The sequence below is a fragment of the Chitinophaga pinensis DSM 2588 genome (assembly GCF_000024005.1).
GTDB classification, from domain to species: Bacteria; Bacteroidota; Bacteroidia; order Chitinophagales; family Chitinophagaceae; genus Chitinophaga; species Chitinophaga pinensis.
Genome location: NC_013132.1, coordinates 1,730,001 through 1,787,671, shown reverse-complemented (window position 1 = coordinate 1,787,671; position 57,671 = coordinate 1,730,001). Strand labels below are relative to the sequence as shown.

The following is a 57,671-nucleotide window of genomic DNA, read 5'->3' as shown; positions in this document are numbered from 1 at the left end:
AATGAACCAGATAAATATCTACTGATTTTCGGAGCCTGCCAGTCCGGCGTCCTCTATTTGCTTTTTTATCGTAGGGTTACCTCCATATTTATTGATAGGCACCTTTAAATTCTTCGCATCCAGGCTCAATGTACTATAGCCCTCATTGAATGCATTACCGAAAGCGTTTCCATAAATAAGTCCCATCCACATGTAGAATGGCTCATAGCGTCCATACCCCCTGTATTGCCAGAACTGGTCCATTTGCCGGGAAAAACGGGTTAATCCTGCACTGAAATCCCCTTCTGTCACCTTGGAAATCGGTATTTTACGTTTTTGTACATCCAGCTGCTCTTTTCTGTACAGGGTAATGCTGAAATGTGAGCCTGTATCTTTCTTAATAGCATTCAGCGCTTCCTGCATAGTCTTATAACCATCATCCACGCCATCGGCACAATACATCAGCAGGGAATCACGGTCTTTAAAATATTTGAAAGTGGTGCAGAAATACAGGTTATCTTCTGAAAGCAGGATCATATAAAACCTGCCATTAGCGTTGATCCGCTTTACCTCAATATGCTCCATGGCGTCTGCCTTTCCTTTACCTCCGGCGCCTGCCAGCTTTACCTCTCTGGATGGCGTACCTGCATTTTCCACGGCCAGGTCGTCATCATCGATTTTGATATGACAGACAGGTACCGCTCCTGTGGTCAGGGTATACCAATCTCCTTTCTGAGCAAACGCGGAAACGGCCATCATACATGTTATTACTACAAGATAACAGGACCGGAGTGATAAGGATCGCATATGTATATGATTGAAAAGGTTTATTCGCTTTTTTCCATCAGGCTGAATAGGATCTTCCTCTCTCCTTCATCAAGACTGGTACTGTTGGTCGTATCAGTCGGCACAAAATGTCTTTTAAATGCTTTAATAGCAGCCACGGTATCCCGGGTGTCATACCCTACGATACGCAATGCCTGTTTGCTGCTGAAATCTCCAGGTATAATGATCTTTGAAGTATCGCCATACCATAATCCGAAACCTTTCTCAGCCAGCTGCTGCCAGGGAAACCAGGCACTTGGGTCTACCTTACGGCCAGGCGCTATATCTCCATGTCCGATAAAGTTGGCTGCGGGGATATTAAAACGATGCTTGAGGGAATCGAGTAATACCAGCAGACTATTGATCTGTTGGGGCTGAAAAGGCGTCAGTCCGTTGTTATCCAGTTCGATACCAATGGAGCAGGAGTTCATATCCGTCACATTGCCCCATTTGGCAATACCGGCGTGCCAGGCTCTCAGGTAATCATTCAGCATATGATTGATCGTCCCGTCTTTACAGATCACATAGTGCGCGCTCACCTGGGTACGGGGCAGTGTGAAGGTGTTAAAGGTCGTATCGCAGGAGCCCTGGGCAGTGTGATGAATAATCACATAGTTGGGCTTACGCAGGTTAAAATTGGTCGTTCCGATCCAGTTTACTGCCGTCGGGGCGCCAGTTGCAGGTACGGCAGCCGGCTCTGTCCGCAAGGTAGCGGCATACTGTTTTGCCTGCTGGCGGTACAATTTATTAGTAGTTGCATAGGGTTTCGGCGCACAACCATATACAGCTGCGGCTATTACCCATAACAGTAAACGGGAATATGCTTTCATCGAATACTTCTTTGGTAGTTTAATTTAATGATTATCCGTTAATTAATAACAAAGCCCGGCTCGTTTTAAGGAAGCCGGGCTTTGTTGTGTGGTTCGGGAGGACGTACATCCCCTTCACATATATCTTATTTCAGTTCCTGTGTCAGGGAGTAAGGCACTGACTTATCAGAGATACCTCTTGTTTTGTTAGGAACTGCATCCATATCTACGTTGATCACAGCGCCTTTCATCAGTTCATTGTGATCCAGCCAGTTATTGGTATAAGGTTTACCATTAACGGTAACCGCTTTGATATAACGGTTAGCATCGCTGTTTTTAGGAGCAGCGATCACCACTTTCTTACCTGATTCCAGGGTAACGGTGGTCTTTTTAAATAAAGGCGCACCAACTACATACTGCTGTGTACCAGGACATACCGGGTAGAAACCGAGGGAAGAGAATACATACCATGCAGAGGTCTGACCATTATCTTCATCACCACAGTAACCATCAGGAGTAGCTGAATACAGACGGTTCATCACCTCTCTGATCCAGTACTGTGCTTTCCATGGCTGACCTGCATAGTTATACAGGTAGATCATGTGCTGGATCGGTTGGTTACCATGTGCGTACTGACCCATGTTCATGATCTGCATTTCGCGGATCTCGTGGATAGTACCACCGTAGTAGCTGTCATCATATACCGGAGGCATATTGAATACGGAATCCAGCATAGAAACGAAAGTCTCTTTACCACCCATCAGGTTGATCAGCCCCTGTACGTCGTGGAATACAGACCAGGTATAGTGCCAGCTGTTACCTTCGGTGAAGGCATCACCCCATTTAAATGGGTTGAATGGTGTCTGGAACTTGCCATCCTTGTTTTTACCACGCATCAGTTTTGTTTCAGGATCGAATACGTTACGGTAGTAACGAGCCTGTTTTGCGAATCTGTCTACTTCAGCAGCAGGACGGTTCAGCGCCTTTGCCAGTTTGTAGATCGTGAAGTCGTCGTATGAATACTCCAGTGTACGGGCAGTATTCTCGTTTACATTCACATCGTAAGGTACATAACCCAGTTCGTTGTAATATTTAACACCAGCACGGCCAACAGAAGTCAGCGGACCAGCATTATCAGCATTTTTCAGCAGGGCTTCGTAAGCGGTGTTGATATCGAAACCTCTTACGCCTTTTAAGTAAGCGTCAGCGATCAGGGAAGCAGAGTTGGAACCGATCATACAGTCACGGTGGCCAGGGCTTGCCCACTCAGGCAACCAGCCGCTTTCTTTGTAAGCATTTACCATACCTTCCATGATATGTGCGTTCATAGACGGGTACATCATGTTGAAGAACGGGAAGGTAGCACGGAAGGTATCCCAGAAACCGTTGTCGGTGAACATGTAACCTGGCAGTACCTGGCCATTGTATGGGCTATAGTGTACTACAGCACCTTTCGCATCGTATTCATAAAATTTACGTGGGAACAGCATAGTACGGTACAGGCAGGAGTAGAAAGTGCGGGTCTGCTCGGAAGTTCCGCCTTCTACCTTGATACGGCCCAGTTCAGTATTCCAGGCAGATTTTGCCTTTTCTTTGATCTGATCGAAGCTGCTGTTACCGATCTCTTTCTGGAGGTTCAGTTCAGCCTGTTCAGGACTGATGAAAGAAGAAGCGACTTTTACGTTTACCTTTTCGCCTTTTGCAGTAGCAAAACCGATTACGGCGCCTACGTGTTTGTCCTGTGCTTCTGCTTCACCCTGTTTCAGCTCACCATTTTTGAATGTAGCTACATAGGTGAATGGCTTATCGAAAGTCAGTACGAAGTAGTTCTTAAAGTTAGCAGGTACGCCACCACTGTTTTTGGTAGTATAACCTATGATTTTGTGCTCAGATTGTAAAACTTTGATATAAGAGCCTTTATCCAGTGCATCGATCACCAGGAAAGCGCTGTCAGTCTTTGGGTAGGTCAGACGGATAGCCGCTGCTCTTTCTGTAGGAGTAATCTCAGTAGTCACATTGTGATCTGCCAGATATACGCTATAGTAGTAAGGTTTAGACACTTCCGCTTTATGAGAGAACCAGCTGGCCCTGTCATCTTCCTTGAATTTCACCTTTCCGGTTACCGGCATGATGGCAAACTGACCGTAGTCATTGATCCATGGACTTGGCTGGTGAGTTTGTTTGAAACCACGCAGTTTATCAGAAGCATAGGTATAAGCCCAGCCGTCTCCCATTCTGCCTGTCTGCGGCATCCAGAAGTTCATACCCCATGGAGTAGCAATAGCAGGATAGGTATTTCCAGTAGAGAGGGATCCTTTAGAATCGGTACCCATCAGCGGGTTGACCCACTCTACCGGATCAGTTACGCTGTTGACTGTCTGCGCCTTTACCCAGCAGGATGCCAGCATAAGGGCGGATAAGATAACTCTTTTCATGTTGAGACTGAATGGAATTTTAGCTTTTATAAGTCTGTAAAAATAGCGTTTCACGGGAAAAGTACTAGTTTATTTTATAAATGGCGATACCATGACCTACAGCGAGGCTAAAATGTTTTAGCTTCGTATAGCTTTAGAACCATCTTTATTTTAAACCTAATATGTTTTTTGTCATGAGAATAAACCTGCCCCATCTTTGGTAGTCAAATGATGAATTTAACGGTCCGGCGGACAAAATAAGACCATGTGATCATTTAATATACCAGAAGCACAGATCTGCCGTTTTAGTATCGTTCGATGCAAATCACCATTCTATATCAGCATTCATTTTAGGGTCCCATTTGACAAAGTTTCTTTTAAAGAACATTTGAACATATGAATAAACATTTTACGTTAGCCATGAAAATGGCGATAGTTGGTGTGCTTGGCAGTGCTATGCTCAGCGCCTGCCGTAAAAACGACGCAAAAGTCGACAATTCAACACCAACTGCTTCTTCTGTTGTCAGTAACGAAGATTCCCTGAAATACCTGATGTACCGCATTATGCAGGTGACCTATGTAGACGGGGGACGTAACAAAACAACCAACCTGCCAACTTACTTCTGGTACAACCAGGTACCACAACTGGATCCTTCTGCCAGCATCTATGCGACAGCCGACGATCTGCTCGCTACCATGAAGAGTTATAGTGTTTCCAATGGTCAGATACTGGACCGCTACAGCTTCCTGGACAGGACCGGCTCATTGTCCAGTTCCCTGCAGGACGGCTTATCTGAAACCTTTAATAAGGTCAGCGCCACCGGTACTTACGGGATGGAAGTCAGTTATGCTTCTGATAACAATGGCAAGACCTATCTCTACATTGTTTATGCAGATAAGAACTCTCCTGCCGGCCAGAAAGGTCTGAACCGGGGAGACGAGATCGTAGCCATCAATGGCGATAGCAATATCTCCTATGATGGTAACACCAATGTACAGAAAGTCACCAATGCAATCTATAACTCCACCTCCGTAACGCTACAGGTAAAGAAAGCTGTGAGTGGTACTGTTGCTAATTATACTTTACAGTCAGGTACCTACAATATCAATCCTGTACTGTTTGATACGATATATACGGTGAATAACCAGAAGACAGGCTACTTCTCTTTCTATACCTTTACCAACACGATAAATAGTAAAGGTGCAGCAACGCTGACCAAGAGCACCCTCGATGCCTTGTTTTCAAAGTTCAAAGCTGCCGGTATCACCAACCTGATCGTAGACCTCCGTTACAATGGCGGTGGTTCCGTAGCTACGGCAGAGTATCTGGACAGCGCTATTGCACCGTCATCTGCAGCGGGCAAACCAATGTACTATTACAAGTACAATGACAAGCTGACTGCTGATCTGGAGGGTACCGGACTGGAAAGCAGCGTTCCGTTCCCGGCCAATACCGGCGGACTATCACTCAGGAATGTTTTCTTTATCACCTCTTCTCATACGGCTTCTGCCAGCGAACTGACGCTGAACAACCTCTTGCCCTATATGAGTGTGAAACTGGTGGGAGATACCACTTATGGTAAACCGGTGGGATTCATTACGTTCAATATCTCAAAGTATGACAGCACACATACCAAGCAATATCTTGCGGATCTGTATGCTATCAACTTTGCGACAGAAAATGCCAACCATGCAGGTGGCTACTATACGGGGATCGCACCTGATGAACCGGCAAATGACTATATCAATGTGCCCTGGGGATATCGTACTGATGACGACAACCTGGACAAGATCTTCAACTATATCAGTACGGGCAGCTTTGCCAGAACCAGCGCCAATGCCAGGGTACTGACACAAAGCGCTGCCAATCAACGTGCTGCTATTCAGTATTCTATTACTTCCCCGAAATTCAATGGGATGGTGGACTACCGCATCGGCAACCGCATTCACTAATCTTTATCAGCGATGCTGGTCGTAATAATTTGCGACCAGCTCGTATCCTAACATGACTCTTTCCGCTGACGTAAGTGGCGTGGTCAACGGCAATCCTGCCGCTTCGTCCAGTTGCGTCAGCGTTCTTATTCCTACCACAGCGGCTCTTACAGCCGGTTCTCCCAGAATATAACACATTGCGGTTTGTGCCGGCGTACGCTTATCAGCCGAAATCTGCTGTACGGCATTCGCCATCTTATGCACATCTTCTGCACTATAGTTCAGATAAGACTCCGCAGGTTTTCCTGCCAGCAGCCCTTTGGCGACACTACCTCTCGCCAGTACACCGATGTTATGTTTATCCAGTAATGGCAGCATATCTTCTTCCGGCCGTCTGTCCAGCAGACTGTATTGCATCATCACACTGCTCATATTGGAGCGCTGTATCCATTCCCGGATCACATTGGGTCTGATCGAAGAGATTCCATAATAACGGATCTTCCCGTCATGTTGCAAGCGCTCAAAGGTGTCCACAATATCATCAATAGGATCTTCCAGGGTACCGCCATGCAGCTGGTAGAGGTCTATATACTCAACGTTCAGTCTGCGCAGACTGTCTTCCACGGCCTTCCTGATATATTCAGGACTCGGATTCCAGTCCCATCCACTTCCATCCGCACGCCATTGATTCCCCACTTTGGTGGCAATGATTGCATCATTTCTTCTGTCTTTTAATGCCTTACCGAGTTGCTTTTCATTCTCTCCCTGCTTATAAAGGTCTGCTGTATCAAAGAAGTTAATACCTTTATCAAGCGCCTGTGCGATCAGGTTTTCATTTTCAGCAGCGTTATCACCCAGGGACATACACCCAAATGCGATCTCACTGATATCGAGATTGGAATTGCCAAGTATATTGTAGTTCATACACCTAATTTAAGCAATTCTGCTTATCCTTTCCGGGGAGATTTACGGACAGTACCCAGTACTTCCGTACCGGGTACTGTCATGATAAATCCGTTCACAGGGCGATACAGGAACTTTATTTGCGTATAGCGTTTATTGTTAGCCATGCCTTTTATGCGAACGTAATCATCCAGCATTACCTTATTCTTCAGGGTCAGCACAACATACCGTCTGCCTTCGTCCCGGAATAAGGGATGCGTTGGCGGATAAATATCCCGCCATGCTTTTATGTGTATGGCAGTTATATCATAATAACAAATGATCCCCTGTCCTTCAAAATAAGGCGCCACCCGAAGCACCCTGCGCTCTCCTATTGCCGGATCGAGCTGCCTGATCGGATATAATGTAGCGACCTGGGAAGCGGCTGTTTCAATCAATGTAACATCATTTACCTTTACAGGAATAACAATCACGTAAGCCTCCATCAGTTCGATGCCAGGGCTTTCGGGATTTAATATATGCTGTAAGTGCGTTTTACTGTCTTCTTTGATCAGCTTGCGCAGGTGCTTTTTTAGCAGGTTTTTTCCTTCTTTGTGATAAGGAAGGAAAGCGAAGCCACCCTCGTCCTTAGGCAGAATTACTTCGTCGTAGTACTTCTTGTAAGCGGTACCCGCCTCCCTGCCGGGAAATAGAATGTAAGCAGCGGCTATCTCCTTTTTGTACCCATGTCCACCGTTCTCTTTTGGTTTGTTATAAAACACCCGTCTGTAGTTATTCAGCTGCCGGATATCCGATTCCAGTGGGATGTCTATATTATCGTATTCCTTAGACGCTATCAATCTGTATTTAGGATCAAATATGTATGTCTGATATAAATCTGGATGTTGACCTTTCTTTCCCACCTTCATGATAATATGCAAGCATATTTCTTCTTCCTGACCACCAGCGATCGTATCCGTAAAATCGCCTGTATAATGCGGTTCCTGGTACAATTCTACTACTATTTCATCGGGACAATGGAAGGTCATTTTCGACTGTACATCTTTTTGCGGTACGATCCCGACTGCTTTCTTTTTAATCGCAGCCATTTTATGTATCTCCGGAGAAACGCCTGTAACCTGTCTTATAAGGTCTGCCATTCCGAAGAAGGTCCAGACTTTATACATATACCCGACGTCTTTCAGCTCCATTTCATAAAGGCCATCCAGTAACTGATATCCTTTCCGCAGGGTTTCCCAGTCTTTTTTAAGACCTGCATACCCCGGATGCGCTTGCATTATCTGCGAATGTAGCGGCTCTCCATCAAAGGATTTGATGTCTTTCAGAAAGCTTCGCTTCAGTAAACTACTCAGGGCTTCCGCCGAAAATTCCAGCTGTATACGATACTCCCGTGCGATTCTCTTAAAACTGCTGTCCCGGGTCAATTTTTGGTAGACATCCCGGTAAGTTGACAGGATATCTTTAATGATATGTTTTACAAAACGGTTCTCATAGTTATCCTCCATCAGGCTTTGCCCTATCGTATCAAAGAAGTGTCCTGGTTTGCCTTCAAACATTTCCAGCTTATCGGAAAGTTTGTTTCTTGGATTTACCACTGCTGTTACCTTTACCCTTTTCATTTCAATCTCCGGGTTCGTGTGAGGATCGTCAACTACTGCCTTCACGTTCCTCACAATACTTCTAAAAAGATTTCTGAAGTTAGTCCACCACAGTATGGCACTATCATCCGTTCCACACGACTCAAAAGGATGAGAGGTTTTTTTCAGATGATCGATAAATAAACGGGGATGGATCACTTCGACACTTCGCTGCATGGCAGGCAGATCCCGTTTAAAGTCTAGATTTACAGCATAAACCTGAAACTCAAAAGCAACACGATGTGGAATCGTCTTGTACTGATAATGAAGGACCAGTTCAAAGTCGCCCGGTTCATTCCTGAAGTCGAGTACAGCGGGAGATACAAAAGTGTTATCGTTCGTTTTTTGCATTTGAAAGAGACCATCGAGGCTATCAAGCTTTGTATAAACAGAAGGATGTAATACGTCCCGATGGAAGCTCAGTGTAAACTTATACCTGATAGTATCGAAGATAACCGGGTAATTTGCCTGTAGCATACTTATCTCCTCAAAGCAATGGCTTTTAGGGTTCCATATACAGAAAATACATTTACCCGCAGAACATACATACGCTGTTACTAAATTTGATTCCAAATGTCTTTGTCTGGCAATCTGGAACATCTCTTCAAACGCTGCTACATCTCTACCGTCTGCCAGTGCCACCACCAGACTAAAATGTTCATGTTTAACAGACAGTATATGCATTTGTTACCAATAAGAAGTATAACCAACATTTTCAAGAACAGACTGCATTCGCAGTACCTTCTGGCGGCTGGCAGGGAAATATGCCATTTCCGGTAGCAGACGATCGAGCAGTAAGCGGCAGGTATCATTGTCTCCGGTTATTCTTACCAGTATCTTCATAGCGATCACTTCGTCCAGAAAGGCGTATATCCAATCTACCGGTAAATCTGCTTTCTTTTGTTCGCAATGAAGGAAGCAGTATACCAGCGTCTGATGCAGTACACGATCACTTAATGCAAACTTTGTATCCTCCAGTATAATATATAGTTTTTCAAGATGCCGGGAGATACGCATACCAATATCAGGATGATTTTGATAAGCAATGAACCTGTCAAGTGGAGGAGCCATGAGCCAAGCTGCAATTTCATATGTTGGTGGATATTCCCATTGTTCAGTTTCCCCAATCAGTTTTTCCTGTAGCGGTTTCATTTTCACCTCAATGACCATGGCCCTGTCGAGTACCCTGGTGCTGATAGTGCGGGTGATCTCATTCATATTAACAGTACCTATCACAAATAAATTAACTGGCATACTGATCCCTTTTTCCAGGAATTGCTGTCGCAGATCGTTGTTTTCCAACAAACCCAACTGCTGCCAGAAAGTTGGGTCTCCATGGCTGTAACGAGTTACTTCGTCAGCATTAAGGAATGGATCATATATTGTTCTTCCATCGTGTACCCTGGCAGTTTCCAATACACTCAGAAAGTCTGAAAAATAGTGTTCGGGCTGCGCCAGGTTCATTTCATCCAGACACAAAATGAAAGGCACTTCCGGATATTTCCAGGCCTTTATCATAAAGCACAGCAGCTTCGTACAATGGTATCGTAATATGCCTCTGTGCGTGACCGCATAGCCGAGGAGATCATCTGGTTCGTGCCAGTTAGGCCTGACACTGATCATTTCAAAATTACCCGGACTATCGCCTGTACGGAGAGCGGGGTCAGAGCAAGTCATATAAGCCAACTTGCGTGCTGTCCATGACTTTCCGGTCCCACTGTTACCGCCCAGCAACACAAAAGGCTTTGTTCTTAAAGCCATTAGCAGCTTACGGTAGGGATGTTCAAATGCGATAGCAGATGCTTTGCCTGTAGTGCGATTTTGAGGCTGTTTTAAGCCCTCTTTCCTTTTGGCGGGAGTAATTAGTTTCATGTGTATGTTCGTTTGGTTAACAGGCATGTTGATGGTCTCTACGTGCATATTATATCCCTCCAGTGCTTCCCAGGCAGGACCGTCAGTAAACAGCTGCTGCAAATCACTCACCCTTTCGAGCCGGTTGGCATTGTCACCCTCTTCGCTCCACAAACTGGCAACGGCGACCTGCCTGAGTGGCTTTTGCCATTTCCAGCCTTTCGGGATGTTAACTATCTGTTTTACTACATATTGACGGAATTCGTCGCCTTCCGTGCCGGCATATGTACCATCATCATAATCAAACTCCTTTAGCATCGTAAGCTTATTACGGACTGCCGTACAGGTAACTGCAGTCGCAATGGTAAACAAGGCTTCCTTTTCTTCACGGTTAACAAAAAAGGCGATCTCACCTGGTGCGGTGTCACTCAGTTCTGTCTCGTTCCAGAAAATGAATGTCTTGTCGGGGGATAACAGGTTATGATAGTCCGGATTGCCTCTCCTGACATCATATATTTTGGCAGGTTTCATACTGCAAGTTATTCAAACAAAGGAAACAAACAATTAAAAATCAAATACTTATCAATTTGATATTATTTTTATCAATCTGATCTCAACACATCCACCAATGCTATTTGACCGCTTATTTCCTTTCATCCTGATTAGCTCATAAATACGCCCATATCTAAAGGATGACACGGCCAGACGACGATACTATCAGGACTGTTCCAATTGCCAGATGGAAAACAGAAAAGAAGTATGTAAACCAATCACAGGATTAAAAGAATAGCTGTAATCCTTCATTAGGATTAAAAGCTGTACCTGTAAGTTTCAAACAAGGGTATCTAACAATAGTGTAAACCCTATATCAGTATTATTCTATCAGGTAGACGTCTGGTATCTATGGGTCATGTACCTTATATAGCTAATATTCAATCGAATACAAACAACATGTCTTACATCGCTATCGCCTGCCGAAAAACTTTATAGTTTCCCCTAGCACAGCTAAAGCTTTACAGTTACCGTATTTTTTACGGGATGCGCTTTGCCGCAGCAGGGTACTGCACTCAATCCTACGGTAGCTATACTACCACTGGCACAGGGAATTGGCAATAGCTGTTCAAACAGATACCCTCCGATTCATATAAACTGGACTATTCTCAAAAAAAATCGGCAATTTGCAGCTGTAACCTTTTATGACACCCTCGTAACTTATCAGCCGATGGAACAGGTACAGATCGGAAAGTGTGTTTATATTATCAATACGGGAAAGAACCTTTTTAAAATAGGCAAGACGCAGGATCTTCAGAAAAGACTGGCGGCCTATCATACCCATCTGCCTGTAATGTTCCGGGTGATCAGGCAGTATGCTGCTGCGAACATGACTGAACTGGAAGAATGTCTGCATATCGTATTCCAGCATAAAAGAGTGAAAGGGGAATGGTTTGAACTGACCAAAGAAGATCTTGTTATCTGCGACAATATTGCCCGTAATTACGCACTTACCGAGTTACATAAACAGGCCAGAAAGTATAACGTGATCCGTTATAGCGACAATCCGCTGTTACAGGTCATGGAAGCCAACGAAAAATACCTGCAGGATTATTCCCGGGTAGCCCAGGATATTGAGCTGGGCCTCAGTACGGATGAAATATTTGAACTCAACGAAGGCCAGGTCAGTAAAACAGTGATTGAAACCGTACGCCGCCTGCTGAAATACCGTACCCCTAATTCTGAATTCCTGAGTAAATGGCTGAAGATTGTGAATGACCTGGGCGCAGGAATGAGTGAAAATGCCATTCTGGAGAGATACAAAGGCCAGATCAGCCGTAGTACCATACACATGATCAAAAGAATACTCCGGAACCAGCTTTATTAACCGGAAAGTATTGCATTACACCATATACCCACACTATTGTAGTGCTTCCTTACATCACTCCCGAAGCCAGGAATCGCCGTTGCGTGTTTTAAGTTTTTTCGTCTTCCCGGACCAGCAGTCTCAACACATAAGACACTTTCGGCGAATCTTCATATCTAATTGATTATCAAATAAAAATTATTTGGTATAGGAATTGTTAAAATAAAACTAGTTGTTAAACTCTGGAGTTAGATAGGGGTCTAAATATCAAATAACAGGGGGAAGACAAAGCTCTCTTTAATCGCGTAGTAATACAGTTTGATTTGCGGCCAACCAGTCAGGCTGTGGCACCACACTAAATGCATCAATAATGAAAAACAGGATATTTTTACTGGGCGCGCTCATTGCCCTGGCCACCTTGAGCTCAGTAAACAGCGCATCAGCCCAGAGAGGACGTTTCGGAGGAGGTGGACATGTATCCGTTGGACGAGGGGTGAGCAGACAGGTCGTTACGGGACCACGTGTATCCACCAGGATCGGCGTAGGTATCGGTTATGGCGGATACCGGAGCTGGGGTGGCGGCTATTACCATGGCCCTTCCCGTTACTACGGTGGTCACTATTACCGTCCGGGCTATTACTATCGTCCTTACCGCTATTACGGTCCGCCTATCGGCTTCCGTGTCGGCATATTACCTTACGGTTTTCTGACTTTTAATACGGGCTGGGGACCTTACTACTATTCCGACGGTTTCTTCTATCGTCCTTATGCAAATGCACAAACACAGACTGAACAGTATGAAGTGGTAGACCCACCTATGGGTGTCGTGATACCATCTCTGCCAAGTGGAGCAAAAACAGTTGTCATCGATGGCAATACCTACTACGAAAAAAATGGTACATTCTACCAGGAAGTACAACAGGATAAACAGATAAAATATGTTGTCGTAGGTAAGAACGGAGAACTAAATACCGGTAACAACCAGGATGGTCAGAATGAAAATACAGCACCTCCTGAAGATGAAATATATGCGACATTACCTGATGGTAGCCGCGGTGTAGAAATCAACGGTCAACAACTGTATGTTTCTCCGGACGGTATGTATTATCAGGAAGTAACCAACGCCGATAATTCACGGGGTTATAAAATTGTCGGTAAAATGTCTGCTGACAATTAATCCTTCTTCTAACTAAATGAGCAAGTGGAACATAGTGGCGCGATGTCACAATGTTCCACTTGTCTTTTTAAGACGATATGTAAAAGCACGTATATATTAAGTTCATGTTAACCGACTTATAATTCACTTCACCTCTTCTTTTATAGAATTTATTTTATTATTTTTAACAGACCTTTAAGACATGTGCATCCATTTTAAGGAATGCATCTCAGATAACCATAACAACCATATTTGTATTTTATGAATCCTATAACCCAGCGTAAAGACGCGACCCGTAAGGGTATACCACTAATTCAATTCACTTTTCACATAGAATATTCAACAAAAAAATATTATCACATATAATTTAGAAATAAATTAAGCTACGAACAGTGAACAGTGATATAACTAATGCTCATGTGATAGATCGGGCCGTTTAGCCTATATAATTCTGCGCTATGAAAAAGCTGATATCCTAATCGAGAAACAGGATTGTTGTGCCTTGTAAATGACGTCTGACGGGGCATAACGAGGAATTACAGCCAGATATACCTTAGAAATTTGAAATTAATACACGCGGTATAACATCTCACGATGATTTAAGAATCATGGTCAGGATGAGTCATGCCTGTTACCTATTAAACATCTACTATGGATACACCTACAATTATCGGCATCACCCCGATGGAGCACCCTGATGTGCCATTAGCCCTTGCCCTGGCGCAGACCGACGCGTTACCCGTATTACATCTCGGACGCGATAAAGAAGCCGCTGAAAAGGCATTAAACGTTTTATCTCAACACCAACATACATTCGGTGTGTGCTATTCCGTTAGTGAGATGGCAGACATTCAGCTACCTGCACAGGTAACATTAATCATCGCGCCTTTTGCCATAAGCGCCAGTGTGCCGAAAGACATTACTACTTACTATCAGGTGTATTCCCTGTCAGAAGCATTAGCCGCTGCCCAGGAACAGGCAGAGGGTATTATTATAAAAGGAAACGAAGGCGCAGGAAAAGTCGCTGATGAATCCAGTTTTATCCTCTTTCAACAGATCGTTAAAGCTCTCCCGGATACAAAGATCTGGGTACAAGGGGGCGCCGGTATCCATACCACAGCAGCACTTATCGCCACCGGCGCAGCAGGTGTTGTACTGGATAGTCAGTTGCTGCTTTTCCCTGAATGTAAAGCGCCCGCCGCTATCAAAAACGTCTGTGAGAAACTGAATGGAAACGAAGCCCGCGTGATCGATCAGTTCCGTGTACTGATACGCCCTAATTCTCCTGCCCTGCCGGAGCACGCTACCCAAAAAGACATTACACCATATCTTGATATCATTGACCTGGACAAAGGCCTGCTGCCGCTTGGACAGGATGTAGCCATTTCTATTGACCTGGTGAAACGCTACAAAAAACTCGGCCGGATGATCCGGGGATTGCAGGAAGCGATCCGTGGACATATCGTACAGGCCAAAGCAGGTAATATATTATCTCCGGATAATGCGCTGGCAAAAGAGCTGAACATCACTTACCCTATTGCCCAGGGTCCGATGACACGCGTGAGCGACGTTCCTGCATTTGCCGCAGCTGTTGCAGATGCAGGGGCACTGCCTTTTGTAGCACTGTCCCTGTTAAAAGGAGACACTGCAAAAACACTCCTTCAGCAAACCAGAGCGCTGGCAGATAAAAAAACCTGGGGCGTAGGCATACTTGGATTTGCACCGCCCGAATTACGTGATGAACAGATCGCCTATATCAAAGAAGTAAAACCACCGATGGTACTGATCGCAGGTGGTCGTCCTTCACAGGCGAAAGAAATGGAAGACATCGGTATCACCTCCTTCCTGCACGTGCCTTCCGCTTCTTTACTGGATATGTTTATCAAGGAAGGGGCGAGAAAATTTGTCTTCGAAGGCAGAGAATGCGGCGGACACGTAGGTCCCTTGTCCAGTCTCGTCTTATGGGAAAAACAGATCGAACGCCTGCTACAGGAAGAACAGGCCAGCGCGTTTAGCGTCTTCTTTGCCGGTGGTATTCATGATGCGCTTTCTGCCGCTTTCATTGCGGTAATGTCAGCCTCACTGGCCACCAAAGGAGCTAAAATCGGTGTGTTAATGGGCACAGCCTATATCTATACACAGGAAGCAGTAAGCACAGGCGCTATCCTCCAACAATTCCAGGATCAGGCCATACTGCACAACAGTACGGTGTTGCTGGAAACAGCTCCTGGTCACGAAACCCGTTGCCTGCAATCCCCATTTACCACTTTTTTTCAACAACAGAAGACACGTCTGCAGGAAGAACAACTGGATAAAAAGGAGATCTGGGCGAAACTGGAAGACCTGAATGTCGGCAGACTGCGTATTGCCGCCAAGGGAGTAGAGCGGAAAGACAACGGGCTGGTACAGATCAATGCCACACAACAGTTACAGGATGGTATGTATATGATTGGCCAGGTGGCTGCTATGAGACAGGCCATCGTGTCAATGACAGATCTGCACAAAGATGTAGCAGAAGAAAACTTCAATTATATACAGGCATCCGTTTTACCGGCACCACTACCTGCATCAGAAAAAGCGCTGGATGTGGCCATTATCGGCATGGCCTGTATTTATCCCGGTGCGCGCAATGTGGAAGAATTCTGGGCCAATATACTGGCCGGCAAAGACTGTGTGACCGAAGTACCGGATGAACGCTGGAACAAAGATCTATACTACGACGGCAATTCCAATGATGGCGACAAGTCACCTTCCAAATGGGGCGGTTTCATTCCCCGTATTGACTTTGATCCGGTGGCTTTTGGTATTCCGCCACAATCACTGGCCGCAATTGATCCGACACAACTATTAGCCTTGCTGGTGGCCAAACAGGCATTAGAAAATGCCGGTTATGGCAACAGTGATTACAATACAGAGGACGTCTCTGTGATCATCGGTGCAGAAGGCGGTAATGATCTTGCCAATAATTATGGCTTCCGCTCCCTTTACAGGCAATTCCTGGGGGAAATGCCGGAAGAACTGGACAATGTCTTACCTAAACTCACGGAAGATTCCTTCCCCGGTGTACTGGCCAATGTCATTTCCGGACGTATCACCAACAGGCTCAATCTGGGGGGCCGTAACTATACTGTAGATGCTGCCTGCGCTTCTTCGCTTGCAGCGGTTGACCTGGCCTGTCAGGAACTGATATTGGGTAAATCAGATATGGTACTGGCCGGCGCAGCTGACCTGCACAACGGCATCAATGACTATCTCATGTTTGCCAGCACCCATGCCCTGTCACGCAAAGGAAGGTGTATGACCTTTGACTCCGCCGCTGATGGTATTGCACTGGGAGAAGGCGTAGCCATGCTGGTGTTAAAAAGGTATGCTGACGCTAAACAAGACGGAGATCACGTTTATGCCGTGATTAAGGGCGTTGGCGGCTCCAGTGATGGCAAGAGCTTAGGGTTGACCGCTCCGCGTAAAGCAGGGCAAATAAAGGCCTTAGAAAGGGCATATGAGCAAAGTGGGGTATCTCCCGCTACACTTGGACTGGTAGAAGCACATGGTACAGGAACCGTCGTCGGAGACAAAACGGAACTCAGCGCTTTGTCAGACATGCTGATACAGTCAGGGGCTATCGCCGGACAAACCTATCTTGGTTCTGTAAAGACACAGATAGGTCATACCAAATGTGCGGCCGGTATCGCTGGTCTTATCAAGGCAACGCTATCGGTATACCATGGTGTGAAGCCTCCTACCCTGCATATGCGTACTCCCAATGCATTTTATAATGAAAATACCAGCCCCTTCCTCTTCAATACCAGTACTGGTTTGTGGCTGGAAGAAGAGCGGTTCGCAGGCATCAGTGCATTCGGATTCGGAGGTACTAATTTTCATGCCGTGATCAGCAATGACCGCACGGCCAGCCCTACAGCCACTACACTGGCTAACTGGCCTGCTGAACTATTTGTATTCCGGGGAGAGAATGACGCAGCCGTAAAACGGCTCATGCAGGCTGTCCATGCGATACTCTCCAATAATGACCAGATCACATTAAAAGATATCGCTTACAGTCTTTATCACTACAACGACGCACCCGTACGCCTGACAGTAGTTGCAGGCACACGGGAAGATCTGTTACTGAAAACCGAACTGGCGTTATCCGGCGCTTCTTCAAAAGAGATTTATGTAAGCGCTGAAACGACAGGCAAAGTGGCTTTCTTATTTCCCGGACAGGGCAGTCAGCGTGTCAATATGGCGAGAGAACTGTTTGTTGCTTTCCCGCAGATGCGTAAACTGTTAAAGCGCTATCCGCAGTATGAAAAATTACTGTTCCCGGCGGCCGCTTTTAGTGAAGAGAAAATCAATCAACAGAAAGAAAAAATAAAAGACACCCGTATCACGCAACCCTTACTGGGCATTGTCGACCTGGCAATCGCGGAGTTCCTGCAGGAACTGGGCATTCAGCCCGATATGGTAGCAGGACATAGCTATGGGGAGTTACCCGCACTTTGTTTCGCAGGCGCATTCCCGGCTAATGAACTGGTACCATTAAGTGAAAGAAGAGCGCAGGCGATCCTGGATGCGGTAGAAGAAGACAAGGGCATCATGGTGGCGCTCAACAGCAGTAAAGAAGCCCTGGCACCATTTATAGCAGCTGGTACCGGCGTCTATGCGGTGAACCATAATTCTCCGCAGCAATGGGTACTGGCAGGTGCTACACCGGCGATGGAAAACCTGATGAATGAACTTAAAGCACAGAAGATATCCTTTAAACAAATGGAAGTCGCCTGCGCATTTCATAGTCCGCTGATTGCAAAATCAGCAGCTTTGTATACTGCAGCTATCAACGATATCACCTTTAACAAGACGGCTATACCTGTATGGTCTAACACTACCGCCGCCCTATATCCAGATACGCCTGCTGCTATTAAAGCACGCATGGCAGTGCATCTTGTTAGTCCGGTACTCTTTTCGGAGCAGGTACAACAGATGTATGCAGACGGCGCCAGGATCTTTGTAGAAGTAGGTCCGGGCAAAGTACTGACAGGATTAACCCGTTCCATCGTGGGTAAAGACAATGTGTTACTACACACAGAAGATACTGAACCAGATGCGATCACACATCTGCTGCATACCATTGCAAAATACATGGCTACCGGCAGGAGCGTACAACTGGATAAACTCTTCGCTGACAGAAATACACGCATCCTCAACCTCGATGCCCCTGAGCAATATAAAAAGAGTGCTACGATCTGGCATGTAAATGGTCAGCTGGCTGTTCCTGCTGTCGGTAAACTGCCTGCACATGGCGCGATGCCGGTATTACAGCCGATCCAGCTACATACAGCGGTGGCTGCACAAGTAGTAACAACGCCTTCCGGCAATGCGGAACTGATGGTGCAGGAATACCTGAATAGCGTAAAATACATCGTACAGGCACAAAGGGATGTCATCCTCGGTTATCTTGGGCAAAATCCGGCGAATATTAACCGCCTGGACATTCCTGCTACACCTGCGGCATTACCAGTCACACCAGCCAGAAAGGAACCTGTTCCCACACAGATTACCGTATCCCTCAACACACAACCGGTGAACGGTAAACAGGATGTAAAAAGGATCCTCATTGAAGTGGTGAGTGCCAAGACGGGTTATCCACATGAAATGCTGGGAATGGAAATGGATATGGAAGCCGATCTGAGCATCGACTCTATTAAACGGATGGAGATCATCGGTGAACTGAGAACGCAGATGGGAGGCTTTAATAAAAGCGGCAAAGGCGATGAAGGCGCCGTAGAACAACTCGCCGGTATAAAAACGCTGAACGGACTGCTTGAATGGATCGCCGACAATGTCAGTGATGCGCAGGCGGAAACCGGCGGTATCTCTTTACAACATGCTATTGAAAAACCAACTAATATTCCACCTGCCGGCGCTTCCTGGACAGAAAATGATATCAGGAGCACCATACTGCTGACCGTCAGTGAAAAGACCGGTTACCCGACTGACATGCTGGGTATGGACCTTGATCTGGAAGCGGATCTCAGTATTGATTCCATCAAACGTATGGAAATACTGGGTGAACTGAAAGTGAAGATCGGCGGACTGGGACAGTCCGCAGGCAATACAGAAGCGCTGGCAGGCATTAAAACTTTAAACGGGCTGGTTAGCTGGATCACAAGCAATCTGTCTGCCCAGGTGACCGCATCCCTTGCTGTTGAAGCGACGGTTGTACCAAACGTCAGCACAGCACCTGCATCTCTGTCGAGAATTACTTTTTCACTAAGCCCTTATGCATTCAATGAAAAAGATGCCGTGAGTATCAGCGGTAAAAAGTTTGCCGTTACAGATGATGGTTCTCACTTACCCCTGGCCATCAAAAAACTGCTGGAACAACAGGGCGCCCAGGTAGATATTGTGACCGAAAAGGATGTACTTGAATACTACCAGGGACTGATCATACTTGATATGGTCGCCGCCCCTGACAGGCCGGACATACTGTCCACTTTTGCTACTATCAAAAAACTACATCCTGAAAACGTACAATGGGTGTATGCCATCTCTGGCCTGAACAGCGGCGATATACAACAGTTGCGCGAAGTACAGGGTTATCCTGGTTTCCTGAAAAGCCTGGATAAAGAATGGGACCATGCGAAATGCAGAAGCATCAGTCTGACAGGGCAACTATTCCCTGAAAAGATCCCTGCCATTATACTGGGAGAGTTACTCCATCCGGATACACCTGCTGAAGTTATTTACCACGATGGCGTACGGCACATTTTTGACCTGGTGCCTAAACAATTACCAGTCAGCGATACGGCCAGTATTGCTTTGGGAAAGGAGGCAGTTGTACTGGTGCTGGGCGGCGCTCAGGGTATTACGGCTGAACTGACGGTGCGTTTCTCCAAAGACTATCCCTGTCACTACGTGTTGGTAGGCCGATCTCCTGATCCCCGTACAGAAGACCTGCCGAACTATTCTTCACTGAAAACAAAAGAAGATATCAAACAACAACTGATCAGGGAAGGTGAGATTACGAAGCCGGCAGCGATTGAAAAGCGTGCTTCAGATATCCACAAGTTTAACCAGATCTTACAGACGATCCGGGCACTGGAAGACAATGGTGCTACTGTTTCTTATCATTCGCTGGACCTGAGAAATGAAGCCGCACTCCATACCCTCATCAGCACCCTGTATGAAACCCATGGCCGCATAGACGGTGTGGTACATGGAGCAGGATTGCTGGAAGATAAACTCTTCAGACAGAAAACAGCAGACTCCTTTGAAAGAGTGTTCTCTACTAAAGTCACCCCACTGAGAATCCTGGTGGAAAAGTTACAGGCAGACACTCAGTTTGTCGTACTGTTTTCAAGTGTGGCTTCTGTATATGGTAACCGTGGTCAAACCGACTATGCAGCTGCCAACAGTGTACTGGACAGATATGCCTGGGAACTGAAAAACCTGATCAAAGGAAAGGTGACGACTATCAACTGGGGTCCCTGGAAAGGCACCGGCATGGTATCGCCGGCACTGGAGAAGGAATATGAGCGCAGAGGCATTGCTTTAATTCCCTTACAGGCAGGCATGGAAACCTTTGTGAACGAATTGAAATACGGCAATGAGAGTCAGGTACTGATCATGGCGGAATAGGCTATTACCACAACTAAAGTCATGACAATGAAAAAACAGGTTGACGCTGCTATTATAGGGATGTCCGGCATCTTTCCCGGCGCCGGTGACATACATACGTTCTGGCAAAACATTATTCATAAAAGAGACGCTATCCAGCCTGTGCCTGGTCACCGGCTGGACGCCAGTTATTTTGATACCCGCTCCACGGATGTAGATCGATTCTATTGCCGGAAAGGAGGCTTCATCGATGATTATGCCTGGTTTGATCCTATCCAGTTCGGTATTCTGCCACTAGCAGTAGAAGGGACGGAACCGGAACAACTCCTTACCCTTACATTAGCCAGACAGGCATTACAGGATGCCGGCGTAACAGACAGCCATGCGCCGCTGGACAGGACGGGCATTATCATCGGGAAGGGTAATTATACGGGTCCGGGAGCTACCAGGGCCATCGAGATTGTGCGTACAGGAGAACAGATCGTACAGGTGTTACAAAACCTGCTACCCGATCTGGGACAGGAAGCCCTGGACAAAGTCAAAAAGGAGTTCCAGCAGCAGAAAGGACGTTTCGGTCCGGATACGGCTATGGGACTGATCCCCAACCTGGTTGCCTCACTGGTCGCAAACCGTTTGAATCTGGGCGGGGCAGCTTATACCATTGATGCGGCCTGCGCCAGTTCATTGCTTGCCATAGATCACGCTATACAGGAATTAAGCACCGGCAGGTCAGACATGATCATTGCCGGTGGTGTTCACGTATCACAGAATGCTCCTTTCTGGAGCATCTTTACCCAGCTGGGCGCACTATCCCGGCGTCAGCAGATCCGTCCCTTCGATCAACAAGCGGACGGCCTGCTGATTGGAGAAGGATGCGGATTTGTAGTATTGAAAAAGCTGGAAGATGCACTCCGTGACCAGGATAGGATCTATGCTGTCATTAAAGGAACGGGCGTATCCAGTGACGGAGCAGGTACCAGTGTGATGAGTCCTTCTGTAAAAGGACAGGCCAGAGCGATCAGGCAAGCCTGGGAAGCCGCAGGTGTATTACTGGACGAAGTAGGTTATATAGAGGCCCATGGCACCGGTACACCACTGGGCGACAGAACAGAACTGGAAACACTGGCGGGTGTATTTGGTCAGGCAGGTAAATTGCCAAAAGCAGGTATAGGCTCTGTCAAATCAATGATAGGGCACACCATGCCTGCTGCAGGTATTGCAGGACTGATTAAAACAGCACTGGCATTGTATCATGGGAAATTGCCTCCTACCCTGCATTGCGATACCCCGCTGGATATCATGGAACAGACACGTTTTGCACCTGTCACGACGCCGCTGGACTGGCAGGAAACAGGATTACCCAAACGTGCCGGTATCAATGCCTTCGGCTTCGGAGGCATCAATGCACATGTAGTGGTAGAAGGCATCAGTGAACAAATGATGCCTGCCCGCAAATTATTCCATGGCAATGCGCCTGCAACACCGGTATTGTTATTACTGGCCAGAGAAAGTCAACAGGCATTGATACAGGCGCTGGAGCAACAGGATGCAGATCCTGGTCAGGGCGACTACCGTATTGCGCTCTTTGATCCTACACCTGATCGTATCCGCAAGGCTGTTAAGATCGTAGAGCGGAACTCGCCCTGGCGCAATAAACAGGATATCTGGTTTACCAATACGCCACTCATCAGTAAAGGTGGTAAAGTAGCTTTTCTCTTTCCTGGTCTGGATGGACTCGCGGGCGGAGAGACAGACAGTGTAGCGGAATACTTTCAGTTGCCGCTGACAGCGACAACTACTGTCGGTAATGAAGGCGTCTGGGAATCAGCCGTACAATTGCTGGAGAAGAGTCATGTACTGGACACCGCCCTTAAACAACTGGGGGTATATCCGGATATGAATGCGGGACATAGTCTCGGGGAATGGCTGGCAGGCCGTTCTTCAGGACTGGCAGCAGAAAGTTCGGTGAGGATGTTATTACAGGAACTCAATCCGGCAGCATTCGAACAGAAGAACACCCGTTTTCTTGTCGTGGGATGCGGCTATGAACGCCTGGCTCCTATGCTGGAAAACATAGCAGATATTCATCTTTCCATGGATAATTGTCCGCAGCAGGTGATCCTCTGCGGTACCAATGAAGCCGTAGATCAGCTGATACCGGTACTCAGATCCGCACAACTGTTCCACCAGGTACTTCCTTTCCAGTCCGGCTTCCACTCGCCCTTTGTGGCAGGGAAGCTGGACATGTTACTTAAAGGCATCAGTCAGGTTGAATTCCGGGAAACGACCATTCCTTTGTGGTCAGCCACTACCCTCAGTACCTATCCGAATGATTTTGAAGCGATCCGGCAACTCAGCATAGATCATCTGATAAAACCGGTGCGTTTCCGGCAGTTGATCACGCAATTGTATGATGAGGGCGTCCGGGTATTCATACAGGCAGGATCAGGCGGTCTGACCGGCTTTGTGGATGATACGCTGAAAGGACAGTCATACAGCGCATTGTCTGCCAATATACCTACACGTACCGGATTAGCACAGCTGCAAAGGGTGCTGGCCGCCCTGTTCGTAGAAGGAAAAGCAGTAGACCTGTCTTTCCTGGGCATCAGCAATGTACAAACAAAAGCAGGCCCGAAAGGCACACCTGTTAAACTACAACTGGGTTCACCGATCGTAAAGAATATCGCGGCACTGGCGTCTCTGCGTCCCACGCATGCCAGAACAGCTGTACCTATAGCAACTACACCGGTCATGCAGTCATTCCTGGACAACTGTGAAGAGATCACCGCCATACAGGAGGAGATCATCGCCTTGTTTAACACAAGTGCGACCGTTCCAGATAAGCGGACGCCTGTGTCCAGGCAACTGGACATTTCCCTGGAGAATACACCTTATCTCATTGACCATGCTTTGCTCAGGCAGAAACCCGGCTGGCATTGCCCTGATGATATGGACCCTGTTATTCCCATGACGATGATCTTTGAACTATTTGCCGATATCGCTGCTGAACATGCAGCGGGTAATAAGGTAAAAAGCATCTCACAGATACAGGTATTCCAGTGGATGAATGTAGCCTCGCCTTTCAGAGAAATCGTAAAAGGAGAATGGCAGGACCCGCATACTATTTCCATGAGCATTGACAAATATGCCCAGGCACTGGTTACTGTGACAGACAGACAGGAGATTGCTCCTGCCCTGCATTTACACGCCGGCACACCACTCTCCATTAGCAGAACACCAGCTGAAATCTATGAGCAACATATGTTCCACGGACCTGCTTATCAGGGTATCCGGAAGATCATCACTGTTGGAGATAAAGGTATCACCGGTATTATTGAAAGCAGTTCAGGTAAAGGTTCCCTGCTGGATAACGCAGGACAGCTATTCGGGCTCTGGCTGCAACTGACATTGGAAAAAGACAGGATCGCATTCCCTGTGAAGATACAGGAGGTGCTCTTTTATGAAGATATGGAAGACCAGCAGGGCGTGTTTGAATGCACCTGTCAGCTGACCGAAATGACCGCAGATACGGCCACGGCAGACTTCATTCTCCGCAGAGATAACCGCACCTGGGCGATCATCAGGGGCTGGCAGAATGCCAGACTGGAAATAGATGAACCACTCTGGAAGGTATCCATGTCGCCGTTGCATAATAGTTTGTCGGAAGAAATCGCACCCGGCATCTTCCTCTTCCGTAACTCCTACCAGCGTGTCGTATCCTGGGACTTCATCATGAAGCGTTATTTCAACCAGGCAGAAAAGGCCGATTTAAGGGCCATGCTGCCCAATAAACGAAAGGAACGCATTATATCAAGGGTGGCAGCAAAAGACGCCGTAAGGGCCTTATTAAAGCAGGAAAAACAGGAAGCATACTACCCCATAGAATTCGAGATCAGGAATGATGCACTGGGAAAACCATTCCCCGAAGGGAGCATGACCAAAGACCTTCATATTTCACTCGCCCATAAAGACAAGGAAGCCGTTGGTATTGCCCGATCCGGCAGGCCGGCAGGTATTGACATAGAACTGATTGCTGAAAAGACGCATGGCTTTATTGAGCTATCCTTCCATCCGGAGGAACTGGCTTTACTACCTGCTACTGATAAAACGGAATGGATTATCCGTTGCTGGGTAGCAAAAGAGGCCTATGGTAAATATCTGGGGAAAGGGTTACAGGGCAATCCAAAGAAATACAAAATAGACAGCATCAGTGGAGAAACCTTAACAATCGGCGATATCACTGTTCAAACAATTAAACACAATAACTATATCATAGGATGGACGCTATAACTACTCAGCAGCCTTTAAGCAATGAACAGATCTTCAACCTGCTTAAAACCTTCATTACTGAAGTGATCGGAGAAGAATTTGTGGAAGACCTGGATATTTCACGTGAGAGTTCTTTTACGAGAGATCTTGAGATGGACAGCATCGAGATCGTCTCCTTCTCTGAAAAAGTAAAGTCACACTTCGGTGAGCATATTGACTTCACCGGCTGGCTCTCTGGTATGGACCTGGACCAGCTGATCAATCTCAAACTGGACGACATCATTAAATACATTGAATCATGCCAGTCATCAAAGTAAAAAACAACAGCGTTCATATCCAGGAATACAATAAGGGTGCGAAAGAAACGATTGTATTAATCCATGGTATGTTCAGCAATCTCTCTGTGTATTATTTCAATATCGCACCTGTGCTTGCACAGTCTTTTCACGTGGTGTTATATGACATGAAAAGTCATGGTATGAGCGATCGCTGTGAGTATGGCTATGACCTGCTGTCTATGACAGACGACCTTCGTGACCTGATGGATGCATTACATCTGAAATCGGTATACCTGGCTGGTTACAGTTATGGTGGACTGGTAGCCATGAAAATGGCGATGCGATATCCCGCCAGGGTGAAAAAACTGGCGGTGATCGAAGCACCTGACCCCAGTGACAGCGAAACACTGAGCATCATCGATATCTACAGCAAAGAATTCCTGGTAGACTATATCAACAATTATACGGATACCACGCGTATGCGCGTAGGTAAGCGGCAGCTGGATAAAAATCACCGGATGTATGAATTCCTATTTTATCGGACCAGTATTAAGGAAGATATGCATAATGAACGCTTCTTCTTCTCTGCTGAGGCGCTGGACAGTATTCCACAGGAAACACTGCTGATCTATGGCAAATCATCCAATTGTCTGCCGTCGGGCAGGAAGCTATATCACACCATACCCCGTTCCAAACTGATACTTATCGAGGGAGATCATAATCTGCCGATACAACAGCCGGCAGAAACAGCAGGTAAACTGAAAGATTTCTTTGAAGGATGGCAGATCAAAATCAAACAGATCAATAACAGACTATGGCAAGCTTTGCGTTTATAGTTCCCCCGCTGATGGGGCATATTAATCCGACGCTTAGTCTGGGAGCCGCGCTACTACAACGCGGACACCGGGTAGGCTGGATCGGTCTTGATGCGACACTGGCAGGTAAGCTACCGGAAGGAGGTGAACTGTTACACATACAATACGACCAGGATGATGCTGCTAAAAAAGACAATGAGCAATATCTTGATCAGATCACCAAAAAGAATGTTTCCGGTATTGAAAGTATCAAGTTCCTGTATGAGGATGTCCTGATCCCGCTGAACAGGTTTATGTATGATGGCATCGTCAGTATACTACAGCGCTTTCAGCCAGATGTTATTATACATGATCATCAGTTGTTTGCCGGCGCTATTGCAGCCTATCAGCTGGAAATACCCTATGCTACCTCTGTTACTGCACCAGCAGCCATTAAAATGATGGAAGACCTGCCGGGTATACATGAATGGGAGATCAGACAGATCGTAGGTTTACAGCAGGAACTGGGTATTCCCGGAGACACTTCCGTAGCCACCTCTGAAGCCCTGACATTGGTATATACCTCTAAAGCTTTTTTTGGCGATATGGCGCTACCGGACCATTATAAGTTTGTAGGCCCGGTGATACTGAACAGGCAATCCCTTCATCCATTCGACTGGGAGCGGTTCAGGCAGTTGGTTAAACAACCACGGGTACTGGTGTCGATCGGCACTACATTCGACCATAGTTATAAAAAAGATTTTTTCGGAAAGGTCATAGCAGCATTAGGCGGAGAGCCTGTCTCTGTGATCGTCGTGTCAGACGTCAGTCTGTTTGAAGAGTGGCCTGACAATTTTATCGTACAGGAGAAAGTTCCGCAGCTGGAACTCCTGCCTTATCTGGATGCAGTCGTGTGCCATGGCGGCCATAACACCGTATGTGAAACCTTATCTCATGGCCTGCCATTGGTGGTTATCCCTATAGCCTATGATCAATCGCATGTGGCAGGAAGAGTGATACAGGCGGAAAGCGGTGTACGACTGAATTATAAACGGTTTAAGGCGGAACATCTGAAAACGGCTGTACGGGACGTACTGACCAATCCATCCTATAAAACAGCTGCACAACGCATACAGCATTCCTTTGCGCAGGCAGGTGGCGCGGCCACTGCCATTGCTTTACTGGAAGAACTGGCTATCCCTAAACATTTCCATCATTAATCAATGTCAACACATGTCAAAATTTATGTTCGTAGTGCCGCCATTCTTTGGGCACATCAGTCCTACCCTGAGTGTGGGTGGCAGTTTGCTGGCCCGGGGTCATGAAGTGATATGGGTAGGCTTGAAAGAACTCGGAGCAGAACATATCCCTGCCGGCGGACAATTCATTGTACCGCACAAAGAACTCGCGCCTTACCAATCTGCTATACAGGCCATACTCAAGCTACAGGATGAAGGCCCGAAACTGTCAGGTGTGGAAACATTGAAACTGGCGCTGGAAGATACCTATATCCCGTTTGCAAAATATATGCTGGCAGGTGTATCGGGAATAGCAGATGAATTCAGACCTGATGTAATCATCAGTGACTGTATCACCTTTGCCGGAGCACTATGCGCACATATTAAAGATATTCCCTGTGTAACGACGACACCGGTGCCTCCTGATGTAACAGGAGATGCCATGCAGTCGCCGAAGATATTTGAATGGCAGCAAAACCTGATCAGATCATTACAACGTGAGGTAGGCATCTATACGGATGAATATGTGATCCATTCCCGGGAGATGAACATTGTATTCACCTCACAGGAGTTTGCAGGTAGTAAAGATCCGCTGCCTCATATGCGTTTTGTAGGACCGGTAAAGGGCAGGCCCAATAATACGCCTTTTGACTGGGATCAGCTGGCAAGAGTCATGTCACCGAAAGTATTTGTATCACTGGGTACATTGCTGGTAGATATCAGGAAAGAGTTCTTTCAGAAACTGATAGACGCATTTGCGGATGAACCTATTACCATCGTAGCGGCGACTGACCCGGCTATCTTTCCGCAATGGCCGGACAATTTTATCGTACAGGGCTTTGTGCCACAATCGGAATTAATGCCACATATGCATGCGGTGATCTGTCATGGTGGTTTTAATACCGTGAATGATGCTTTTGTGAACGGATTGCCCATGCTGATCACCCCTATCGCCTACGACCATTTCCATACCGCTTCCCTGATTGAAAATGCAGGCTGCGGAATCAAATTACGTTATAAAAGACTACGCGTCCCTGATCTGAAAGCGGCGATGTGGGAGGTACTGGACAATCCAAAGTACCGGAAATCAGCACAATATATCAGGGAGACATTTATCAAAGCCGGCGGCAACGACAAAGCGGTCGCATTACTGGAAACATTTGCAAAGGAGAAACAAAGTACCCTATCTGTTTAATAAATCCAGCGTTATGAAAAGAAAACTATTGCTTCCCGAAAGACTCATGCTAGGAGACGGGACAGCCCCCTTTAACGGTGTTTATGCAATCAGGATAAACGGCGTAATCACAGCTGCCGGATTATCTGTTGCATTAGCCAAAGTGCAGGCGAAACATCCCCTGTTACGGGCAGCCGTCCGCAATGATGCTACCGGCGCTCCATGGTTTGAGCTACCGGCAGTCCATCAGCCAATCCCGCTGATCATTAAAGAACGTACGACTTCCGTCGACTGGCAGCAGGAAGTCAGGGATGCATGGGCAAGTGTTTTCAATCTTGAAGCAGGTCCCCTGATTAACCTGACCTGGTTAAAGGGGGATGCGCAATCAGAACTGATATTAACCTTTCATCACAGCATGTGTGATGGAGGCGGAGGATTGATGCTGGTCAGAGAGCTGCTGGCTGTGGCGGATGATCCTGAAAAAGAGATTGGTATACACCCTTCTTTCACCACCCTGGAAGATATCGTGCCGGCTCATATCCTGCATGGTAAAAAGGAGATATTTAAAGCAAAACTGAAGGCACTGTTTATAAAGGGAGCACTGGCCAGTATATCAGCTTTTGTCAGCACCCGGGGCAGACAGCCCATCAGCAGGCAACAGGATTACCTGTTACACTGGAAACTGGACCGGCAGGTATCAGCTGCCTTGTTCCAATATTGTGCGACGAAGGAGGTAACAGTCAATACGGCACTCTGCGTGGCCTTCCTAAGCGCCTTTAAACAGGTGAAGGGAGCAAAGGCGCTGAATAAGATTATCTGTCCGGTGGATATCCGCAGGTTTATTCCTGAGATCACAAAAGACGTAATCTTTTCTTTTGGATTATCGCTGGAATTATCGCTCAATCATGCGCAGGATGTTTCATTCTGGGAACGGGCCAGGTTGTTGCAGACAGTCGCCTCCCAGAAAATAAAAAAGATGAACCCTTATGCTTTTATGTTGCCTTTTGAATATGCACATAGCGGTATTAAATATATGCGGAAGTTCCTGACGTATGGCAAACCGGTGTATGACCTGATGTTTTCCAATATGGGTAAACTGGATATCCCGGAGCAGTATCAGACCTTTGCTGTAGATACGATTTTTAGTCCGACGGTGATAGGACCATTTTCTAACCCAACCACCATCATTACCTCCACTTACAAAGGGCAGATCGACTTTTCATTTGTATCCAATTACCAGGTACTCGATTATCAGGATGCATTAGCTATCAAGGAAAAAGCGATGGCGCTGTTGACAGAAGAGTTACCTGTACAGGCGCCTGAAGCAGCCCTGTCATCAATTATTTAACCAAAGTATGAATAGAAAACTAATACTGGGTGAGCGGATCATGTACGTTGATAGCACGGCTACCGTGAACTGTATTTTTACAGCGAAGGTACGTGGTCAGCTTACCCTGGAAGGATTAATATATGCCCTGGCAAAGATCCAGCAGAAACACCCGTTGCTGGGTGTTGTGATCAGGGAAGACGAGACGGGCAGGCCCTATTTCGTGTCGGAAACCAAGATCCTCCCTATTCCGGTACAGATAACAGAGCGCCGTTCGGACGAAGACTGGCAGCGCATATCTGCTGAACAGTGGCGGCAATCGTTTGATGTAGCGAAAGGACCGCTGGCCAGACTGATATGGTTGCGCTCCGATGAGGTATCGGAACTGATACTGGTGTGTGCACATTGCATTTGTGATGGCAGCTCTATTCTGACCTTAATGCGGGAGTTACTGCAGGTACTGGATAAACCTGAGACACGCCTGATTGCTTATCCGGCATTTGAAGATATCCGGACATTCATTCCGAATTCGCTGATCAATAATATAGGCTTAAAGATCAGACTCCGTTTATTATCAGGATTGGCATGGCTGGTACTTCGTTTTAAAACACGCGGGAAAATACCGCCGCCGGGGCCTCATTATCTGGTACACCTGAAACTGGACAAAGCAGCGACTTCACAACTGGCGAACCGTTGCAAAACAGAACAAACGACCATGCATGCCGCATTTGCGGTAGCTTTTATGGAAGCGCACCGGCAGATCATGGGAGTGGCCTCCCATGGGAAAGTGATCTCCCCTGTAGATATCCGAAGGTTTATTCCTGAGATCAAACAGGATCAGTTATTTGCCTTTGCGCCGATAGCGGAACTGACGACCAGCGCAGAGAAAGGAGCTGATTTTTGGGCCAGGGCACGCCAGCTGAAAAATGACCTGACGGCTGCTATAGATAAAATGGATATACGAAAACTCCTGTTCACCAGTGACTATTTCCATTCGGCAGGCAAATACATGGTCAAATTATTAAAACAAACGGACGGCACACATGACGTTACGCTGTCCAATATGGGCAGACTGGACATCCCGGAACAGTATGAAAACTTTATACTGGAAACGATCTATAGTCCCAGTGCCGCCTTTCCCTGGCGAAATGCCAACACGCTTGTGATCAGTACTTTCGGTGGACAGGCAGACTTTTCTTTTATCTCACAGGAGGCGTTTCTACCGGCGGAAAAAGCCCGGACTATTCTGCAACAAATGCAGGTTCTACTATCCACAAACCATGAGCATGCACCCGCGCATTAATAGTATCCTGGAGAAGTTCTCCCAACGCCAGGCCATCTTCTATTTCATCACAAACCTGGTGATCAACGCGCTGGTACCCTATTACGGATTTGATGACCTGAATAATGTGTACCTGTTTCAGGGTGAACATCCTATTGCGAGGTTCCTGTTACCGATGGCTTTATTGTTACCATTCTTTATTACCATAGATATATTAAACAAAACCATCACATTACTGGAAAAGAGGCAATTGGTCAGCTTTATACCCTCTAAACAGATAAAGCTGCGTTTCATGCTAAAAACGGCGGGTATTAACGCAATAATTACCCTGGCGCTGACGTTAGCCGCTATGATTGGAGTATATATCTGTTTACCCGAGAACTACAGTTTTAACGGAATATTACTGTCGGTGCTCTCAGGGATACTGGCCGGAGGGATGGCAGTTTTCTTCACCCTACAGCCGGTCCGCAAGGTAAAAAAGCTATACCCGCACTAACAATCAGGATTATTCTATAATTTAGTAATGGTAATAGTCTGGTTGTTACCAGGCCAATTTCCTGTTACTAAAACGACCATGCATGAAACGCATCATTGCCATATTAGCATTCACTTTACCCCTTACTATACAAGCGCAGACAAAACTGGAGGACAAGATCGCTGAAGACTATGCCACTAAGTTTGCAAAACGTTATGAAGTGAGGAATGACTCACTTATCGTTTTTGTGACTGAACAGATGTCAAGAAGCGGGGCTGCCGGACTGGATATTGATAAGACAATGACAGAACTGGTGAAAGATCCTGCTGCGCTGGATGCTTCCCTGAAATTTGTGTATCAGTACAGTAATGCCAACAGGCAACAGTTCATTGCCCATCTTCGTGCGATGAACCTGCAAACCAACAGTGTATTCCCGCTGGCGACTTACACAGTGAATAAGTTCAAGGGTGAAAACAAGGCGCTCCTGGAAGAAAAAGCAACACTCTATACAACAGGTGCTATTCCGGCTAATCTGCCGCCATTACAGTTGCCAACACCAGCACTTGCTGATAATAGCAACAGCAGTTCTCCGGAGGCCGCTACTACTACCAGCGAGTCAGCAACGAGCACGACGACGACTGCCAGTGGTAACGCGGTACCTGCAGAACCAGGAAGTACCCCTGCTACACCAGTAAGTGCTTCAGCAGACAACTTCAACTGGGATGTAAGACCGGTATTCAAAGCACGTGAACCGGAGCAGTTATATGCACTTTACGGAAAGGACAATGTGGTGGCACGTTCAGCGCAGGATTTCCAGGGAAATGATGCAGGTACTGCCTATTTTATATTCCCGGATACAGATAATGAGATGGAAGTGTCATTCGAAGGCACTAAAACCGGTGTTACTTTCACGAAAGAGAACTCAAAATGGAAACCGCCATTTGGTATCAAGGTAGGCGACCCACTGGATAAAGTAGTGAAGGTGAACGGCCGTGACTTCAGAATCAATGGTTTTGAATGGGATAACGGTGGAGAAATAGCAGACTGGGAAGGTGGCGCCTTCGCAGGGAAAGGCGTGAACATTATGTTCAAAGCCAATAACTCCAGCGATCCTAAATTATACGATCAGGTAACCGGCGATAAGAAAGTGAAAAGTGATGCCTCAGCGATGAAGAAACTGGGCGTTGTGGTAGAAAAGATCACTTTTGTAAGCAACTGATCAGACCAGCAGTTTGTTGTCAACAGCGTACTTGATCAGCATTGCAGTATTTTTTACTTCCAGTTTGGCCAGTAATTTTTTCCGGTGACTATTCACAGTATCTGCACTGATAAACAGTTTTTCTGCAATTTCAGCATTTGTATTTCCTTCAGATATCAGACTTAAAACTTCTTTTTCCCTTCTCGTCAGAGGAGGGAAATTTTTTTGTAGCCCAACCCGTTCGCTGCTCATAGCTTGTTTGATTACCGGGGAGAGATAGACTCCACCGGCATAAACGGAATGAACGGCAAAAAGCAGTTCATCTTTATCCGCAGTATTGAGTACGTAACCGCCTGCGCCGCTTTGCAACAGCCGGTCGATATATCTTTCTTCTTTCAGGAAGCTCAATACCAATACCATTACGGTTGGATATTCCATCCTGATATTGGCACATAATGCTGCGCTGTCTATATCAGGCAGACAGGTATCAATAATGATGATGTCGACGCTGTTGTGCATCAGGAATTTGAGACAACCATAGCCACTCCGGGTGTGTCCTGCGATCAGTATATCATTTTCGTCATCAAAAAATGAATGCAGGCCTTCAAGAATGAGGGGATGATTGTTTACGAAATACAGGCGGATCATTGTGTATCCATTTAAAATATGCCAATGCGGACAGTAATGGGTAACATTCGACTTTACAAGAGGCAACCGGCTTTATATGTAATATAAGGAAAATATCAGCATAACAAGATACACCGGTCCCATGCAGGATCCGTATCGGGATCGATAGCCGCAATGAGTGAAAGTCCTATACCAGCTACGCCTTCAAGGATGCCATAGCTGTTCTCGTAGTCATCTTTACCTAAAAAACGGAAGCCCGCGGGGCCTTCCTTATGTGTATTCATCTGTAAGGTATGTTGTAACCAATCTGTTGCGCCATTGAGTAGAAATGACTCATTTGTTTGCAGCCAGGCGCGTCTGTAAATATGTGCAATACCTGCACTACCGTGGCATAGGCAAGCATCATGTACAAAGCTGTTGTGTATATTTCTATTTCGTATTGTGTGATGGAAGATACGCAGCGCACTTTCTGTGTAATAATCATCCTGCAGCCAGTTACCCGCATTCAGCAGCGTTGTGGCGATGCCCAGATCCCCGTAGCACCAGCCTAAACGGCTTTGTTTACCGGTAAGTGCCTGATGGTGCTGGTCCACCAGTACGGGGTATAGGGAAGTGTTTTCTTCTCCGGGCTGGTTCTGGCAGGCTTCGAGCCAGCTGAGTCCTTTCCTGATCATCGTTTCCGTTTGTGCAACAGCGATCCCTTTACGATGGATCATTCCCAGCACAGCGATGATAGCAGGTACACCGTGGGCCAGTCCCAGGTTGAATGAACGTGATCCTGCCGGCTGATCGGACAGTCCGGTCAGCTGATCCTTCCAGGTAATCCCTGCAGGTGTTTCAATAGCGGTGGATTGCAGGTTATCCACAAGTGCAGGCAACCATTTTTCAGCAGCAGTGTAATGGTTCCTTTCAAGAAAATACAGGGCAATACCGAGACCCTGGTGAAGGAAGTCATACTCCCGCTGTTGTAAAGCGGAGAGCATTTCTTTACCGAGCACTTCATCTACTTCTTCAAAGATATCTTCCAGTTCATCTTCGCCTGCAAAGCCTGCTTTTATGAGATGTTGTATGCACCATACCATTCCGGCAATACCGTTACAATGGGAGAATGGCAATGCAGTAGCCGCCAGATCATGCAACGCACGTTCCAGCAGCTGATGTATTTTGTTCAGGTGTTCTTCTTTCTCTGTCAGCTGATAATAGTAAGCATAGAATAAAGCTGCGCCTGTATAGCCCCCTAATAAACCGGGAGTAGCATCCTTTTCTGTAAAACTGTCAAGCGAACTGCTGATATCCTGTAAGATCTTCCCGGCACTTTTCTTATAGTCCATATACGGTCATCACAAATCACAATAAATCATGGTGCGGTTTGCGTTACTACACCGCCGCACCATGACCATACAATTAGAAACGGCAGGAGTCTACGCTGCAAATTGGCGCGCCCTGGCTAATATCGTCTGTACACACTTTAAAGGAAAGCACGGTAGTGGTGGGAGCAAAAGCTGCACCATTCATAGCGTCCTGTTTTTCACGGTTCAGACTGGCTAATTTGATCTTACCGAGATCGAGTTTCTTTTCAACTTTCTTTTTCATAAGAATGCGGTTTTAGATTTTGAATAAACTGCTGTACTTAATTTCTGGCATCCGGAGGAGGAGGACATTTAAACAGGCTGCAACCAGTGTAAGTTGGCGCATTAGCTTGCTGATTGGCAACTTCCTGCTTTGTTGTGCTTAGTCTGGCGATCTTGATCTTGCCAAGGTTCAGCTTCCGGCTTGACGCTTTTTTCATAGTTAACAAGTGGTTTAAATATTAAGAAATGAATACTGTTCTTTAGCAGTCAGGTTTATTGTGGGCAATGAGGGTTCGGGTTTCATTACTCTTAAAGATAAGGATAAAGGCCGCTCGGCCTTATCACTGGAAAGGGGGATTTTCTGTATTTTTTTTCGAGTTGTTCAAATATCACCTTTTAAGGGGGGCTGTCACAGACAGATAAAAAGTAACTTATTGTTTGTATCCGGAACACTATGATAACTAATAAAGGCTTCTACCTGCTCAGGGCTCCGCTGATGCCGGTAGAATTTTTAACCCGCTTTTTACAGCTGCCCTATGAAGCGCTGGCTGAGGAAATAAAACAGGTATTTACGACCCCTTATCTAGCGGAGGCCATCTACATTGCTTCTCCTGAGCTGAGCAGCGAACTGAGGAAATGGCAGGAAGGACAGGTTATGAGTGAAAAAGATCAGGAAAAGCTGGTTTTATCGCTCTTTCGTTACCTGTTAAGAATGAGTACCCGTTGCACCCCTTATGGATTGTTTGCCGGCTGTAGTACCGGCTATACCGGGTCAGCTACCAATGTGTATATCCAACCCGTACAGGCACATAAACAGCATTGTCGCCTGGATATGAATTATGTGGCAGAACTGGCAGAGACAATTGCCCGGATACCGGCTGTACAGGAGCAATTGCGCTATTTCCCGAATAATTCCATTTACCGGACAGGGGATACTTATCGTTATGCGGCCTTTACAGTAAAGAATAAATTCCGTCAATATGATCTGACAGCCATCAATCATTCGGTTTATCTGGAGGGCGTACTGACACTGGCAGCAAAGGGTGCTACCAGGAAGGCGTTATATCAACACATTACAGATGATGATATCACGGAGGAAGAGTTTCGTGTATTTATCGACGAACTGATTGACAGTCAAATATTAATCAGTGAACTGGAACCGACTATTACCGGGGAAGAATTCTTTCATGTACTGATAGATAAATTAAGCAGACTGGAAAATATACGCCCTATATATGAGTTATTATGTGCTATCCGGGAGCAGCTGACTGTCTCACAGTCAGGCATAGAAAAGTATCTGCATACACATGCGCTGGTTAAGCAGCTATTACCGGAAACAAAGAATAAAGACCTGGTACAGACAGATCTTTTCCTGGCTACTACTGACAATACGATCAGCAATGGCGTTATCGATGATATACAGGCACAGATGGAAGTGTTGTGGAAACTGTCCGTCGCCAATAAACAACCTGACCTGTTACATTTCTCCAAAGCCTTCAGTCAGCGTTATGAAGAGCAGGAAGTCCCCCTGGCGCTTGCGCTGGATACAGAGGCCGGTATTGGTTATGGCGCTTATACCAGTCATTATGCGGCTTATGCTCCGTTACTGGAAGAGGTGGTGACCAAAACTACAGGGACAGCGGATACAATCCCCTGGAATAATATGCGGGAGTTCCAGTTAAAACGATATATGGCCTGTTTGCAGGCGCAACAATCGGAAGTAGTATTGACAGACGAGGATATCGATTATCTATCCACAACATCTACTATTCCTATCCCTGATAGTTTCTATATGATGGGGAGTATTGTGAGTGAGAGCGGTGCTACCATGGATAAAGGCGATTATCTCTTTGACTTCACATCTTGTGGCGGCCCGTCGGCAGGAAATCTGCTGGGGCGTTTCTGCCATGGTGATGCGGCATTAAAAGAGCTTGTAAGAGAGTGTCTGGATGAAGAAGCTGGTCAACAACCTGATGTGATTTATGCAGAGATTATCCACTTACCGGAGGCCAGGACGGGCAACATCCTGTTAAGACCACAGCTGCGGGATTATGAAATTGTCTATCTGGGAAATGGAAGCGTACCGGAAGAAAAACAGATCCCTGTAACGGACCTGCTGGTGAGTGTACAAAATGAGCAGATTATCTTGCGCTCAAAGCGGTTTAATAAAAGAGTTATTCCAAGACTAAGTTCGGCCCATAATTTCATGAAGGGCAGTTTACCGATGTACAAATTCCTCTGTGATTTACAGTTCCAGCAGTTACGACATGCTACCGGGTGGCAATGGCAATTGCCGGTAGAAGCGCCGTTTCTGCCCAGGGTACGGTATAAACATATCGTACTGCAGAAATGTACCTGGCTTATCTACAGTAAAGATCATCCTTCATTGCAAAAGAATGCCACTGTACAGATGCACTTCAAGGCATTTTCAGCCATCAAAGAAGCCTTAAAACTTCCCAGGCACATAAGTATAGCCGACGGGGACAATGAGCTGTTTATTGACCTTGAAAATGCATCCTGTGTACATCTGATGGTGACCACCTTGCTAAAAAGGGAACAACTGACATTACAGGAGGTATTACAAACGCCTGAGCAATGCTGGGTACTGGGGGATGCGGGGCGCTTTACCAATGAGATCATCCTTCCTTTTAAAAGCAATACGGTACAAGCGGCCACCGTTACACGGGAACAGACAACGGACCAGCTACAAAGACATTTTCCACCCGGTAGTGAGTGGCTGTATGTGAAGATCTATGCCGGCATCAATACTGCTGAGAAAATACTGACAACTGTTATTAAACCCCTGGTAGAACAACTGGAAGCAAACGACATTATTGAGCAATGGTTTTTCATTCGCTACACCGATCCCGAAGATCATATCAGGGTGCGCTTTCATCATGCGACGCGTAAAGATTTCTGGACAATTGTATTGGCTGAATTACAGGAACGATTAGCGGCTGCAATAGATCCGGGACTTATTCACAGGATACAGACAGATACCTATGCAAGGGAACTGGAACGATATGGCGCCACCACAATGGTTGTCAGTGAACATCTATTCGCTTATGACAGTGAGGCGGTACTGGGTTGTATAGACCTGCTGGAAGGAGAAGAAGGAGAGCATTTCCGCTGGTTGCTGGCAATACGTGGTGTAGATATGCTGATGGATGATTTCGGATATACACTAGCCCGTAAATCAACCTATCTGAAAAGATTACAGCAGTATTTCTTCCGGGAATTCGGGGCGGGTCAGCCTTTACAGACGCAATTAAATGCCGGTTACCGGAAACATATGCGGCAGATCAGTAGTTTCCTAGATCCGCTGCAGGATGCGGAGAATGAGATTGAAGAAGCTATTCAATTGCTGGAAAAGAGATCGTCCCATATACGAGCCGCCATACAGAAAGTGGCTGTTCGCACATGGGACGACTTATTATCCAGTTATATTCACATGTTCCTGAACAGGATGTTATCATCCAATCAACGGAAACATGAGCTGGTGATCTATCATTTTCTGAGTAAATACTACGAATCCAGGTTAGCGATGCTAAAGCAACAGCAACTTAGTTAGCAGCGTCCCAGAAAAGGCGGGTAATCCTGGCGATCACACCTTCTCTGATCGCTTCATTCACCTTAGTATCGCTGACAAAAACAACGATCGCTAAATGTGATCCGTCAGGTAATGTAACAATACCGGCATCATTGGTAGCAGCAGTTAAACCGTCTTTTGTATCAGAAGAACCTGTTTTATGTGCAACTACCGCGTCTGCAGGCAACATGCCTCTCAGTCTCTTAGGACCAGTAGTCGTTTCTTTCATGATCTTCAACAGGAAGTCATTGCTGGCTTTAGACAGGTATTTTCCGGTATGGATACCTTTCAGTAATTGCAATGTAGCCAGTGGTGAGCTCCAGTTGGTATATTGTACTTTCCATGCAGATGCCATTCTTTCTTCATTCGCCTTGATAGCCATGCTATCAACACCCAGGCCATGGATATATTGTTCAACGTAAGCGGTACCACCTACGAGGTTAAATAAAATATCACAACCGTTGTTATCACTCTGCGATACGGTATAAGCCAATACTTCTCTCAGCTTCAGGTCTGTTCCTTCCGGATATTTTTCTCTTATCGGGCTCCACGTAAAAGGCAGTAATTCTTTCTTCGTGATATGAATCACCTGGTCAAGTGACAGTTTACCTTTATCTACCTGATCCAGTACAGCGATGGCCAGGGGTACTTTAAATACGCTCTGCATCGGGAAGTGATCATTTCCGTTGAGCGTCATGGTGTCTCCGTTTTCCAGGGACATCATCGCCACACCCACATGTCCACGGGCGGTAGCAGCAATTTCATTTACTTTTTGTCTGGTATTGTTGTCCTGTGCGGAGCTGTGTATACTTAACAACAGGAACGGCAGTGCTAAGGAGCACGATAGGATACGATTTTTCATTTAGGTCATCAGTTTTTGAAACTGGCATCAGGCTTTCATTCGCTCATCTACCAATTGTTGCAGCAAGATAGCGAAATCTTTATCATTAGGCGGCATGAGAAATGTTTTGTGATCCCCTTTTACGTCATGCACATTGATCCCTTTCAAAGCATATGGCTTCCATCCAAGGTAAAGCGGATCATCCAGATAATAAAGACGGGTATCCACACGGAACAGGTCAATAGCACATGCGTCAGACGTCTGCATATGGTACTTACGGTAAGCCGCTTCGTATTTCTCATTGATCTTATCTTCCGCCCGATCAGATTCAGGCGGTCTTTGCAATCCGATATAGACAGCGATCTCATTGTATTTCCGTACAAAAAATGCCTGCTGATAATCCAGCGTTTCTTTGGGATGCCGGATTAAAGATTGTGTGATAAAAAGGAACTTGGGGAACTGACGTTTAATCTTACGGATGTACTTAGGTACGCCCGTTTCAAAGTGGCCTTTGTTGTAAGCATAAGTATCAAACATGGCCAGCATTTTTACTTTCTTTCCCATCGCCTGTAATTGCCGGCTCATTTCATAAGCTACCACCCCACCGTAAGAGTATCCTGCCAGTGCATAGCCATCAGGAAAATCTCTTTCGAGTAATGCAGCAATATACTCCGCCGCCATATCTTCCAGTGTTTCGAAGGGTTCATCAACACCGTTGAGTCCGCGGGGCTGAAAACCATATACCGGTTGGTCAGGCTCCATATTACGGGCGATATTGTTGAACAGCAGGACATTCATATCCAGGCCGTTCACGATAAATATAGGCGGTTTGGTTCCAGTAGGTTTAACAGGGACGAGCAGATCCCAGGAAATAGATTGATCATCCAGTTCCATCTCGGTGGCTAACTTCTCAACAGTGTTAGCAGTGAAAAGGCTGGCCAGCGGGAGCCTCTTGCCAGTCTCCTTTTCTATGCGGGCCATGATCTGCATAGCAACGATGGAGGTTCCGCCTAATTCGAAGAAATCGTCTTTTATACCAACTTTCTCCACATAGAGATAATCCTCCCAGATCTTTGCAATCAACTTCTCCTGTTCAGTACGGGGCGCTGTGTATACACGGTTAGCTTTCTCTATCTCCTGTCCCATGGCCTCCAACGCATTCCTGTCTACCTTTCCGTTTGGTGATAGCGGGAATCTGGGCAACAGGACGAAGTTGCTTGGGACCATATACTCCGGTAATGACGTTTTCAGCGCCTGTTGCCAGGCAGAGAAATTAGGAAGTGTACCATTCTCCTGAACGACATAAGCGATGAGTCTTTCATCTTTGGGCAATACGACCACATCTTTGATACCAGTCTGTTTACCCAGGGCATGTTCCACCTCTCCCAACTCAATACGGTATCCCCTGATCTTTACCTGGTGATCCATTCTCCCAAGACACTGGATTTCTCCACCGTTCACAATCCTTCCAAGATCGCCCGTCTTGTACATACGGGCGCCAGGTAAAGGCGAAAAAGGATCCGGCATAAAACGTTCTTCATTCAAAGCCGGCCTGTTCAGGTAGCCAACCCCGACGCCCACACCACCGATGAATATTTCTCCCACGGTACCGTCCGGCACTCTCCTAAGCTGGTTGTCCAGGATGTAAGCGAACATGTTCTCTATCGGCCGGCCGACAGTAATAATCTCATCGTCTATATTGATCTTTTTTAGTGTAGCCCACACAGTAGTCTCTGTAGGACCATACATGTTCCAGAGACTATCACATTTTTCCAGCAGTCTTTCCGCCAGTTTTTTAGACAGGGCTTCTCCACCTATTAAGGCTTTTAATGGCAGGCGATCATCCCAGGCAGATTCCAGCATCATTCTCCAGGTAGCCGGTGTAGCCTGCATGACGGTTATACCTTGCTGTCTGACGATCTCCATGAGATGACGGGTATCCCTGGATGTCTGTACATCCGTGAGGACGACTTCGGCGCCAACGAGTAATGGCAGATATAATTCAAGACCGGATATATCAAAAGAAATAGTCGTCAGCGCAAGCACTTTATCATGTTGATCAAGACCTGGTTCTTTCAACATACCAATCAGGAAATTAACCAGTCCCAACTGTGTGATCTGTACACCTTTGGGTTGTCCTGTAGAGCCTGATGTGTACAATACATACACCACGTCCTGCATCGTGATTGCTGCATCAGGTGGTGATACATCGTATTGTGGCGCCTGCCTCAGCAGATCTTCCATTAATATCTCCTTTGCCGCTGTCTGAAACCTGCCACTATATTTCTCAGATGTAATCAGGTAAGCAGCTGCTGCATCCTGTAACATAAATTCAATCCTTGCCTGTGGATACTCAGGGTCCAGCGGCAGATAAGTTGCCCCAGCCTTTACAATAGCCAACATACAGTAGAGCATCTCCGGAGAACGATCTACAGCAAGCCCTACTATAGTACCCTTGCGAATGCCATAGTCCGCCAGCAGTCTGGCAAATTGGTTTGCAGAATTATTTAATTTATGATATGTTATTACATGATCCCTGAAGCGCAAGGCGGACTTATCGGGGTAGAGCAACGCTTTTTCATGGATGAGTTCCTGCAGAGAACGTAGGTCCAGTGGATTTGAAATGCGAGTTTCCGATGTAGGTGTGGGATTCCGTTCATGTGTTACTTGTCTCTCCGACATAGATTCCCAGATATAAATGTAACATGCTGATTATACCATTTAAACAACGGAAAGTTGAATTAGTTTATTATGGCGGATAAATATACTTATGTAAGCAGGTATGATCGGGATGTCCCAATAAAAAAAGGTTACAGGATGCACCCCCTGTAACCTCATATAAATATGCTAAGATCTTCAGCTAGAGAAAGGTTTTGCGTTAATTTTCATTTTGTAGATCACAACAGGGAGTTTTATTTTGCTCACACCTTGTTGAAATGGCGCGAGCAAATGTAATTGTCCAGTTGGCATCCAGAGATAGCCTTCTTCATCAATCCACAATGCGTCACACCAGCTTAAGCGTTTGTCTTGTACAATCACCTGTGATTTCCCTTCCGGAGAAATGCGAGTAATCTGTTGTTTATTCACATCACTGACATAGATATTGCCGGTCGCATCTATTGCAGTTCCTCCGGTTGATAGCGTCTGATAAAATAGTGTTACATGACTTTTCAATTCTTTTTCAGACGGATAGGGACTATTGAGAAATCTGGTTTCCACTCTCCACAAAGGACCGCTGGCTGCTTGAAAATAGAGCCACTTTCCGCCCGGAGAGATTTCGAGCTGATCGGCATGAATGTGTACTTGTTGTCCACTTTCATCTTTCATGATATGTCCAGCTGCCCATATTGCTTTTTCAGCTGTTGTAGAAGGATGATGTTCCAATACCCTCCTACCCTGTCCGCTCATCTTATCCATTACAATCAGGGCGGGATCTCCTGCGTCCGTAAGGTAAATAGTATTGCCTATCATACGCAGATCATCTATGAATGTAGCTTTTGAAGATACTCCTGCTAATGGAATAATACGTACTACACGGTTTGTCCTGGTATCAATGGCAACGAGCTTAGCGGCGCTATCCGGCAAAGGAGCTGCTCCCATTGAGGGTGTACCTGTATCGACTATCCAGAGTAATCCATCAGGTCCGATACGAAGAGAATTAGTTCTGACAAATTTTTGCGAGGTGGCTTTCCCTATTTGCCAGTTATTCCAGGCAGCATCAGGGTATGGTATAATCTTTCCATCAGTCAATACCTCTCCTATGCGGATGCCTTTATCGCCTTCCAGGCGTGGGAAACAAACGAAGATGCGTTTATCGGCAGTGACGGTGACGCCATTCCAGATCATGTCAGCAGTAGCTACCTTTTCCAATTGTGCCTTTGCAGCAGTGATGAATATTACTACAAAAAACAAGGCGAATATTATCCTTTTCATATGCTATTGGCTTACAGTTTCAGTTTGAAAATCTTATATGGATATACTGTGCGATGCTGGTTGTTGTTGAACCATGGCATCCTTGCTATCTGTGAGGCGGAAATATACAGGTACCCATCCGCTGAAATACTGTAACTATCCGGCCAGGAAAGCTTTACTGTATCAGTTGCGAGGGTATGCATCTTTAAGTCGGGTGTAATTTTCACAATACTGCTTCTCTCCAGATCTCCGAGGTAGAGGTTACCATTCTTATCGAATTCCATACCATCTGTGGTGATAAATTTACCGAGATCTTCCACGCTGTTATTCATCTTCTGTGCCGGTATGGAAAAGTCACGAAGTAATACAGTATTAATGCGGTACAGTCTGTTATCCGTGAGTGGCTTATAGTATAACCAGGCTTTATCAGGAGACAATGCGATACCATCAGAGTTGATCTTAGGAATGCTGCCATCCGTTTTAGTTAATTCTCTGCCATCCATCGTGAAATGATAAGTAGTATCAGACAAAACAGAAGGTGAGTTATGTAATACAAAACGAGACTGCCCCGTGTTGGTATTCAGGACAACAATGCCGCCGTTTGAAGAGCTGGTCATATATGCAAATCCGTTAGCATTATCTACCCGGATATCATTGATATAACTGTCACTTGCAGTGACGCTATCCGGGAAATGATAAATGCGTTCTACTTTATTCGTAGCGAGGTTAATCTTTACAACTTTATTGCTGTGTTGGTACACGGGTCCCAGTCCGATACCAGCAGCGTCCACTACCCAGAGATACCCTTTTTCATCAGCTACCACTGCTTGTACACACACAAATTTATGCGCTCCATCGTCACCTTTTTTAAAGCTATTCCAGGCTGCATCCGGATATGGCACAGGCTTTCCTTCCTTTACTTCCACAACTGAATAGCTATGTTTATCCAGCCAATAGGGGTAGTTGGTGAATAATCTGCCATCAGCAGAAACGGCAACACCGGTAAGCTGATAAGTACTATCAGCAAATACCTGTTCCAGTACTACGGGCGTTGCGCTGATTGTTTGCGTTGTATCTTTTGTCGTGGATTGCTGCTTAGGTTGGTTAACACAGGCCGCCAGCAATACCGTGAGGATGCTTATATGGGTGATGATATATGTTTTCATGAGTACTTGTTTTACGGTACAAAAGTGAGGCGAAATGAGGAGTAGCGGGTGGTATGTTTAAAGGTGTCTCAGGTACAAATACAGGTTGTTTATGTTCACTTGCGGGGTCTTTGAAATAATTGTATGTCCCTTTTATCCGGCCCACCCGCCTTGGTGTAAAGAAATCAGGATGTATTATCCCTTCTTCCAGGCATTCGAAATGATGCGGCGTATTTGCTGGTATGCGTATGGCATTACCTACTTTGAATATACAAACGTGATCGTGGATAATGACGCGTACACTGTCTTTCTGCCTTTTGCATTTCAAAATACCGAAGGTGGCATTTTCTCCGCAGGCTATGAAGATTGATTGTAGTGGAAAAGTGAAGGTACGTTTGGAGGGAGGATAGGTATGTTTTGAGCTTGTATGAAGGTGGAGTTGTTTGTCGACAGCTCCACCTTATAGTTATTTCATCTGATGATAAGCTGAGGTTTATTTTCCTATACAGAACTTACTGAATATAAAATCGAGCTGGTCTTCATTGGTGATCTGTCCTGTTATCTCTCCGAGATAATGCAGGCATCTTCTGATATCCAGTGACAACAAATCACCCGGTAACTGGCTATCCAATCCGAACCTGACATCCTGCAATGCTTTTAATACTTCCTGTAAGGCTGCATAGTGCCGGGCATTTGTAACGATCGTATCTTCTGTATTGATATCGCCGCTCATTACTTTTTGTACGAGGCGATCTTTTAATTCCTGTATATGTTCATGCTGTTTAGCGGATATATACAGGATCCCTTCAACGGTGGCAAATTTCTCCTGCATAGCAGCCAGACCGTTAATATCGGTCTTGTTGCCGATCAGCAGATAGTTGATACCTTCATTGACGAATGTATCCACCTGGGCCTGTAGTTCTGAAAGCGATGTTTCATTTACATCAAAAAGGTAAAGTACGACACCTGCTTCCCTGATCTTTTCCATTGTCTTCTGTACACCGATGCTCTCAATCACATCTGCGCTTTCACGGATACCTGCAGTATCGATAAGCCTGAACAGGACACCCTGAATATTTAATACCTCCTCAATGGTATCACGAGTAGTGCCGGCAATATCGCTTACGATGGCCCTATTTTCGTTCAGCAGGGTATTCAGCAAAGTGGATTTACCTGCGTTGGGTTTACCCACGATAGCGGTATTAACACCGTTTTTGATGACGTTTCCCATACGGAAGGAGTCCACCAGATGTTGAACAACTTCGTTGGCTTCATTAATAAGGCGATATAGTTGCGTGCGGTCGGCAAATTCTACGTCTTCCTGACTGAAGTCGAGTTCCAGTTCTATCAGTGCAGAGAAACTGATCAGTTGTTCCCGGAGGGAGTATAATTCTTTGGAAAAGCCGCCCCTCATTTGCTGCATGGCCGTCTGGTGACTGGCAGCAGAGTTACTTGCGATCAGATCTGCTACGGATTCTGCCTGGGTAAGGTCCAGTTTGCCGTTCAGGAAGGCGCGCAGGGTATATTCTCCAGGCTTCGCCATACGTGCGCCGGCATGGATGCAGGCGTCTATAATCTGTTGCTGGATGTAGGGGGAACCGTGACAGGAGATTTCCACGATCTCTTCACCGGTGTAAGAGCGGGGGGCTTTATACAGACTGACTACGACTTCATCGATGGTGCGTCCACGGTCGACGATAGATCCAAAGTGAAGGGTATGACCAGCTTGCTGGTGGAGATCTTTGGCGGGGAACAGGGAGTTACAGATGTCAATAGCTTTTGTACCATTGAGGCGGATCACTGCTATTGCTCCTATGCCTGGCGCTGTAGCCAGGGCTACTATTGTATCGTCGTATCCTGTAAGATTATTCCCTAACATAATTTTTCACAATTCAGGCAGCAATATACCAATAAATAGAAAAACCCGGTCCTGGCTATGCCTGGACCGGGTTTTAAGATAAATATCCTTAGCTCTCTGCTACTCTTGCAGCGTAAAGCGGATAGGCAGGTTGAACTGTACAGATACCTGACGGCCGTTCTGTTTACCAGCTTTCCATTTAGGCATTATTTTTACCACACGGATTGCTTCTTCTTCCAGACCACCACCTTTCGCAGCACCTACAGTTTTCACATCTTTGATGTTACCTTCTGAGTCTACTACGAACTGTACGAACACAGTACCTGAGATCGCATTTTCCTGCGCAACGCGAGGATAGTGGATGTTTTTGCTCAGGAACTTAGCCAGCGCTTCCTCACCACCAGGGAAGGTAGGCGGCTGTTCTACGAAGGTGAAGATCTCTTCTTTTGGAGGAGGAGGAGGAGCTTCTACCACACCAGTACCTTTACTATCTTCCAGTAATCCCGGATCGATACCGTTAGGATCACCTTCTACAGTTTTAGTACTGATTGCCTTATTCTCAATTTCCTTGATTTTAGGCGGTACTTCATCTTCTGGTACTTCTTCATCCTTCTTGATTACGGGAGGAGTGAATTGTACGGATGGTTTCACCGGTGGCGGTGGAGCAGGTGGCGGTGGAGGCGGAGGTGGAGTTTTCGGATCATCCGGAATCTTCACGTCCTCCATTTTGATCTGCTCTATAACAGGTTTCCTATCAGGATTCTCCCGTTCTAATTTGTTGATATAATTACTGATTGCATAACCTGCGATTACAACCAACATCAGTGCAGCACTACCGATAACGGCGTTACGTACCCTTTTGTCGTATTGTCTTCTGAGGTCATAAGCCCCATATTCCTTATTCCTGTTCTCAAACAGGATATCCAGAAAATCGGACTTTAAGACTTTAGCGGAATCCATTGTTTAAATTTTAAGGATGGATACAAAGAAATTGTTTCTAAATTACTTGGAGCCACCGCCGTTAGCTGTTTCCGTCTGCTGGATCCAGGTTTTATCCTGATCGCTGATGTCAACTGTAGCATAACGTTGAATGCGGTTAATGGCCATTTCGTCCAGAATGTCAACGAAGTCCTTGTATGTAGCATCATTATCAGCTTTAATGATAATCACTACATCTTCAGGCTCTCCCTTTGAGTTCCTTAATTGAGCAACCTCATCACGCTTTTTGATAATTACATCTCTGATGCCGCCAGTATTAGCAAACGTAGTTGCTTTGAAAAATTCAGGATTTGCCGAAGCATTCGGATCCTGTGCCAGACCTTCGTAGTAGTATACGCGATCTTTTTTTCCAAGCAGTATAGTGAGTGCAGTACTTTCTTTTACCTTGTTCTGCTCTTTCTCATCCTTAGTATCTTTCGGCATGATCAAGTCCATTGTTTTGGGCTTGCTCATAGTCGTAGTCAACATGAAGAAAGTGATTAGCAGAAAGCCGAGATCCACCATTGGAGTCATGTCTACGCGTGTAGACTGCTTCTTGGATTTCGTACCCTGGTGTTTACCTTTCCCACCACTACTGCTGGTATCCATTTCTGCCATAGTAGCTCTTTTTTTTAGTTTTCAATAGCAACTCAGCACCTCGGTGCTGCCTGCCGTTTACTTGAAATCTGTTTTATTCGTCGGACTTTCCTTCGGCACGAGCTATAGCTGCTGCAGATCCTGCAGGAGCAGCTTCCAGGTTCGTAACCAGGTTCAGCTTCTGAATCTTTTTCTCCTTGAAGGTATCCAGTATGTCCTTAATTACAGGATAAGGGGTACCATTGTCGGCTTTGATACAATACTGCAGCTTAGGGTTTCCACCTTGTGCAGATCTTGCATACTCGATCCATACAGCAACTTCATTATTGGCAGAGTCAGAAGGGATACCTTTTTCAAGACCAGCTTTCTTACGCTCTTCAGGTTTCATGTCGAGGTAAGTCTTCAGGCTTTTAATATCCGTACCGATGCTGGAGCCAATGATAAAGTTATTCTTTTCCTTTTCGTTCAGACCGAGCTTATACTGTTGGTCCAGATCATTGATCAGCTGCTGCCTTTTAGGCTGGCCGTCCATGCTGAAGAATATTTTACCGTCCTTATCAACTGTCAGCATGATTACATCAGAATCTGGCAGCAGTTTAGTATTGATGGAAGACGGAGTTACCACAGTTACCGGCTCGTCCGGTTTAAATTTGGTAGCCAGCATGAAGAAAGTGAGCAGCAAGAAAGCCACATCACACATCGCGGTCATATCAACCAGCGTGCTCTTCCTGGGCATTTTAACTTTAGGCATCTTTACTCCTTTTTTAGTTTACTTTATATAGATTCAAAACTGCGCGATTTCCACACAAATAATCTAAAAATTATTTGTGGTTAGCTGCGAAGCTCTGAGTCAAAGTGAAACCAGACTCGTCGATTGCATAAGTGATGCCATCGATATTGGTAGTAAAGAAGTTATACATGATGATCGCGATAGCGGAAGTACCGATACCCAGAGCGGTATTGATCAACGCCTCGGAGATACCTAACGCCAGTTTAGCAGAATCTGGAGCACCACCTGCGGACATCGCAGAGAAGGATTTGATCATACCCAATACTGTACCGAACAGACCAAGCAGGGTAGCTACTGAAGCGATAGTGGACAGGAACACCAGGTTCTTTTCCATCATTGGCAGTTCAAGAGCGGTTGTTTCTTCGATCTCGTTTTTGATAGTCAGGATCTTCTGCTCAGTATCCAGCTCAGTGTTAGTGATCATTTCTTTGTACTTCTTCAGACCAGCTTTCATTACGTTACCTACAGAACCTTTCTGTTTGTCGCACTCAGCCAGCGCTGCGTCTACGTTTTTGTTAGCCAGGTGGAACTGAACTCTTCTTACCAGATCAGCACCGCTAAACTTACCTTTAGCTTTGTTGATATACAGGAAACGCTCAATTACGAAAGTAACACAGATCAGTAATACAGAAATAAGAATAGGTACAATAGCACCACCCTGATAAACTGTTGCGAACCATTTTCCGATACCTTCTTCAACTGGATGCGCGTTCGGACCTTTTATACCTCCCTGGAAGTTATCAGGACTACCTAATACAAAGATGTAGAAGAGAACACCTATAACGATACAGATAGGCACAGCCAGCAATGCGAATACATTGGATGACTTTTTAGGTTGATGAGAAGTTGCTTTGGCAGAACCTGCAGTCACAGTTGTTTTAGTCTCAGCCATGTTGATTGAATTTTAGTGTTAAAGATTAAACTATTGTTTTTTGTTATTTCTGCAATGTAAATACGTGATTCGCAAAGTTATACGGTTGACCCAAAAAAACAAGTGCAGCTCTCAAAAACTCACAAAATTTAACGCTGCCACCGAAAGCCGCCATCAGACGGCCTTCCATTCACTTGTTTATTGAGCATACACTTTATGTGTCAATTGTAACCTGTATCAAAGATTGGGCTACACCCCTTATGATTAATATCCTTGTAACCTGAAATTTATTGATTTTTTTCAAAGTTGGACGCACAATTTAAGAAATTTTTTAAATGTTCCAACAGAAATTTTCTGCGACATTTTTCTCTTCTTAACCGCCACCATCCGCACTTTGGGTCGTTTTTAACTTTCTCTGCATTACTTATAACGCCAAACAATCACTGCTTGTTACATGTCCGTTTTCCCCTTTCTAACGTGGAACAAAACCTTCATTGTCCGCTGAAAAACGTTTGTAATAGAGCCATTGCAGCATTTCATTCACTCTGTAATATAAGCATAAAAGATACCATATCAACAAATTTATTCATAAACACACCGCTATTATTTTTTACCCCTGGTATCTGCTTATTCCCCCGATCTCCATTCCTGTAACATTTTAAACGTTCATGGAATTCTCCGATAAGTTACTGCTTAATATGTGTATTTTCAACACTACCTGCCAAAATCTCGTTTAAACCGACCTTTTTTAATAAACGCAAATGAAGAAAAACACCATCCGTACCGTCGCCACAACAGCTGGTACGCTTCTGTTGATACTGAGTATCAACACTATGTCGATAGCACAAAAGCGAAAGAAGACCCAACAGGAACCTATTCCCGCTAAAGATTCGACTGCACGTCCGCCTATGCCCGCTAAAAGCGGTCCAAAAACAGCTCCCAAAAAATTCAGCGAAGTCATTACATCCGCTGCTGTAGCAGATTCCGGTCTGTTCAATATCTATAAGCAGGATGACAAAGTATTTTTTGAAATAGCTGACTCCCTCCTTGGAAGAGATATTCTCGTCGTAAACCGTATTTCAAAATCAGCCGCAGGCCTGCGCGCTGCAATGATGGGATACAGCGGAGACGAAATCGGTGAAAACGTGATCCGGTTTGAAAAAGGACCCAATAACCGCATTTTCCTGAAGAACATTTCCTATTCTGAAATCTCCAGAGATTCCAGTCAGCCAATGTTTAACGCTGTAATGAATTCCAACATACAACCCATTGCAGCTGCGTTTGATATCAAGGCTTTCTCTGAAAAAGGAAAAAGTACTATTATCGATCTTACTGAATATATCCAGGGTGATAACGATATCTTCTTCTTTGACTCCCGCGTGAAAGGCATGTTCAAACTGGGCGCCGTTCAGCAGGATAAGTCATATATAGTAGATGTCAAATCTTATCCTATCAATACAGAGATCAAAACAGTAAAGACTTATTCCAAATCTGGTGGCCAGCCTGGTCCAGGTATGCCTGTACAGGGTGGAAACGCCACACTGGAGCTGAACTCATCTATGATTCTGCTGCCAGCGGTACCGATGAAAGCCCGGTACTTTGATCCACGTGTGGGTTACTTTACCACTTCTGTAACTGATTTTGACCTGGATCCACAAGGCGTTAAACGCCTCTCCATGGTTACCCGCTGGAGACTGGAGCCTAAGCCTGAAGATCTCGAGAGATATAAACGCGGGGAACTCGTGGAACCCCTAAAGCCAATCATATTTTATATAGATCCGGCTACGCCTAAAAAATGGGTACCATACTTAATTCAAGGTGTAAATGACTGGCAGGCAGCTTTTGAAAAAGCAGGTTTCAAAAATGCAGTTGTTGCTAAAGTAGCGCCTACGCGTGAAGAAGATTCTACCTGGAGCCTGGAAGACGCTCGCTTCTCAGCGATCGTTTACAAACCTTCCGATATTCCTAACGCGAGTGGTCCTCATATTCACGATCCCCGTTCCGGCGAGATCATGGAAAGCCATATCAACTGGTATCACAACGTGATGCGTTTACTGCGTAACTGGTACTTTATACAGTGTGCGCCCAACGATGCCCGTGCACGTAAAATGCAGTTTGACGACCAACTGATGGGAGAACTGATCAGATTCGTATCCTCTCATGAAGTAGGTCACACACTAGGCCTCCGTCACAACTTCGGTTCCAGCTCAACCTATCCTACTGAGAAGTTAAGGGATAAAGCATGGACTAAAGAAAATGGTTTTGCAGCGTCTATTATGGACTATGCCCGTTTCAACTATGTAGCACAACCAGAAGATGGTATCTCCGGCGCTGATCTTTACCCTCGTATCAACTTCTATGATAAATGGGCTATTGAATGGGGCTATAAACTGATCCCTGATGCAGCTACAGCAGATGCAGAAAAAGCAGTACTTAATAAATGGACAGTTGAAAAACTGAAGGAGAAGAAATATTGGTTTGGTACAGAAATGAACCCTGATGATCCAAGATCACAGAATGAAGATCTTGGTGATAATGCAATGAAATCGGGTATATATGGTATCAAAAACCTGCAGCGTATTATGCCTAACCTCCTGACCTGGACGAAAGAAGAGAATGAAGGTTATGGCAATCTTACTGAACTCTATCGCGAAGTGAATACACAGTTTGGTCGTTATCTCGGACATGTCGCCAAAAACATTGGTGGTATATATGAAACACCGAAAACAGTAGAGCAGGAAGGCGGCGTATATGAAGCAGTGCCAAAAGTTATACAGCTGGAAGCTGTTCAGTTCCTGAACGATCAGGTATTCACCACACCTAAATGGTTACTTGATAAGGACATCTTATCGCGTACAGGCAACAACGCAACCACTATTGTCGGCGCGCGTCAGACCCCTGTATTAGATCGCATACTGAGTGCTAATACACTCGTAAAACTGATCAACAATGAAGCGAATGACGGCGCTGGCAGTTACCAGGCTACTGCATTCCTGAATGATGTTAAAAAAGGCATCTTCAGCGAAGTATACAGCAGAAAGAATATCGACGTATTCCGTCGTAACCTGCAGAAATCATATGTTGATCATGTTATTCAGCTGCTGGCTTCTAAAGACCAGTCTTCCATGGGTGGTATGATTATCATGTTCGGCCCTGCACCCGCAGATCCGACAAAATCAGATGTGAGCAGTATTGCACGTGCACATCTTGTATCTCTGCGTACCGATATCCGTGCCGCAGCTGCAACTATACAGGATCCACTGAGCCGTTATCATCTGAGCGATCTTGCTGAAAGAATCAGCCAGGCTCTCGAACCTAAATGATGCTACATTACTATAAAAGCAGAAAGGCTCCTACATGGGAGCCTTTCTGCTTTTATAGTGCTAATATTTAACGCTATGAAAATAATGCTGTTGCTTGTTATAAAAGTTGCTCAATATATCGCTATATTTATATACTGAACCTCAAGAATGTGAAAGAACGAAGTACTAAGATTACTATCTACGACATTGCCAGAGTGCTGAACCTATCTGCTTCCACGGTATCGAGAGCATTGCAGAACAATAAGCTGATCAACCAGGAAACCAGAGACAAGGTACGCCAGACGGCCACCGAAATGGGTTATGTACCTAACTGGATCGCATCCAGTCTGCGTAAGAACCGCTCCAACATTCTGGGCCTTATTGTACCACGTACTTCCATGTATTTCCAGAGTACAGCCATCAGCGGTATCCAGCACGAAGCACATAAATATGGCTTTAGTATTGTGATTGGCCAGTCTGATGATACTGTTGAAATGGAGAAAGAACTTGTCAATACATTTTTTTCTCTTCGTGTAGATGGATTACTCGCTGTATCTTCTATGTACACAACACACTATGAACATTTTACTCCATTCATAAAGAACAATATTCCACTGGTTTTCTATGACCGCGTTCCCACAGAATTTCCTGGTTATACCATTACCGGAGATGACTTCAAAGGAGGCTTTCTGGCTACAGAACATCTGATCAGACAAGGTTGTAAACGCATTGCATTGTTCTCAGGTATACTTAGCTGTAATCTTTATCAGCAGCGTCTAAGCGGCTATAAAACGGCGCTGGAAAAATATGATATACCTTTTGATGAACAACTTCTCTATGTTCATAACCTGACATCGGAGGCTGCCACTACGGCTTCACAGGAATTATTAGCTGCCACAGAACGACCTGACGGATTGTTTGCTGCGAACGATACATCAGCAGTAGCATTTATCCAGGAAGCCAAAAGACAACGCGTCGATATTCCCAAACAGATCAAGGTAGTAGGATATTCCAATGACCAGTCTTCAAGAATCATTACCCCTGCACTTACTACTATCGAACAATCCGGATATAAGATGGGCCAGAAAGCAGTAGATACTATTGTTAAACTGATCAATTATGGCGACACCATGAAGATCACCAAGCACTTTGTATTTCCTGTTGAATTGATTGAAAGGGAATCCAGCGAGTAAACAGTCACCGCTTAAACCCACTACGTTATGCGAAACTATTTCAACCTGCCTGCCACTGCATGTTGCAGTTTGCTATTGATCGTCTCTTCGTGCAACAGCCATATTTACGTTCCTAATACTGTCAATGAGCCCCTGCTGAAGGAAAAACATGAATTCAAGGGAAGCGTTTCTCCTACCAATTTCCAGGCGGCATTTGCTGTAAGCGATAACATTGCTGTAATGGCAAATGGTCAATATGTTTATGACTATAACATCAATATTGAGGACTCAGATGGAGAAGATCTCTTTGTAGATGATAATACCAGGGGAGGTGTATTAGAGGGCGCTGTGGGCTTTTTTAAGCCACTGGATCCTAAAAAGCGAATGGTCTTTGATGTGTATGGAGGTTATGGCAATGGCTCATTTAAAACGCTTGAAAAGGGCTATGAAAATACCCCTGATGCCATCCGCAATGATTACCTCTTACGCTCTCATTTCAATAAATTTTTCATTCAGCCAGGCATAGGCTTTTCACACCCGATTATTGAAGCAGCTTTTACATCCCGCTTTTCAATCCTGAAGTTCTATAGTCTTTATGCCGGTCCGAAGGCATTTGAAAATGAACCCGACCGGATGATAAATTATATGAGTATCGGTACGAAGACGCTGCCCTTTTACGAACCTGCATTTACATTCCGTGTAGGCTATAAGTACGTGAAGTTTCAGATGCAGCTGATGTTTTCGCTGTTGCTAAATGATGATACTTACGGTGGATATGAGTTCAATGAATATTTTCAGCCAGTTGCTTTTGGTATGGGTGCATCGATCAATATTGCACACTGGTATGATGATTTCAGAAAAAAAAAGAGGTAACAAACTTACAAACAGGTATAAAATAAAAAAGCTCCAAGACTTTCGTCCGGAGCTTTCTCAATAAATATGGCAGCTACCTACTCTCCCGCATGGTTGTGCAGTACCATCGGCCATAAGGGGCTTAACTTCTCTGTTCGGAATGGGAAGAGGTGAACACCCTTGGCAAAACCACCATAAGATCTTTAGTATGATCTCGTCTTTCAGTCAGCACTATTGCAGCGTTATCCTGACAGAAGACCAATAAGGTAACATATTGGGAAATTGTAATAGTATCACAAAAAAATAAAATTAAAGCTTACGGGCAATTAGTACTACTCGGCTTCGATGTTACCACCCTTACACCTGTAGCCTATCAACGTCGTAGTCTCCGACGGCCCTTAAAAGTAAACTCATCTTGAGGTAGGTTTCACGCTTAGATGCTTTCAGCGTTTATCCTTTCCGTACATAGCTACTCAGCACTGCACCTGGCGGCACAACTGATACACCAGCGGTACGTACGACCCGGTCCTCTCGTACTAAGGTCATGTCCCCGCAATTTACTAACGATCACAACAGATAGGGACCGAACTGTCTTGCGACGTTCTGAACCCAGTTCACGTGCCACTTTAATCGGCGAACAGCCGAACCCTTGGGACCTTCTCCAGCCCCAGGATGTGACGAACCGACATCGAGGTGCCAAACCTCCCCGTCGATATGAGCTCTTGGGGGAGATCAGCCTGTTATCCCCGGAGTACCTTTTATCCTTTGAGCGATGGCCCTTCCATACAGAACCACCGGATCACTTTAGCCAGCTTTCGCTCCTGCTCGGCTTGTCGGCCTCACAGTCAAGCACCCTTTTACTAATGCGCTCTGCGTACGATTACCAACCGTACTGAGGGTACCTTTGCGAGCCTCCGTTACTTTTTAGGAGGCGACCACCCCAGTCAAACTACCCACCAAACAATGTCCTCGTTGCCGAGTTAGACTCTAAACAACAGAAGGTTGGTATTTCAACGTTGACTCCACAACTCCTGGCGAAGCTGCTTCATAGTCTCCCAACTATCCTACACATCTGTTGTTCAAAATCAATGTTAAGTTGTAGTGAAGGTTCACGGGGTCTTTCCGTCCCGTTGCGATTAACCGGCATCTTCACCGATACTACAATTTCACCGAGCTCGTGGTAGAGACAGTGTCCAACTCATTAGACCATTCGTGCAGGTCGGAACTTACCCGACAAGGAATTTCGCTACCTTAGGACCGTTATAGTTACGGCCGCCGTTTACTGGGGCTTCAGTCAGAAGCTTTGGGTTACCCCGAACATCCTTCCTTAACCTTCCAGCACCGGGCAGGTATCAGGCTCTATACGTCATCTTTCGATTTTGCAGGGCCCTGTGTTTTTGTTAAACAGTTGGTTGGACCATTTTACTGAGACCGCATCACTGCGGTACGCCTTATCCCGAAGTTACAGCGTCAATTTGCCTAGTTCCTTTACCACGGATCACTCGAGCGCCTGAGGATACTCTCCTCGACTACCTGTGTCGGTTTACGGTACGGGCTGCTATAACCTAACCTTAGAGGTTTTTCTTGGAAGTCTGATTAGGGACATTATCAGCGCGGCCGAAGCTTTGCTGTACTATCGGGTTCATCATCTCATGCGGATTTTCCTACACAAAATATAACTACTCCCTTTAACGCACTATTCCGTAAGTGCGCAGTCCTTTCACTACTCCGTTACCCCATCGAAATTATAGCAGGTACTGGAATATTCACCAGTTTGCCATCAGCTACGCCTCTCGGCTTTGCCTAAGGACCCGACTAACCCTGATCCGATTAGCGTTGATCAGGAACCCTTAGTCTTACGGCGAATAGGTTTTTCACCTATTTTATCGTTACTTATGCCTACATTTTCTTTTCTAAACGCTCCAGCATATCTCGCGATACACCTTCAATGCAGTTTAGAATGCTCCCCTACCGATATCTACCTAAGTAGAATCCTAAAGCTTCGGTTGTATGTTTGATGCCCGATTATTTTCCGTGCTCAAACCCTCGACCAGTGAGCTGTTACGCACTCTTTAAATGAATGGCTGCTTCCAAGCCAACATCCTGGCTGTTATAGGATTTGAACTTCGTTTGTTCAACTTAACATACGATTAGGGACCTTAGCTGTTAATCTGGGTTATTTCCCTCTCGGCCATGGACCTTAGCGCCCACAGCCTCACTCCCGCAGATATATCATAGCATTCGGAGTTTATTAGGGTTTGGTAGGCGGTGAAGCCCCCTAGCCCAATTAGTAGCTCTACCTCTATGATAACTCTATATACGAGGCTGTTCCTAAAAACATTTCGGGGAGAACGAGCTATCTCTCAGTTTGATTGGCCTTTCACCCCTATCCACAGGTCATCCCATAGCTTTTCAACGCTAATGAGTTCGGTCCTCCAGTTTGTGTTACCAAACCTTCAACCTGCCCATGGATAGATCACAAAGTTTCGCGTCTACCCCTACTGACTTAAACGCTCTGTTAGAACTCGCTTTCGCTACGGCTCCGCAACTTAA

37 protein-coding genes and 2 rRNA genes (1 of these 39 only partly in view) are annotated in these 57,671 nt (G+C 45.7%); 18 read left to right on the top strand and 21 right to left on the bottom strand.

The genetic code is table 11. The features are described 5' to 3' along the window. Positions 1 to 18: 18 nt before the first annotated feature. The 3 genes from CPIN_RS07325 to CPIN_RS07315 form a co-directional block, all read right to left on the bottom strand. Complete coding sequence (locus CPIN_RS07325; protein WP_044218069.1) at positions 19 to 738, bottom strand: hypothetical protein; 720 nt, start codon at positions 736 to 738, stop codon at positions 19 to 21. A gap of 68 nt (positions 739 to 806) precedes the next feature. Next, positions 807 to 1,634, bottom strand: a complete 828-nt coding sequence (locus CPIN_RS07320; protein WP_012789131.1) for an N-acetylmuramoyl-L-alanine amidase — start codon at positions 1,632 to 1,634, stop codon at positions 807 to 809. A 125-nt stretch (positions 1,635 to 1,759) separates the two neighbouring features. Then, positions 1,760 to 4,048 (bottom strand): GH92 family glycosyl hydrolase, encoded by a 2,289-nt coding sequence (locus tag CPIN_RS07315; RefSeq protein WP_044221048.1) that lies wholly within the window; start codon positions 4,046 to 4,048, stop codon positions 1,760 to 1,762. A gap of 375 nt (positions 4,049 to 4,423) precedes the next feature. Between CPIN_RS07315 and CPIN_RS07310 the strand changes: the two genes are divergently transcribed. Then, positions 4,424 to 5,980, top strand: coding sequence for a S41 family peptidase (locus CPIN_RS07310; RefSeq protein ID WP_012789129.1), 1,557 nt, complete (start codon positions 4,424 to 4,426; stop codon positions 5,978 to 5,980). A gap of 6 nt (positions 5,981 to 5,986) precedes the next feature. On the opposite strand, the gene CPIN_RS07305 is transcribed toward CPIN_RS07310, so the two are convergent. From CPIN_RS07305 to CPIN_RS07295, 3 genes are read right to left on the bottom strand one after another with little or no spacing between them, the layout of a single operon-like run. Beyond that, a complete protein-coding gene (locus CPIN_RS07305) occupies positions 5,987 to 6,883 on the bottom strand; it encodes an aldo/keto reductase (protein WP_012789128.1) in 897 nt (298 codons plus the stop codon). A 23-nt stretch (positions 6,884 to 6,906) separates the two neighbouring features. Further along, positions 6,907 to 9,183 carry a DUF2357 domain-containing protein gene (locus CPIN_RS07300; RefSeq protein WP_012789127.1) on the bottom strand — a complete coding sequence of 759 codons (2,277 nt, stop codon included), beginning with the start codon at positions 9,181 to 9,183 and terminating at the stop codon, positions 6,907 to 6,909. Positions 9,184 to 9,186: 3 nt separating this feature from the next. Continuing rightward, positions 9,187 to 10,881, bottom strand: coding sequence for an McrB family protein (locus tag CPIN_RS07295; protein WP_012789126.1), 1,695 nt, complete (start codon positions 10,879 to 10,881; stop codon positions 9,187 to 9,189). Between the two features lie 691 nt (positions 10,882 to 11,572). On the opposite strand from CPIN_RS07295, the gene CPIN_RS07290 reads away from it, so the two are divergent. From CPIN_RS07290 to CPIN_RS07235, 12 genes are all read left to right on the top strand, one after another. Continuing rightward, positions 11,573 to 12,229, top strand: coding sequence for a GIY-YIG nuclease family protein (locus tag CPIN_RS07290; RefSeq protein WP_012789125.1), 657 nt, complete (start codon positions 11,573 to 11,575; stop codon positions 12,227 to 12,229). Between the two features lie 349 nt (positions 12,230 to 12,578). Further along, a complete protein-coding gene (locus CPIN_RS07285; protein ID WP_012789124.1) occupies positions 12,579 to 13,385 on the top strand; it encodes a DUF6515 family protein in 807 nt (268 codons plus the stop codon). Positions 13,386 to 14,015: 630 nt separating this feature from the next. Then, positions 14,016 to 20,999 carry a type I polyketide synthase gene (locus CPIN_RS07280; RefSeq protein WP_012789123.1) on the top strand — a complete coding sequence of 2,328 codons (6,984 nt, stop codon included), beginning with the start codon at positions 14,016 to 14,018 and terminating at the stop codon, positions 20,997 to 20,999. Between the two features lie 27 nt (positions 21,000 to 21,026). After that, positions 21,027 to 25,268, top strand: a complete 4,242-nt coding sequence (locus tag CPIN_RS07275) for a type I polyketide synthase (RefSeq protein ID WP_012789122.1) — start codon at positions 21,027 to 21,029, stop codon at positions 25,266 to 25,268. Further along, entirely contained in the window at positions 25,256 to 25,564 is a 309-nt protein-coding gene (locus CPIN_RS07270; RefSeq protein ID WP_012789121.1) for an acyl carrier protein, read from the top strand. Before CPIN_RS07275 ends, CPIN_RS07270 begins: the two co-directional genes overlap by 13 nt. Beyond that, positions 25,546 to 26,361: an alpha/beta fold hydrolase gene (locus CPIN_RS07265; RefSeq protein ID WP_012789120.1), complete on the top strand. Its 816-nt coding sequence runs from the start codon at positions 25,546 to 25,548 to the stop codon at positions 26,359 to 26,361. Before CPIN_RS07270 ends, CPIN_RS07265 begins: the two co-directional genes overlap by 19 nt. After that, a complete protein-coding gene (locus CPIN_RS07260) occupies positions 26,340 to 27,539 on the top strand; it encodes a glycosyltransferase (RefSeq protein ID WP_012789119.1) in 1,200 nt (399 codons plus the stop codon). The genes CPIN_RS07265 and CPIN_RS07260 overlap by 22 nt, the downstream gene beginning before the upstream one ends. Positions 27,540 to 27,552: 13 nt before the next feature. Continuing rightward, positions 27,553 to 28,752 (top strand): glycosyltransferase, encoded by a 1,200-nt coding sequence (locus tag CPIN_RS07255; protein ID WP_012789118.1) that lies wholly within the window; start codon positions 27,553 to 27,555, stop codon positions 28,750 to 28,752. A gap of 13 nt (positions 28,753 to 28,765) precedes the next feature. After that, on the top strand, positions 28,766 to 30,079 hold the full coding sequence (locus tag CPIN_RS07250) for a condensation domain-containing protein (RefSeq protein ID WP_012789117.1): 1,314 nt from the start codon (positions 28,766 to 28,768) through the stop codon (positions 30,077 to 30,079). 7 nt (positions 30,080 to 30,086) lie between these two features. After that, complete coding sequence (locus tag CPIN_RS07245) at positions 30,087 to 31,361, top strand: condensation domain-containing protein (protein ID WP_012789116.1); 1,275 nt, start codon at positions 30,087 to 30,089, stop codon at positions 31,359 to 31,361. Continuing rightward, entirely contained in the window at positions 31,345 to 31,836 is a 492-nt protein-coding gene (locus CPIN_RS07240; RefSeq protein ID WP_012789115.1) for a hypothetical protein, read from the top strand. The genes CPIN_RS07245 and CPIN_RS07240 overlap by 17 nt, the downstream gene beginning before the upstream one ends. Positions 31,837 to 31,918: 82 nt before the next feature. Beyond that, entirely contained in the window at positions 31,919 to 33,034 is a 1,116-nt protein-coding gene (locus tag CPIN_RS07235) for a hypothetical protein (protein ID WP_012789114.1), read from the top strand. On the opposite strand, the gene CPIN_RS07230 is transcribed toward CPIN_RS07235, so the two are convergent. The 4 genes from CPIN_RS07230 to CPIN_RS38920 form a co-directional block, all read right to left on the bottom strand. Beyond that, positions 33,035 to 33,661, bottom strand: coding sequence for a LuxR C-terminal-related transcriptional regulator (locus CPIN_RS07230; protein ID WP_012789113.1), 627 nt, complete (start codon positions 33,659 to 33,661; stop codon positions 33,035 to 33,037). A 95-nt stretch (positions 33,662 to 33,756) separates the two neighbouring features. Next, a complete protein-coding gene (locus CPIN_RS07225) occupies positions 33,757 to 34,971 on the bottom strand; it encodes a lanthionine synthetase C family protein (RefSeq protein WP_012789112.1) in 1,215 nt (404 codons plus the stop codon). A 73-nt stretch (positions 34,972 to 35,044) separates the two neighbouring features. Next, the gene (locus CPIN_RS07220) at positions 35,045 to 35,233 is read right to left on the bottom strand and encodes a hypothetical protein (RefSeq protein ID WP_012789111.1); all 189 of its coding nucleotides are present in this window, start codon (positions 35,231 to 35,233) and stop codon (positions 35,045 to 35,047) included. Positions 35,234 to 35,270: 37 nt separating this feature from the next. Then, a complete protein-coding gene (locus tag CPIN_RS38920; RefSeq protein WP_012789110.1) occupies positions 35,271 to 35,429 on the bottom strand; it encodes a hypothetical protein in 159 nt (52 codons plus the stop codon). Between the two features lie 236 nt (positions 35,430 to 35,665). On the opposite strand from CPIN_RS38920, the gene CPIN_RS07215 reads away from it, so the two are divergent. Further along, a complete protein-coding gene (locus CPIN_RS07215; RefSeq protein WP_012789109.1) occupies positions 35,666 to 38,782 on the top strand; it encodes a lantibiotic dehydratase in 3,117 nt (1,038 codons plus the stop codon). Here CPIN_RS07215 and bla read toward each other — a convergent pair. The 4 genes from bla to CPIN_RS07195 form a co-directional block, all read right to left on the bottom strand. Further along, the gene (bla, locus tag CPIN_RS07210) at positions 38,775 to 39,662 is read right to left on the bottom strand and encodes a class A beta-lactamase, subclass A2 (protein WP_012789108.1); all 888 of its coding nucleotides are present in this window, start codon (positions 39,660 to 39,662) and stop codon (positions 38,775 to 38,777) included. The genes CPIN_RS07215 and bla overlap by 8 nt on opposite strands. A 27-nt stretch (positions 39,663 to 39,689) precedes the next feature. Then, positions 39,690 to 42,323: a non-ribosomal peptide synthetase gene (locus CPIN_RS07205; protein WP_012789107.1), complete on the bottom strand. Its 2,634-nt coding sequence runs from the start codon at positions 42,321 to 42,323 to the stop codon at positions 39,690 to 39,692. 174 nt (positions 42,324 to 42,497) lie between these two features. Beyond that, positions 42,498 to 43,574 carry an L-dopachrome tautomerase-related protein gene (locus CPIN_RS07200; RefSeq protein ID WP_012789106.1) on the bottom strand — a complete coding sequence of 359 codons (1,077 nt, stop codon included), beginning with the start codon at positions 43,572 to 43,574 and terminating at the stop codon, positions 42,498 to 42,500. An 11-nt stretch (positions 43,575 to 43,585) separates the two neighbouring features. Continuing rightward, complete coding sequence (locus tag CPIN_RS07195) at positions 43,586 to 44,719, bottom strand: L-dopachrome tautomerase-related protein (protein ID WP_012789105.1); 1,134 nt, start codon at positions 44,717 to 44,719, stop codon at positions 43,586 to 43,588. A gap of 169 nt (positions 44,720 to 44,888) precedes the next feature. Between CPIN_RS07195 and CPIN_RS07190 the strand changes: the two genes are divergently transcribed. Then, complete coding sequence (locus tag CPIN_RS07190; RefSeq protein WP_012789104.1) at positions 44,889 to 45,068, top strand: hypothetical protein; 180 nt, start codon at positions 44,889 to 44,891, stop codon at positions 45,066 to 45,068. A gap of 123 nt (positions 45,069 to 45,191) precedes the next feature. Here CPIN_RS07190 and mnmE read toward each other — a convergent pair whose 3' ends face one another. The 5 genes from mnmE to CPIN_RS07165 all read right to left on the bottom strand — a co-directional run bounded on the left by mnmE (position 45,192) and on the right by CPIN_RS07165 (position 49,813). Beyond that, the gene (gene mnmE, locus CPIN_RS07185; protein ID WP_012789103.1) at positions 45,192 to 46,577 is read right to left on the bottom strand and encodes a tRNA uridine-5-carboxymethylaminomethyl(34) synthesis GTPase MnmE; all 1,386 of its coding nucleotides are present in this window, start codon (positions 46,575 to 46,577) and stop codon (positions 45,192 to 45,194) included. A gap of 99 nt (positions 46,578 to 46,676) precedes the next feature. Next, positions 46,677 to 47,516: an energy transducer TonB gene (locus CPIN_RS07180; protein WP_012789102.1), complete on the bottom strand. Its 840-nt coding sequence runs from the start codon at positions 47,514 to 47,516 to the stop codon at positions 46,677 to 46,679. A 42-nt stretch (positions 47,517 to 47,558) separates the two neighbouring features. After that, positions 47,559 to 48,152, bottom strand: a complete 594-nt coding sequence (locus tag CPIN_RS07175) for an ExbD/TolR family protein (RefSeq protein ID WP_012789101.1) — start codon at positions 48,150 to 48,152, stop codon at positions 47,559 to 47,561. Between the two features lie 73 nt (positions 48,153 to 48,225). Next, on the bottom strand, positions 48,226 to 48,882 hold the full coding sequence (locus tag CPIN_RS07170) for an ExbD/TolR family protein (RefSeq protein WP_012789100.1): 657 nt from the start codon (positions 48,880 to 48,882) through the stop codon (positions 48,226 to 48,228). Positions 48,883 to 48,952: 70 nt separating this feature from the next. Further along, the gene (locus CPIN_RS07165) at positions 48,953 to 49,813 is read right to left on the bottom strand and encodes a MotA/TolQ/ExbB proton channel family protein (RefSeq protein ID WP_012789099.1); all 861 of its coding nucleotides are present in this window, start codon (positions 49,811 to 49,813) and stop codon (positions 48,953 to 48,955) included. Positions 49,814 to 50,553: 740 nt separating this feature from the next. Here CPIN_RS07165 and CPIN_RS07160 point away from each other — a divergent pair. From CPIN_RS07160 to CPIN_RS07150, 3 genes are all read left to right on the top strand, one after another. After that, a complete protein-coding gene (locus CPIN_RS07160) occupies positions 50,554 to 53,115 on the top strand; it encodes a zinc-dependent metalloprotease (protein WP_012789097.1) in 2,562 nt (853 codons plus the stop codon). 149 nt (positions 53,116 to 53,264) lie between these two features. Next, complete coding sequence (locus CPIN_RS07155) at positions 53,265 to 54,287, top strand: LacI family DNA-binding transcriptional regulator (RefSeq protein ID WP_012789096.1); 1,023 nt, start codon at positions 53,265 to 53,267, stop codon at positions 54,285 to 54,287. Between the two features lie 27 nt (positions 54,288 to 54,314). Continuing rightward, positions 54,315 to 55,139: a hypothetical protein gene (locus tag CPIN_RS07150; RefSeq protein WP_012789095.1), complete on the top strand. Its 825-nt coding sequence runs from the start codon at positions 54,315 to 54,317 to the stop codon at positions 55,137 to 55,139. Between the two features lie 64 nt (positions 55,140 to 55,203). On the opposite strand, the gene rrf is transcribed toward CPIN_RS07150, so the two are convergent. After that, positions 55,204 to 55,315, bottom strand: a 5S ribosomal RNA gene (rrf, locus tag CPIN_RS07145). Positions 55,316 to 55,424: 109 nt separating this feature from the next. After that, a 23S ribosomal RNA gene (locus tag CPIN_RS07140) occupies positions 55,425 to 57,671 on the bottom strand; it runs 633 nt beyond the window's last position.

Bases quoted from the DNA above. Each gene is read 5' to 3' on its own strand.
- CPIN_RS07325 (WP_044218069.1), bottom strand. From the start codon at position 738: ATGATGGCCGTTTCCGCGTTTGCTCAGAAAGGAGATTGGTATACCCTG.
- CPIN_RS07320 (WP_012789131.1), bottom strand. From the start codon at position 1,634: ATGAAAGCATATTCCCGTTTACTGTTATGGGTAATAGCCGCAGCTGTA.
- CPIN_RS07315 (WP_044221048.1), bottom strand. From the start codon at position 4,048: ATGAAAAGAGTTATCTTATCCGCCCTTATGCTGGCATCCTGCTGGGTA.
- CPIN_RS07310 (WP_012789129.1), top strand. From the start codon at position 4,424: ATGAATAAACATTTTACGTTAGCCATGAAAATGGCGATAGTTGGTGTG.
- CPIN_RS07305 (WP_012789128.1), bottom strand. From the start codon at position 6,883: ATGAACTACAATATACTTGGCAATTCCAATCTCGATATCAGTGAGATC.
- CPIN_RS07300 (WP_012789127.1), bottom strand. From the start codon at position 9,183: ATGCATATACTGTCTGTTAAACATGAACATTTTAGTCTGGTGGTGGCA.
- CPIN_RS07295 (WP_012789126.1), bottom strand. From the start codon at position 10,881: ATGAAACCTGCCAAAATATATGATGTCAGGAGAGGCAATCCGGACTAT.
- CPIN_RS07290 (WP_012789125.1), top strand. From the start codon at position 11,573: ATGGAACAGGTACAGATCGGAAAGTGTGTTTATATTATCAATACGGGA.
- CPIN_RS07285 (WP_012789124.1), top strand. From the start codon at position 12,579: ATGAAAAACAGGATATTTTTACTGGGCGCGCTCATTGCCCTGGCCACC.
- CPIN_RS07280 (WP_012789123.1), top strand. From the start codon at position 14,016: ATGGATACACCTACAATTATCGGCATCACCCCGATGGAGCACCCTGAT.
- CPIN_RS07275 (WP_012789122.1), top strand. From the start codon at position 21,027: ATGAAAAAACAGGTTGACGCTGCTATTATAGGGATGTCCGGCATCTTT.
- CPIN_RS07270 (WP_012789121.1), top strand. From the start codon at position 25,256: ATGGACGCTATAACTACTCAGCAGCCTTTAAGCAATGAACAGATCTTC.
- CPIN_RS07265 (WP_012789120.1), top strand. From the start codon at position 25,546: ATGCCAGTCATCAAAGTAAAAAACAACAGCGTTCATATCCAGGAATAC.
- CPIN_RS07260 (WP_012789119.1), top strand. From the start codon at position 26,340: ATGGCAAGCTTTGCGTTTATAGTTCCCCCGCTGATGGGGCATATTAAT.
- CPIN_RS07255 (WP_012789118.1), top strand. From the start codon at position 27,553: ATGTCAAAATTTATGTTCGTAGTGCCGCCATTCTTTGGGCACATCAGT.
- CPIN_RS07250 (WP_012789117.1), top strand. From the start codon at position 28,766: ATGAAAAGAAAACTATTGCTTCCCGAAAGACTCATGCTAGGAGACGGG.
- CPIN_RS07245 (WP_012789116.1), top strand. From the start codon at position 30,087: ATGAATAGAAAACTAATACTGGGTGAGCGGATCATGTACGTTGATAGC.
- CPIN_RS07240 (WP_012789115.1), top strand. From the start codon at position 31,345: ATGCACCCGCGCATTAATAGTATCCTGGAGAAGTTCTCCCAACGCCAG.
- CPIN_RS07235 (WP_012789114.1), top strand. From the start codon at position 31,919: ATGAAACGCATCATTGCCATATTAGCATTCACTTTACCCCTTACTATA.
- CPIN_RS07230 (WP_012789113.1), bottom strand. From the start codon at position 33,661: ATGATCCGCCTGTATTTCGTAAACAATCATCCCCTCATTCTTGAAGGC.
- CPIN_RS07225 (WP_012789112.1), bottom strand. From the start codon at position 34,971: ATGGACTATAAGAAAAGTGCCGGGAAGATCTTACAGGATATCAGCAGT.
- CPIN_RS07220 (WP_012789111.1), bottom strand. From the start codon at position 35,233: ATGAAAAAGAAAGTTGAAAAGAAACTCGATCTCGGTAAGATCAAATTA.
- CPIN_RS38920 (WP_012789110.1), bottom strand. From the start codon at position 35,429: ATGAAAAAAGCGTCAAGCCGGAAGCTGAACCTTGGCAAGATCAAGATC.
- CPIN_RS07215 (WP_012789109.1), top strand. From the start codon at position 35,666: ATGATAACTAATAAAGGCTTCTACCTGCTCAGGGCTCCGCTGATGCCG.
- bla (WP_012789108.1), bottom strand. From the start codon at position 39,662: ATGAAAAATCGTATCCTATCGTGCTCCTTAGCACTGCCGTTCCTGTTG.
- CPIN_RS07205 (WP_012789107.1), bottom strand. From the start codon at position 42,323: ATGTCGGAGAGACAAGTAACACATGAACGGAATCCCACACCTACATCG.
- CPIN_RS07200 (WP_012789106.1), bottom strand. From the start codon at position 43,574: ATGAAAAGGATAATATTCGCCTTGTTTTTTGTAGTAATATTCATCACT.
- CPIN_RS07195 (WP_012789105.1), bottom strand. From the start codon at position 44,719: ATGAAAACATATATCATCACCCATATAAGCATCCTCACGGTATTGCTG.
- CPIN_RS07190 (WP_012789104.1), top strand. From the start codon at position 44,889: ATGTATTATCCCTTCTTCCAGGCATTCGAAATGATGCGGCGTATTTGC.
- mnmE (WP_012789103.1), bottom strand. From the start codon at position 46,577: ATGTTAGGGAATAATCTTACAGGATACGACGATACAATAGTAGCCCTG.
- CPIN_RS07180 (WP_012789102.1), bottom strand. From the start codon at position 47,516: ATGGATTCCGCTAAAGTCTTAAAGTCCGATTTTCTGGATATCCTGTTT.
- CPIN_RS07175 (WP_012789101.1), bottom strand. From the start codon at position 48,152: ATGGCAGAAATGGATACCAGCAGTAGTGGTGGGAAAGGTAAACACCAG.
- CPIN_RS07170 (WP_012789100.1), bottom strand. From the start codon at position 48,882: ATGCCTAAAGTTAAAATGCCCAGGAAGAGCACGCTGGTTGATATGACC.
- CPIN_RS07165 (WP_012789099.1), bottom strand. From the start codon at position 49,813: ATGGCTGAGACTAAAACAACTGTGACTGCAGGTTCTGCCAAAGCAACT.
- CPIN_RS07160 (WP_012789097.1), top strand. From the start codon at position 50,554: ATGAAGAAAAACACCATCCGTACCGTCGCCACAACAGCTGGTACGCTT.
- CPIN_RS07150 (WP_012789095.1), top strand. From the start codon at position 54,315: ATGCGAAACTATTTCAACCTGCCTGCCACTGCATGTTGCAGTTTGCTA.